Source organism: Serratia bockelmannii, assembly GCF_051803255.1.
In the GTDB taxonomy this organism is placed as follows: domain Bacteria; phylum Pseudomonadota; class Gammaproteobacteria; order Enterobacterales; family Enterobacteriaceae; genus Serratia; species Serratia bockelmannii.
This window is the reverse complement of the sequence record NZ_CP196512.1, coordinates 1877732-1933256: the sequence shown is the minus strand read 5'-3', so window position 1 is coordinate 1933256 and position 55525 is coordinate 1877732. Positions and strand designations below refer to the sequence as shown.

Annotated in this window: 57 protein-coding genes and 4 tRNA genes (2 of these 61 cut by a window edge); 27 read left to right on the top strand and 34 right to left on the bottom strand. The window is 57.6% G+C overall.

Translation table 11 applies throughout. The features are described 5' to 3' along the window. Positions 1 to 757, top strand: partial view of a peptide MFS transporter gene (locus tag ACSJLU_RS09255; protein ID WP_043141745.1) — the 3' end only. It extends 797 nt beyond the left edge of the window; 757 of the gene's 1554 nt are visible here — the last part of the coding sequence; the start codon falls outside the window, past its left edge; the stop codon is at positions 755 to 757. Between the two features lie 49 nt (positions 758 to 806). Here the strand turns inward: ACSJLU_RS09255 and ACSJLU_RS09250 are convergent, their stop codons facing one another. From ACSJLU_RS09250 to ACSJLU_RS09235, 4 genes are read right to left on the bottom strand one after another with little or no spacing between them, the layout of a single operon-like run. After that, entirely contained in the window at positions 807 to 1205 is a 399-nt protein-coding gene (locus tag ACSJLU_RS09250; RefSeq protein ID WP_025302393.1) for a VOC family protein, read from the bottom strand. Beyond that, positions 1196 to 1624 carry a YeeE/YedE family protein gene (locus tag ACSJLU_RS09245; RefSeq protein ID WP_043141748.1) on the bottom strand — a complete coding sequence of 143 codons (429 nt, stop codon included), beginning with the start codon at positions 1622 to 1624 and terminating at the stop codon, positions 1196 to 1198. Before ACSJLU_RS09245 ends, ACSJLU_RS09250 begins: the two co-directional genes overlap by 10 nt. 2 nt (positions 1625 to 1626) lie before the next feature. Then, positions 1627 to 2061 (bottom strand): YeeE/YedE family protein, encoded by a 435-nt coding sequence (locus ACSJLU_RS09240; protein WP_049208439.1) that lies wholly within the window; start codon positions 2059 to 2061, stop codon positions 1627 to 1629. After that, complete coding sequence (locus ACSJLU_RS09235) at positions 2051 to 2368, bottom strand: ArsR/SmtB family transcription factor (RefSeq protein ID WP_033638023.1); 318 nt, start codon at positions 2366 to 2368, stop codon at positions 2051 to 2053. Before ACSJLU_RS09235 ends, ACSJLU_RS09240 begins: the two co-directional genes overlap by 11 nt. A gap of 136 nt (positions 2369 to 2504) precedes the next feature. Between ACSJLU_RS09235 and ACSJLU_RS09230 the strand changes: the two genes are divergently transcribed. Beyond that, positions 2505 to 3299, top strand: coding sequence for an AraC family transcriptional regulator (locus ACSJLU_RS09230; RefSeq protein WP_043141755.1), 795 nt, complete (start codon positions 2505 to 2507; stop codon positions 3297 to 3299). On the opposite strand, the gene leuA is transcribed toward ACSJLU_RS09230, so the two are convergent. After that, the gene (leuA, locus tag ACSJLU_RS09225; protein WP_342096596.1) at positions 3256 to 4938 is read right to left on the bottom strand and encodes a 2-isopropylmalate synthase; all 1683 of its coding nucleotides are present in this window, start codon (positions 4936 to 4938) and stop codon (positions 3256 to 3258) included. The genes ACSJLU_RS09230 and leuA overlap by 44 nt on opposite strands. 209 nt (positions 4939 to 5147) lie before the next feature. Here leuA and ACSJLU_RS09220 point away from each other — a divergent pair, with 209 nt between their 5' ends. Beyond that, positions 5148 to 5525, top strand: a complete 378-nt coding sequence (locus tag ACSJLU_RS09220; protein WP_033638020.1) for a MysB family protein — start codon at positions 5148 to 5150, stop codon at positions 5523 to 5525. 33 nt (positions 5526 to 5558) lie between these two features. After that, complete coding sequence (locus tag ACSJLU_RS09215; RefSeq protein ID WP_342096597.1) at positions 5559 to 6104, top strand: GNAT family N-acetyltransferase; 546 nt, start codon at positions 5559 to 5561, stop codon at positions 6102 to 6104. A gap of 6 nt (positions 6105 to 6110) precedes the next feature. Here ACSJLU_RS09215 and ACSJLU_RS09210 read toward each other — a convergent pair whose 3' ends face one another. From ACSJLU_RS09210 to mdoG, 3 genes are all read right to left on the bottom strand, one after another. Further along, entirely contained in the window at positions 6111 to 6308 is a 198-nt protein-coding gene (locus ACSJLU_RS09210) for a YceK/YidQ family lipoprotein (RefSeq protein ID WP_049205154.1), read from the bottom strand. A gap of 212 nt (positions 6309 to 6520) precedes the next feature. Continuing rightward, positions 6521 to 9079, bottom strand: coding sequence for a glucans biosynthesis glucosyltransferase MdoH (mdoH, locus tag ACSJLU_RS09205; RefSeq protein WP_025302385.1), 2559 nt, complete (start codon positions 9077 to 9079; stop codon positions 6521 to 6523). Continuing rightward, positions 9072 to 10640 carry a glucans biosynthesis protein MdoG gene (mdoG, locus tag ACSJLU_RS09200; protein WP_025302384.1) on the bottom strand — a complete coding sequence of 523 codons (1569 nt, stop codon included), beginning with the start codon at positions 10638 to 10640 and terminating at the stop codon, positions 9072 to 9074. Before mdoG ends, mdoH begins: the two co-directional genes overlap by 8 nt. Before the next feature lie 259 nt (positions 10641 to 10899). Here mdoG and mdoC point away from each other — a divergent pair, with 259 nt between their 5' ends. The 4 genes from mdoC to ACSJLU_RS09180 all read left to right on the top strand — a co-directional run bounded on the left by mdoC (position 10900) and on the right by ACSJLU_RS09180 (position 14938). Next, positions 10900 to 12030, top strand: coding sequence for a glucans biosynthesis protein MdoC (gene mdoC, locus ACSJLU_RS09195; RefSeq protein ID WP_043141764.1), 1131 nt, complete (start codon positions 10900 to 10902; stop codon positions 12028 to 12030). 303 nt (positions 12031 to 12333) lie between these two features. Continuing rightward, positions 12334 to 12558, top strand: a complete 225-nt coding sequence (locus ACSJLU_RS09190; protein ID WP_033633376.1) for a hypothetical protein — start codon at positions 12334 to 12336, stop codon at positions 12556 to 12558. Positions 12559 to 12839: 281 nt separating this feature from the next. After that, positions 12840 to 14561 carry a potassium/proton antiporter gene (locus ACSJLU_RS09185; RefSeq protein WP_015377414.1) on the top strand — a complete coding sequence of 574 codons (1722 nt, stop codon included), beginning with the start codon at positions 12840 to 12842 and terminating at the stop codon, positions 14559 to 14561. A gap of 248 nt (positions 14562 to 14809) precedes the next feature. Continuing rightward, entirely contained in the window at positions 14810 to 14938 is a 129-nt protein-coding gene (locus ACSJLU_RS09180; protein WP_016928228.1) for a hypothetical protein, read from the top strand. Between the two features lie 62 nt (positions 14939 to 15000). Here ACSJLU_RS09180 and ACSJLU_RS09175 read toward each other — a convergent pair whose 3' ends face one another. The 5 genes from ACSJLU_RS09175 to cho form a co-directional block, all read right to left on the bottom strand. After that, entirely contained in the window at positions 15001 to 15132 is a 132-nt protein-coding gene (locus ACSJLU_RS09175; RefSeq protein ID WP_256376330.1) for a hypothetical protein, read from the bottom strand. 69 nt (positions 15133 to 15201) lie between these two features. Continuing rightward, positions 15202 to 15705 carry a YlaC family protein gene (locus tag ACSJLU_RS09170; RefSeq protein WP_043141770.1) on the bottom strand — a complete coding sequence of 168 codons (504 nt, stop codon included), beginning with the start codon at positions 15703 to 15705 and terminating at the stop codon, positions 15202 to 15204. Positions 15706 to 15828: 123 nt separating this feature from the next. Then, on the bottom strand, positions 15829 to 16128 hold the full coding sequence (locus tag ACSJLU_RS09165; RefSeq protein WP_025302380.1) for a sigma-S stabilization anti-adapter protein IraP: 300 nt from the start codon (positions 16126 to 16128) through the stop codon (positions 15829 to 15831). A 184-nt stretch (positions 16129 to 16312) separates the two neighbouring features. After that, positions 16313 to 16409: transfer RNA gene (locus ACSJLU_RS09160), tRNA-OTHER, on the bottom strand. Between the two features lie 112 nt (positions 16410 to 16521). Then, positions 16522 to 17370, bottom strand: a complete 849-nt coding sequence (gene cho, locus ACSJLU_RS09155) for an excinuclease Cho (RefSeq protein ID WP_049208464.1) — start codon at positions 17368 to 17370, stop codon at positions 16522 to 16524. 216 nt (positions 17371 to 17586) lie between these two features. On the opposite strand from cho, the gene ACSJLU_RS09150 reads away from it, so the two are divergent. The 7 genes from ACSJLU_RS09150 (at position 17587) to ACSJLU_RS09120 (ending at position 27449) form a co-directional block, all read left to right on the top strand. Then, the gene (locus ACSJLU_RS09150; RefSeq protein WP_080271250.1) at positions 17587 to 18792 is read left to right on the top strand and encodes an efflux RND transporter periplasmic adaptor subunit; all 1206 of its coding nucleotides are present in this window, start codon (positions 17587 to 17589) and stop codon (positions 18790 to 18792) included. Next, positions 18789 to 20726, top strand: coding sequence for a MacB family efflux pump subunit (locus ACSJLU_RS09145; RefSeq protein ID WP_033642649.1), 1938 nt, complete (start codon positions 18789 to 18791; stop codon positions 20724 to 20726). The genes ACSJLU_RS09150 and ACSJLU_RS09145 overlap by 4 nt, the downstream gene beginning before the upstream one ends. A 3-nt stretch (positions 20727 to 20729) precedes the next feature. Further along, positions 20730 to 22097, top strand: a complete 1368-nt coding sequence (locus tag ACSJLU_RS09140) for a TolC family protein (protein ID WP_038629170.1) — start codon at positions 20730 to 20732, stop codon at positions 22095 to 22097. Positions 22098 to 22511: 414 nt separating this feature from the next. After that, entirely contained in the window at positions 22512 to 24014 is a 1503-nt protein-coding gene (proP, locus tag ACSJLU_RS09135; protein WP_025302375.1) for a glycine betaine/L-proline transporter ProP, read from the top strand. A gap of 99 nt (positions 24015 to 24113) precedes the next feature. Then, positions 24114 to 25040 (top strand): LysR family transcriptional regulator, encoded by a 927-nt coding sequence (locus ACSJLU_RS09130; RefSeq protein ID WP_167325004.1) that lies wholly within the window; start codon positions 24114 to 24116, stop codon positions 25038 to 25040. Between the two features lie 110 nt (positions 25041 to 25150). Continuing rightward, positions 25151 to 26779: a GMC family oxidoreductase gene (locus tag ACSJLU_RS09125; protein ID WP_380825464.1), complete on the top strand. Its 1629-nt coding sequence runs from the start codon at positions 25151 to 25153 to the stop codon at positions 26777 to 26779. Between the two features lie 400 nt (positions 26780 to 27179). Next, on the top strand, positions 27180 to 27449 hold the full coding sequence (locus ACSJLU_RS09120) for a hypothetical protein (RefSeq protein ID WP_380825467.1): 270 nt from the start codon (positions 27180 to 27182) through the stop codon (positions 27447 to 27449). 67 nt (positions 27450 to 27516) lie between these two features. On the opposite strand, the gene ACSJLU_RS09115 is transcribed toward ACSJLU_RS09120, so the two are convergent. From ACSJLU_RS09115 to ACSJLU_RS09105, 3 genes are all read right to left on the bottom strand, one after another. After that, complete coding sequence (locus tag ACSJLU_RS09115; RefSeq protein ID WP_025302370.1) at positions 27517 to 28068, bottom strand: hypothetical protein; 552 nt, start codon at positions 28066 to 28068, stop codon at positions 27517 to 27519. After that, complete coding sequence (locus ACSJLU_RS09110) at positions 28034 to 28315, bottom strand: hypothetical protein (RefSeq protein WP_025302369.1); 282 nt, start codon at positions 28313 to 28315, stop codon at positions 28034 to 28036. Before ACSJLU_RS09110 ends, ACSJLU_RS09115 begins: the two co-directional genes overlap by 35 nt. Positions 28316 to 28455: 140 nt before the next feature. Beyond that, positions 28456 to 28908: a PaaI family thioesterase gene (locus tag ACSJLU_RS09105; RefSeq protein ID WP_025302368.1), complete on the bottom strand. Its 453-nt coding sequence runs from the start codon at positions 28906 to 28908 to the stop codon at positions 28456 to 28458. A 237-nt stretch (positions 28909 to 29145) separates the two neighbouring features. On the opposite strand from ACSJLU_RS09105, the gene ACSJLU_RS09100 reads away from it, so the two are divergent. Next, positions 29146 to 30486, top strand: a complete 1341-nt coding sequence (locus ACSJLU_RS09100; protein ID WP_025302367.1) for an anaerobic C4-dicarboxylate transporter — start codon at positions 29146 to 29148, stop codon at positions 30484 to 30486. Positions 30487 to 30662: 176 nt separating this feature from the next. Here the strand turns inward: ACSJLU_RS09100 and ACSJLU_RS09095 are convergent. From ACSJLU_RS09095 to ACSJLU_RS09085, 3 genes are all read right to left on the bottom strand, one after another. Further along, positions 30663 to 30748 (bottom strand) — tRNA-Leu (locus ACSJLU_RS09095). Between the two features lie 10 nt (positions 30749 to 30758). Continuing rightward, positions 30759 to 30832 (bottom strand) — tRNA-Cys (locus ACSJLU_RS09090). Between the two features lie 896 nt (positions 30833 to 31728). Then, on the bottom strand, positions 31729 to 33135 hold the full coding sequence (locus ACSJLU_RS09085) for a PLP-dependent aminotransferase family protein (protein ID WP_225735594.1): 1407 nt from the start codon (positions 33133 to 33135) through the stop codon (positions 31729 to 31731). A 419-nt stretch (positions 33136 to 33554) separates the two neighbouring features. Here ACSJLU_RS09085 and ACSJLU_RS09080 point away from each other — a divergent pair, with 419 nt between their 5' ends. Genes ACSJLU_RS09080 through ACSJLU_RS09070 form a run of 3 tightly spaced genes read left to right on the top strand, consistent with a single transcriptional unit; the run spans position 33555 to position 36179 of the window. After that, positions 33555 to 34580 carry a TauD/TfdA family dioxygenase gene (locus tag ACSJLU_RS09080; RefSeq protein WP_197812751.1) on the top strand — a complete coding sequence of 342 codons (1026 nt, stop codon included), beginning with the start codon at positions 33555 to 33557 and terminating at the stop codon, positions 34578 to 34580. A gap of 24 nt (positions 34581 to 34604) precedes the next feature. After that, on the top strand, positions 34605 to 35390 hold the full coding sequence (locus ACSJLU_RS09075; protein ID WP_025302363.1) for a sulfite exporter TauE/SafE family protein: 786 nt from the start codon (positions 34605 to 34607) through the stop codon (positions 35388 to 35390). A gap of 36 nt (positions 35391 to 35426) precedes the next feature. Beyond that, positions 35427 to 36179, top strand: coding sequence for an SDR family NAD(P)-dependent oxidoreductase (locus tag ACSJLU_RS09070; protein ID WP_071826108.1), 753 nt, complete (start codon positions 35427 to 35429; stop codon positions 36177 to 36179). A gap of 402 nt (positions 36180 to 36581) precedes the next feature. Here the strand turns inward: ACSJLU_RS09070 and ACSJLU_RS09065 are convergent, their stop codons facing one another. The 6 genes from ACSJLU_RS09065 to uvrY all read right to left on the bottom strand — a co-directional run bounded on the left by ACSJLU_RS09065 (position 36582) and on the right by uvrY (position 40703). After that, the gene (locus ACSJLU_RS09065; protein ID WP_380825636.1) at positions 36582 to 36782 is read right to left on the bottom strand and encodes a phage integrase central domain-containing protein; all 201 of its coding nucleotides are present in this window, start codon (positions 36780 to 36782) and stop codon (positions 36582 to 36584) included. Positions 36783 to 36797: 15 nt separating this feature from the next. Further along, entirely contained in the window at positions 36798 to 37157 is a 360-nt protein-coding gene (locus tag ACSJLU_RS09060; RefSeq protein ID WP_072008268.1) for an Arm DNA-binding domain-containing protein, read from the bottom strand. A gap of 237 nt (positions 37158 to 37394) precedes the next feature. Then, a tRNA-Gly gene (locus ACSJLU_RS09055) sits at positions 37395 to 37470 on the bottom strand. Positions 37471 to 37614: 144 nt separating this feature from the next. Then, positions 37615 to 38163, bottom strand: a complete 549-nt coding sequence (gene pgsA / locus ACSJLU_RS09050; protein ID WP_004927937.1) for a CDP-diacylglycerol--glycerol-3-phosphate 3-phosphatidyltransferase — start codon at positions 38161 to 38163, stop codon at positions 37615 to 37617. A gap of 58 nt (positions 38164 to 38221) precedes the next feature. Next, positions 38222 to 40054 carry an excinuclease ABC subunit UvrC gene (gene uvrC, locus ACSJLU_RS09045; RefSeq protein ID WP_025302361.1) on the bottom strand — a complete coding sequence of 611 codons (1833 nt, stop codon included), beginning with the start codon at positions 40052 to 40054 and terminating at the stop codon, positions 38222 to 38224. Beyond that, positions 40047 to 40703, bottom strand: coding sequence for a UvrY/SirA/GacA family response regulator transcription factor (gene uvrY, locus ACSJLU_RS09040; protein WP_004927947.1), 657 nt, complete (start codon positions 40701 to 40703; stop codon positions 40047 to 40049). The genes uvrC and uvrY overlap by 8 nt, the downstream gene beginning before the upstream one ends. A gap of 702 nt (positions 40704 to 41405) precedes the next feature. Between uvrY and ACSJLU_RS09035 the strand changes: the two genes are divergently transcribed. Further along, on the top strand, positions 41406 to 41630 hold the full coding sequence (locus tag ACSJLU_RS09035) for a DUF2594 family protein (protein WP_004927950.1): 225 nt from the start codon (positions 41406 to 41408) through the stop codon (positions 41628 to 41630). 121 nt (positions 41631 to 41751) lie between these two features. Then, complete coding sequence (locus tag ACSJLU_RS09030) at positions 41752 to 42093, top strand: GlpM family protein (RefSeq protein ID WP_025302360.1); 342 nt, start codon at positions 41752 to 41754, stop codon at positions 42091 to 42093. 17 nt (positions 42094 to 42110) lie between these two features. On the opposite strand, the gene ACSJLU_RS09025 is transcribed toward ACSJLU_RS09030, so the two are convergent. Together ACSJLU_RS09025 and ACSJLU_RS09020 are read right to left on the bottom strand one after the other, a co-directional pair. Further along, entirely contained in the window at positions 42111 to 42542 is a 432-nt protein-coding gene (locus tag ACSJLU_RS09025; protein ID WP_025302359.1) for a hypothetical protein, read from the bottom strand. A 170-nt stretch (positions 42543 to 42712) separates the two neighbouring features. Continuing rightward, the gene (locus ACSJLU_RS09020) at positions 42713 to 43027 is read right to left on the bottom strand and encodes a hypothetical protein (RefSeq protein ID WP_033633390.1); all 315 of its coding nucleotides are present in this window, start codon (positions 43025 to 43027) and stop codon (positions 42713 to 42715) included. Positions 43028 to 43569: 542 nt separating this feature from the next. Between ACSJLU_RS09020 and ACSJLU_RS09015 the strand changes: the two genes are divergently transcribed. After that, positions 43570 to 43929: a hypothetical protein gene (locus tag ACSJLU_RS09015; RefSeq protein WP_025302358.1), complete on the top strand. Its 360-nt coding sequence runs from the start codon at positions 43570 to 43572 to the stop codon at positions 43927 to 43929. A 40-nt stretch (positions 43930 to 43969) separates the two neighbouring features. Here ACSJLU_RS09015 and ACSJLU_RS09010 read toward each other — a convergent pair whose 3' ends face one another. Genes ACSJLU_RS09010 through ACSJLU_RS08995 form a run of 4 tightly spaced genes read right to left on the bottom strand, consistent with a single transcriptional unit; the run spans position 43970 to position 47559 of the window. After that, positions 43970 to 45238, bottom strand: coding sequence for an FAD/NAD(P)-binding oxidoreductase (locus ACSJLU_RS09010; RefSeq protein ID WP_342096598.1), 1269 nt, complete (start codon positions 45236 to 45238; stop codon positions 43970 to 43972). After that, a complete protein-coding gene (locus tag ACSJLU_RS09005) occupies positions 45231 to 45491 on the bottom strand; it encodes a (2Fe-2S)-binding protein (RefSeq protein WP_025302356.1) in 261 nt (86 codons plus the stop codon). The genes ACSJLU_RS09010 and ACSJLU_RS09005 overlap by 8 nt, the downstream gene beginning before the upstream one ends. Further along, positions 45488 to 46612 carry an NAD(P)/FAD-dependent oxidoreductase gene (locus tag ACSJLU_RS09000; RefSeq protein ID WP_342096599.1) on the bottom strand — a complete coding sequence of 375 codons (1125 nt, stop codon included), beginning with the start codon at positions 46610 to 46612 and terminating at the stop codon, positions 45488 to 45490. The genes ACSJLU_RS09005 and ACSJLU_RS09000 overlap by 4 nt, the downstream gene beginning before the upstream one ends. Then, positions 46612 to 47559, bottom strand: a complete 948-nt coding sequence (locus tag ACSJLU_RS08995) for a 4-hydroxyproline epimerase (protein ID WP_025302354.1) — start codon at positions 47557 to 47559, stop codon at positions 46612 to 46614. The genes ACSJLU_RS09000 and ACSJLU_RS08995 overlap by 1 nt, the downstream gene beginning before the upstream one ends. A gap of 389 nt (positions 47560 to 47948) precedes the next feature. Between ACSJLU_RS08995 and ACSJLU_RS08990 the strand changes: the two genes are divergently transcribed. Beyond that, the gene (locus ACSJLU_RS08990) at positions 47949 to 48803 is read left to right on the top strand and encodes an AraC family transcriptional regulator (protein WP_025302353.1); all 855 of its coding nucleotides are present in this window, start codon (positions 47949 to 47951) and stop codon (positions 48801 to 48803) included. A 9-nt stretch (positions 48804 to 48812) separates the two neighbouring features. Here the strand turns inward: ACSJLU_RS08990 and ACSJLU_RS08985 are convergent, their stop codons facing one another. Next, positions 48813 to 48983 (bottom strand): hypothetical protein, encoded by a 171-nt coding sequence (locus ACSJLU_RS08985; RefSeq protein ID WP_153266251.1) that lies wholly within the window; start codon positions 48981 to 48983, stop codon positions 48813 to 48815. A 29-nt stretch (positions 48984 to 49012) separates the two neighbouring features. Between ACSJLU_RS08985 and ACSJLU_RS08980 the strand changes: the two genes are divergently transcribed. Genes ACSJLU_RS08980 through ACSJLU_RS08965 form a run of 4 tightly spaced genes read left to right on the top strand, consistent with a single transcriptional unit; the run spans position 49013 to position 54246 of the window. Next, a complete protein-coding gene (locus ACSJLU_RS08980; protein WP_197833453.1) occupies positions 49013 to 49933 on the top strand; it encodes a dihydrodipicolinate synthase family protein in 921 nt (306 codons plus the stop codon). Positions 49934 to 49987: 54 nt separating this feature from the next. Further along, positions 49988 to 51604, top strand: coding sequence for an aldehyde dehydrogenase (NADP(+)) (locus tag ACSJLU_RS08975; RefSeq protein ID WP_197832220.1), 1617 nt, complete (start codon positions 49988 to 49990; stop codon positions 51602 to 51604). A 44-nt stretch (positions 51605 to 51648) separates the two neighbouring features. Then, positions 51649 to 53214, top strand: a complete 1566-nt coding sequence (locus ACSJLU_RS08970; RefSeq protein WP_025302350.1) for an APC family permease — start codon at positions 51649 to 51651, stop codon at positions 53212 to 53214. A gap of 18 nt (positions 53215 to 53232) precedes the next feature. Further along, positions 53233 to 54246, top strand: a complete 1014-nt coding sequence (locus ACSJLU_RS08965) for an Ldh family oxidoreductase (protein WP_380825488.1) — start codon at positions 53233 to 53235, stop codon at positions 54244 to 54246. Between the two features lie 45 nt (positions 54247 to 54291). Here the strand turns inward: ACSJLU_RS08965 and ACSJLU_RS08960 are convergent, their stop codons facing one another. After that, a complete protein-coding gene (locus ACSJLU_RS08960; protein ID WP_025302348.1) occupies positions 54292 to 54972 on the bottom strand; it encodes a hypothetical protein in 681 nt (226 codons plus the stop codon). Positions 54973 to 55149: 177 nt separating this feature from the next. After that, a protein-coding gene (locus ACSJLU_RS08955; RefSeq protein ID WP_025302347.1) for a universal stress protein crosses the window boundary here: on the bottom strand, positions 55150 to 55525 show its 3' portion. 53 nt of this gene lie beyond the right edge of the window; only the last 376 of its 429 coding nucleotides appear in the window; its start codon lies off the right edge, out of view; it ends in the stop codon at positions 55150 to 55152.

Sequence of the window (55525 nt, the reverse complement as noted above, 5' to 3'; positions counted from 1 at the left end):
GTACGTCATCGCCGCGTCGGTCACCCTGTACTTCATCTATCTGTTCGCCTTTGCCGGCCTGAGCCGCAAAGAGCGCGCACGCCTGCTGGTGTGCTTCATCCTGCTGATCTCCGCCGCGTTCTTCTGGTCAGCGTTTGAACAGAAACCGACCTCATTTAACCTGTTCGCCAACGATTACACCAATCGCATGATCGGCGACTTCGAGATCCCGGCGGTGTGGTTCCAGTCGATCAACGCCCTGTTCATCATCCTGCTGGCACCGGTCTTCAGCTGGGCCTGGCCTGCACTGGCGCGCAATAACGTGCGTCCGAGCAGCATCACCAAGTTCGTGATCGGCATCCTGTGCGCCGCCGGTGGTTTTGGCCTGATGATGTTGGCCGCGCAGAATGTGCTGAGCAACGGCGGCGCCGGCGTATCGCCGATGTGGCTGGTAGGCAGTATCCTGATGCTGACGCTGGGTGAGCTGTGCCTGAGCCCGATCGGGCTGGCCACCATGACGCTGCTGGCGCCGGAGAGAATGCGCGGTCAGATGATGGGGCTGTGGTTCTGCGCCAGCGCGTTGGGCAACCTGGCGGCCGGTCTGATCGGCGGTCACGTCAAGGCCGACCAACTGGATATGCTGCCGAATCTGTTCGCTCGCTGCTCCATCGCGCTGCTGATCTGCGCCGCCGTGCTTATTGTGCTGATCGTGCCGATTCGCCGCATGCTGGAAAATACCCAGTCCAAGAGCGCGCAAAAACCGGCGACCAACGTCTGACGGATACCCCGTTTTATCTCGCAAACCGGCGCTCGATGCGCCGGTTTTTTTATGCCTGCCAAGCCTGATGTTGCAATACCACCCGATAGCCATCAGGATCTTCAAAGGTTTGCCCCGCCCGATCCCAATAGGGATTATAGGCGGCGACCGATAAAAACCCTGCCGCCTGCATCCGCTCACACGCAGCCCGCCATTCGTTCTCATCCGGCAGATAAAATACCAGCAGATGATCCTGCGTCGGCGCCTGCCCGACCCGCACCCCACGATGCTGCGTGAACTCCAGATGGTAGGCATGCTGCGGATGCCCAATCATCATGCCGTCAAACCCCTGATGATCGACAAACTCACCCAGCTTTTCGAAACCCAGCCCGCGGCAATACAGCGTAGCAATCTCTTGCAACCGATCGGTCGGGCGCGCGATGCGCAACACCGCTTTGGCTATCGACACGTACTCCTCCTCCTCATGATAACGTCATACAGCGCCATACCCGCCAGCATCGCCAGCAGGAACGGCCATACCCGGCTTATCTCCGCCCCGGCCAACACCCAGGCTGGACCGGGGCAAATACCCGCGATACCCCACCCGATGCCGAACAGTGCGCTGCCCGCCAGCAAACGACGATCCAGACGCCCGGCGGCCGGGATCTGCAGCGTTTCCCCCAACAGGCTACGCTCGCGTCGCCTCGCCCACAGGAAGGCCGGCGCCGCCACCGCGATCGCACCCGCCATCACCAACGCCAGCGAGGGATCCCACACGCCGGTAACGTCGAGAAACGCCAACACTTTGGCCGGATTGGCCATGCCGGCGACGATCAGCCCCAGACCGAAAATGATGCCGCTCAGCAGCGCCAACAGCGTTTTAAGCATTCTCAACCTCCCGCCAGGTAGCGCATCAACCACACGGTCATAAAGCCCAGCAGCATAAACACCGCCGTGGCGGCCAGCGAACGCGGCGCCAACCGTGCGACGCCGCATACGCCGTGCCCGCTGGTGCAACCGCTGCCCAATCGAGTGCCCAATCCCACCAACAGCCCTGCGGCCGCCAGCCCGCCGTTGCCGATCGCGATCTCACCGGACGGCAAAGTCGCAGCGGCAGCATACAGCCAAGGCGAGAGCAGCAACCCGCCAATAAATGCGGCGCGCCAGCCCCGCTCCCAGCCAGCGGCACTCAAGACACCGCCGGTAATGCCGCTGATGCCAGCGATCCGGCCGTTGAACAGCAGCAGCAGCGCCACCGCGCCGCCGATAATAGCCCCTCCCGCCAGCGCGGAATAAGGCGTGAAGTGTGGCCAGTCAATGGTCATCGCGGTTCTCCGGTTGCGGGCAATAAAGTTGATACAGGGTGTGGAGCAGCGCCAACGCTTTAGCATCGGCCACCGCATAGTAAATCTGCTTGCCGGCGCGCCGGGTGGACACCAACCCTTCCTCCCGCAGTACGCCAAGCTGCTGGGACAGCGTCGGCTGGCGGATATCCAGCGCCTGCGCCAGCTCGCTCACCGCCATCTCGCCCTGACTGAGCCGGCACAGCAGCAGCAGCCGATCTTCGTTACCCAGAGTGCGCAGCATCGCGCCGGCCTGCGCCGCCGCCTTGCGCATCGCGTCAATATCCATTGCTCCTCCATCAATATATAAAATTATATAATATCATTTTATAAACTATTTTGCCGTACCACGCCACAGACTGGTGTGAAACAGCGCCGCATGGCATCCTGTCATTTCCCCTTTTGCCGTGCTGAGACTGCTTACAATGCTGTTGTTTCACGACGTTCTGCCGCCCGATCAGCCCATCCGGCCGTTAGCCAGGGATTATCGCCACGGCGACAGCGAGCCGGAGCACTACCATAACTGCGCGCAGCTGATCCACAGCCTGAGCGGCGTGGTGCAGGTCACCACCCGGCTCGGCAGTTGGGTGGTGCCACCCGGCCGCGGCGTCTGGGTACCGGCGAAAGTGGTGCACAGCCTGCGCATCACCGGCCAGGTGGCGGCCAGGACGCTGTTTGTCGATCCGCTGGCGCGCGCCGATCTGCCGGCTCAGTGCCAGGTGGTGCAGGTGTCGCCGCTGCTGCGCGAGCTGATTATCAGCGCGATGGAGATTGCGCCCGGCTATCCCAGCGGCGGGCGCGATGAGCGCGTGATGGAACTGATCCTGGATGAGTTGCGAATGCTGCCGAGCCTGCCGCTGCACTTGCCCGAACCGCGTGAGGCCTCACTGCTTGCCCTGTGCCGCCATATTCAGACTACGCTGGTACAGCCCTGGACGCTGGAACAGGCGGCCGCTCAGCTCAGCGTCAGTGGACGCACCCTGTCGCGGCGCTTCCAGCGAGAAACCGGGCTGCATTTTAGTGATTGGGTGCGACGCGCCCGTTTGTTGGCGGCGTTGAACGCGCTGGCGACAGGCCGCTCGGTGTTGGAAGTGGCGCTGGATCTCGGCTATGACAGCCCCAGCGCGTTCAGCGCCATGTTCCGCCGGTTATTGGGGGTCGCGCCCAGCGACTATTTCAGCCGAGCCGTGCCGACGACAGATAGCGCCCGGCAACGTTGAACAGCGCCTGCAGCGAGGCGCTGGCGGAGTCAACGTCGATGCCAACGCCGTAGCTCGCCTCACCGTGCGGCAGCGCACAGCGGATATAGGCCACCGCTCGACTGTCGCTCTGATGCCCCAACGTGTGCTCGTGGTAATCCTCGATCGCCAACGGCAAGCCGAAGCGTTGGCGCAGCGCATCCACCGCGCTGGAAAGCAGGCCGTTGCCAGCGCCCTGCAACCGCAGTGTCTCCCCCTGCCAGGCGACTCTCGCGTTGAAACTGTAGGCCTCTACCCCGTGACTTTCCGTCTGGTAGCTCAACAGCTGCAAGCACGGCTGCTCCACCAGCCCGTAAGTGTCGCGGAATAAGCGCCACAGCTGCGCGACGCTCATTTCCTTACCGCTGCCGTCGGTCGCCCGCTGGACCACCTGGCTGAAATCAATCTGCAAACCGCGCGGCAACGCCAGCCCATGGTTCTGCTCCAACAGCCAGGCGGCGCCGCTTTTGCCGGACTGGCTGTTAACCCGGATCACCGCCTCATAGCTGCAGCCGACATCGGCGGGATCGAGCGGCAGGTAAGGCACCTGCCACCAGCCATCTTGTCGCTGGCGTTGCGCGGCGAAACCTTTCTTGATCGCATCCTGATGCGAACCGGAGAAGGCGGTAAACACCAATTCGCCGGCATAAGGATGGCGAGGATGCACCGGCAGCTGATTGCACTGTTCCACCACTTCCACCACCTGTTTCAGGCGGCTGAAGTCCAGGCCCGGCGCCACGCCCTGGGTATAAAGATTCAACGCCAGCGTAACCAGATCGACGTTACCGGTACGCTCTCCGTTGCCGAACAGGCAGCCTTCGACCCGATCGGCGCCGGCCAACAGCGCCAGCTCCGCGCAGGCCACGCCGGTACCGCGATCGTTATGCGGATGCACGCTGATCGCCACATCGGCGCGACGGCTGAAATGGCGGCAGAACCATTCAATCTGATCGGCATACACGTTGGGTGTACTCACTTCCACCGTCGCCGGCAGGTTGATAATCATCGGCCGCTGCGGCCCCGGTTGCCACACCTCCGCCACCGCTTCGCAGATCTCCAGCGCGAACTCTAATTCCGTAAAACAAAAGGTTTCCGGCGAATACTCGAAGCACCAGGCGGTATCGGGCTGAGCCTCACAATGCCGGCGAATGCGCCGCGCGCCGTTCACCGCCAGCGCCACGGTAGCGGCCTTATCCTGGCGGAACACGATGTCGCGAAACATCGGCGCCGTGGCGTTGTACAGATGCACGATAGCCCGTGGCGCACTCTGCAGCGCCTCGAAGGTACGATCGATCAGATCGTCGCGCGACTGCGTCAGCACCTGAATCGTGACGTCGTGCGGGATCAGTTGCTCGTCGATCAGCGTGCGCACAAAATCGAAATCCGTTTGCGACGCCGAAGGGAAAGCCACCTCAATCTCTTTGAAACCGCACTGCAACAACAATTGATAGAATTCGCGCTTGCGCGCGTTATCCATCGGCTCCGCCAGCGCCTGGTTGCCGTCGCGCAGATCGCTGGAGCACCAGCGCGGCGCCTGCCGCAGCGTGCGCGCAGGCCACTGGCGGTCCGGTAACGCCACGGGCGGGAACGGTCGGTATTTGCTTGACGGGTCGATTAACATGGGCTTCTCCTGATGCCTGAGTGAACGATAACGCTATTATTTCCCGCCATCGCTTCCTCTTCTCCCGCTTTGCGGACAACCGTCGTCGCAAAGCGGACAACAAAAAAATTTGCATCCTGCGCCAGTGAGACAACAATTAGTTTTGACGTTTCTCCCACCGCACCGGCAGTACGCCGGGCGCTCTACTCTCATTGTCAACGGAGGCGAACATGAGCCTGTATGCAACCCTGGAAGAAGCCATCGAGGCCGCACGTGAAGAGTTTATCGACACCGCCGAAGGCGGCGGCGATGACGAACCGCCGGTGCCGCAGCAGTTCAATCTGCAAAAGTATGTGATGCAGGATGGCGACACGATGTGGCAAGCGGAGTTCTTCGAAGAAGAGGGCGAAGCGGTGGAATGCCTGCCGCTGCGCAGCGGTGCGGCGGCGCAGGCGATATTCGACGGTGACTACGACGAGGTGGAGATCACCGCCGAGTGGATAGACGAAAATACCCTGTACGAATGGGAGGAAGGCGACTTCCAGCTCGAGCCGCCGCTGGATACCGAAGAAGGCCAAGCCGCGGCCGATGAATGGGATGAACGTTAACCCGCACCACGTTTTTATCGCCAAGGAGGCAGCATGATTATCCGCCGGGCCCGCTCTACCGACTACCCCGCCATTTTGCAGCTGCAGGGGGAAAACGTGCCGGAAGCGCTCGACGAGCGCCAAAAACGACAGGGATTTATCGTATCGCGCATGAATGAGGCGCAGCTGACGGCGATCAACCGCGGCATCGGCATACTAGTGGCCGAACAGGAGGGCCAACTGGCAGGGTTTGTTTGCCTGATGCCCGCCGACATGCAACCTCGGCCGCCGGTGGTGGATGCGATGCTGGCGACGCTCGCCACGCAGTCCTTCGCCGGGCGGGCGCTGAGTGAGCAGCGGGTGTTTCTCTACGGCCCGGTTTGCCTCGACGCCGCCTGGCGCGGCAAAGGCGTGCTGAAACGCCTCTACGCCGCCGTCAAAGCGCACACCAGTCATGACTACGACGTGGGCGCGCTGTTTATCGACGACGACAATCCGCATTCGTTGGCCGCTCACGTGCAAGGGTTGGGCATGACGGCGCTGGCACCTTTCCACTGTGGGCAGAAAGGCTATCAGCTGGTGGTGTTCGCCACCCGCTGAGCAGGTTTATTCATAGGGGCCGTGCTGCGCATCGAACGGCAGCATAAAGGTGTCCACCACCATCGACAACGGCACATCTATCACCGTGACGTAACGCCAGGGCGTATCGCGCAAATCCCACTGCACGCCGGGATAGTACTGGTGGCCATGCCCCGCGCCGGGCATGGTGCGGCTGATGATGCTGCCGCAACCGGTTAAGACCATCACGCCGGCCGCCACGCAGGCCAGCCGAAGGTAGGAAGAGAGCTTCACGACATTGACTCTGAGCAAAGGGTTGTTTCGCGAGTGAACAACGCATCGGCCGCAGTCTATCACAGTTCCCTTTCTCCACCGGCATCGGCGCGCGTAAGCAAAAGGTAAAAAAAAACGGGGAACGCGCCATGCGCATTCCCCGTTTGAGCGTTGCCGTTCAGCGATTAACGCCGGCCCGTTGGGTGCGCCAGCGGGTTGTGCGGCAACTGCTGATAGTGCTCACGCCAGGCGGCGCCTTCCGGCAACAGCCAAACGCGCTGGTGCAAACGAGCCAACGTAACCGGATCGCTCAGCAGCTCCAGACGTTTGCCCTTCACCAGTTTCTCCGGCCCCAGCTGCAGCGCTTCGTTCACCCGCTCCTCGCGGTTGCGATCGAGCGTCGCACGCAGATGGTGACGCGCCGTCGCCAACGCCGTCGCCAGCGCGTTGAAGGATGGGTTGACCACCGCATGCATAAAGCCGTTGGTCAGCGCGCGGTTGCGGTTGAGATGCAGATATTCTTCCGTCGCCAGCAACTCGCGCGGCGGGTTGTACTCTTCCGGGATCAGGAACAGCTTGGCGCGTTTGCTCTTCATGCCCAGCGTTGCGCGGCTCGACAGCACCGACACGAACGGTGACAGGATCAGCGAGAACACGATCGGCGCCAACCACCACAGGAAGCGCAGATCCAGCCACGCCATGCCGCCGGCCCACACCAGGCCCAGCAACATCTGCGAGCCATGGCGGCGGAACGCTTCACCCCAAGGCGTATCGTCATCGTCACGCTGCGGAGAATTCCACACCACTTCCCAACCGAGGAAGGCGCTCACTACGAACACGGTATGGAACAGCATGCGCACCGGCGCCAGCAGCACCGAGAACAGCATTTCCATCAGCATCGAAATGAACAGGCGGAACGCCCCACCGTACTCTTTCGCGCCCTTGGCCCAGATCAGCACAATACTGAGCAACTTCGGCAGGAACAGCAGCACCAGCGTGGTGGAGAACAGTGCAATCGCCAGCTCAGGCCGCCACTGTGGCCAGACCGGGAACAGCTGCCGCGGCTGCAGGAAGTATTGCGGTTCCATCAGCGTATGCACCACCTGCAATGCGGTGGAGAGCGCCAGGAACATGAACCACAGCGGCGCCGACAGGTAAGACATCACGCCGGTCAGGAACACCGCACGGTGCACCGGGTGCATACCCTTCACCAGGAACAGGCGGAAGTTCATCAGGTTGCCGTGGCACCAGCGGCGGTCGCGTTTCAGCTCGTCCAGCAGGTTTGGTGGCAGCTCTTCGTAACTGCCCGGCAGATCGTAAGCGATCCACACGCCCCAGCCGGCGCGGCGCATCAGCGCCGCTTCAACGAAGTCGTGCGACAAGATTGAACCGGCGAAGGAGCCCTCGCCCGGCAACGGCGCCAGCGCACAGTGCTCGATAAACGGCTTCACGCGGATGATGGCATTATGGCCCCAGTAGTGCGACTCGCCCAACTGCCAAAAATGCAGGCCGGCGGTGAACAACGGCCCGTAAACGCGGGTGGCGAACTGCTGCACGCGCGCATACAGGGTATCCATACCGGACGCCTTCGGCGCCGACTGGATAATGCCGGCGTTCGGGTTGGCTTCCATCAAACGCACCAGCCCGGTGAGGCATTCGCCGCTCATTACGCTGTCGGCATCCAGGATCACCATGTAACTATACTCACCGCCCCAACGACGGCAGAAGTCGTCGATGTTGCCGCTCTTGCGTTTTACGCGGCGGCGGCGGCGGCGATAGAAGATGCGGCCGTGGCCGTCGACATCGCGGCACAGCTCCATCCACGCCTTTTGCTCCGCCACGCAGATGTCCGGATCGTAGCTGTCGCTCAGCACGTAGATATCGAAGTGTTCCAGCTGACCGGTCGCGGCGACGGACTCATAGGTCGCACGCAGGCCGGCGAACACGCGTTCGACGTCTTCGTTGCAGATCGGCATGATCAGCGCGGTGCGGTGCGCCGGGTTGATCGGCTCATCGCCCTTGATGGTAGAGGAAATACTGTATTTGTCCTTGCCGATCAGCAACTGCAGGAAGCCCATCAGCGCGGTCCAGAAACCGGCCGAGACCCAGCAGAACAGCACGGCGAACAGGATCAGAATGCCGGTTTGCAGCACATACGGCAGCAGTTGCAAGACCGACTGCATCAGATCCTGATCCAACATGGCGATAGGATCGATCAGCGCCCAGCCCTGATAAGGCAAGATGGTTTTCATGTACCAGGTGGCGATGCCGGTCTGCACCAGCATCAGCACCAGCAGCACATAGCGGCGCATGGAGCCGACGACACGCCAGCGGTTCTCGGCCGCGGCTTCCTCTTTGGTGGCGTGCCGATTGTGCGGCGAACGCCCCAGCAGAGAATCCCAGAAGCGCGCCACCGGGTTGGTGCGCCAGGCTTCCGGGAACATGGTGGTGCGTTTGATCGGCGGCGTCGCCTTCAGAATGGCACGCCCTTCGGCGTCGGTATCGAAGTCGTCATCGCTGACCGCATCCGGCCAGGCGTTTTCGATACGCGGTTTGACCGAGGCCAGCGCCACGTCATCCGCCGACAGGCTATTGACGTTGGCGTCGGCGGCGCCCATCTGCCGATGGAGCGCCTCCAGAGCCTGAGCGTCATCCGCCGTTTGAGGGTTGAGCGCCTCTGACCGCTCAGCGGTCAGAGGCAACGCCGCAAGATAATCCTGGGCGGGTTGAGTAGGCTTATTCATTGGCAGGTAGCTGATAGCTCCAGGTTTCCGACAGAGTCTTATCGCCATTGACCAGCGCCGCACGCATTTCTACCGGCTTCTTGTCGTCTTTCACTTTCAGACGCACCGTCAGGCGCCAGCCTTTGGTCACTGGGTTATAGCGGACGTTGTTTTCTACCATTTCACCATTGTCGCCGATGCTGATCTGAGAGGCAACCGGGGTATTGGCATCCAGTCCTTTCAGCACCGGGCCAACGAAGTCGACCAGGAAAGCCACGCTGCCGTCTGGCTCGCGAATCAGGTTGGACTGCTTCACGTCACCGGTCGAACGCATGGTCCGCGCCACATAGGCGATGTCTTGCGAATGCAGCTTGTCTTCATCGCGGGTGAAGTTCAGGCGGTAGCTCAGCGTCAGCGGCTTTTTGGCTTCCGGCAAGGTATCCGGCGTCCAGAACGCGACGATGTTGTCGTTGGTTTCATCCGCCGTCGGGATCTCCACCAGCTCGACCTTGCCTTTGCCCCAGTCGCCCTTCGGTTCGATCCAGGCGCTCGGACGCAGATCGTAACGATCGTCCAGATCTTCATATTCTTTGAAGTTGCGACCGCGCTGCAGCAGACCGAAGCCTTTCGGATTCTCAACGGTATAGGTGCTGACGGACAGGTGTTTAGGATTGTTCAGCGGACGCCAGATCCACTCGCCGTTGCCGGCATGGATAGACAGACCGTTGGAATCGTGCAACGCCGGGCGGTAGTTCAGCGTCGGTGACGGCTGGTTCGGCCCGAACAGGTACATGCTGGTCAGCGGCGCCAGGCCCAGTTTGCCCACCTTGTCGCGCAGGAACACTTTAGACTCGACGTCCACGGTGGTGTCGCGGCCCGGGATCACCGTGAAGCGGTAAGCGCCGGTGGCACGCGGGGAATCCAGCAGCGCGTAGATCACCAGGTGCTTGTCGCCCTGCTTCGGACGTTCAACCCAGAATTCGCGAAAACGCGGGAACTCTTCGCCGGACGGCAAAGCGGTGTCGATAGCCAGGCCGCGAGCGGAAAGCCCGTAAACCTGCCCTTTACCCACCACGCGGAAATAGCTCGCGCCCAGCAGGCTCATGATCTCATCGTTTTTATCGGCGCTGTTGATCGGATAAAGCACCTTGAAGCCGGCAAAACCGAGATTTTTCACCGATTCAGGGTCGTGTTTGACCGAACCGAAGTTGAAGTAATCTGGGCTGTACTTGATCTGTTTTACGCTGGTGGAGGTGACTTCGTTGATTTTCACCGGCGTATCGAAGTACATCCCCTGATGATAAAACTCAAGCTTGAAAGGGGTTTTCAGCTTGCTCCAATAGGCTTTATCGTGATTGAACTGAATCTGCTGATAGTCTGCGAACTTCATCTCGCGGAACTGAGAAGGAAGGTTGCTCTTCGGGGCTTCGAAACCTTTCGCCGCCAGATCCTGCGCCTGCTTGGCGACATCATCAATAGAAAAGGCCCATGCCGGCGAACTGAACAGCGTGAACAATACGGTAGCACCTAACCAACGAACGCTCGCGGCGCGTGGTTGTCCGGATAATATATTAACTAGCACATCCCCCCCTATTCGTGTGCTCAAATCATTTAAATCCATATTAATGGATTACTCAGCTTTCCGACAACATGATAAATGGATGGTTCATGTTTACGGCTCATTGTTTAAGCAGCTGATGGAACACCAGCGTAGCAAGCCGCGCAACAAGACGCTATGGAAAAATGCGGGGGGCTATAGTAGGGTTCCGGATAACAATTTAACGTTTGACGACTTATTAAGCGTGTTAATGAACTCTCGATTAAATCACCAGCGGTAATCTATGACTAAAGGCAGCAAACAGCGCGAGTTTTTCCTCGATTCGATCCGAGCCTATTTGATGTTGCTCGGCATTCCGTTTCACCTCTCCCTGATTTATTCCAGCCACGCCTGGGCGGTGAACAGCGCGTCGCCCTCCTTCTCGCTCACGGTGCTGAACGACTTCATCCACGCTTTCCGCATGCAGGTGTTCTTCGTGATCTCCGGCTACTTCTCCTACATGCTCTACGAGCGCTACGAGCGCCATCAGTGGTTGAAGGTCAGGCTGGAGCGGGTGGCGATCCCGCTGTTGAGCTCCATCCCGCTAATTACGGTGCCGCAATTTTTCATGCTGAAATATTTCACCGATAAATTAAACGGCTGGGACGAGTTTTCTCTCTATCAGAAAATAAATGTAACAGTTTGGGAATTGGTGTCTCATCTGTGGTTCTTATTGACCCTGTCATTGTTGACCTTCGCCTGCTTTTATCTGTTCCGCAAAATCAAGCGTCAAACCCGCGATCCTATTCCACCGTTAATAAACAGAATGCGTGGATTAGGAAATGTCTCACTGTGTTTCTTTATTTATGCGGTATGCTATTCGGCCGCGCACCGTATTATTTTAATTTTCGCGCCGCAGCTATTATCCAATGGCCTGTTCAATTTCGTGGTGATGGAGACGATGTTCTACCTGCCGTTCTTCATCCTCGGCGCCTATGCGTTTAAGTATGTGTGGCTTAAAGAGATTTTTCTGCGTCGTTCGCCGCTGGCGCTGCTCGGCTCGCTGCTGCTGTTTATCGCATATATGCTGAACCAGAAACTGTTGGCGCACAGCAGCTATATGTTCGAGCTGGAAGTGGTGATCAAAACCCTAATGGGGATCCTGATGACCAATGTGGTGTTCTCTTTCGGGCATAACCTGCTGAATTATCACTCGCCGCGCATCACCTATCTGGTCAACGCCTCGCTGTTTATATATCTGGTGCACCACCCGTTGACCCTGATATATGGCGCTTTCGTGACGCCGTATATCGGCAATAACCTGTTGGGATTTTTGCTGGGCCTGCTGTTTGTGTTCTCGCTGGCCTTCGCGTTATATGAGCTGCACAAGCGCATTCCGGTGCTGCGTTTCCTGTTCTCCGGCAAGCCGCAATAACCTTGTCCCCTGTAAACCTGACCGTTCGCAGGGGTTTTCTGTCATATTAACGCCGCGCAGAAAGCCTATACTGGTCGTTTGCATACAGAGCACACATTGCTCAGCCTGGCGTCGCCCGTTAGGGCACAGTGATACGGTAGCATAGATTACCTAGTCGTTATAACTGCAATGCATAAGTAAAAATCCATATCCCTGCCTTACGGTAGTGATTGGGCTCGACACCCCCGAAGGGCTGCGCGATCGTTTAATTCATTCGATGGCGTTAGCTGCATCTCCCTTCCGTCACGACAGAGAGGATTTTGAATGACCGATAAGAACACCCCGGCTCAGGAAGCCGTAGCGGAAAACGCTACCCTGCTGAAGATCCTCGGCAGGCTGCTGTCCGCGCTGGACGCCTCAATCAGCGGCAAAGAACGCAGCGTTTTGGTCGCTGAGCTCTCCAACTTTAATCTCGACGGCATTTCTGAAGCGGAAAGCAAGCTGGCCACCGAGCTGATCAAACGGGCGCTGGAATCGCTCGACCACTAACCCTACCGCGCCTGCAAACCATTAAGCCTGCCTGCGCGGGCTTAATGGTTTTTCCTCCGAGCCGCTCGATCATTGTTGCCACAGCAAAAATACAGCAGCCTGATAATGTTGGATAAAAGGCAGAATTTCCCCTCTTCTCCTCACTTTCTTAGTTTAATCGTACCAAAGGGCAATAATTGATCGATTGTTTTCACAATCAGCCTTGGCGTTTTACCCACTAAACACGTTATCATCGGCACACGCGCAGTGCCCCCTATCCCCAGCCTCAGGAGAGCGAAATTTTGGATGCCAGCACCATTAACAGCTTGTTCGTCATCGGTGCCGTGCTGGTGGGGGCAAGCATTCTGCTCAGCTCATTTTCTTCCCGACTCGGCATTCCGATCCTGGTGATCTTCCTGGCGATCGGCATGCTGGCCGGCGTCGACGGCCCCGGCGGCATCGTCTTCAGCAATTACCCGGTCGCTTATCTGGTCAGTAACCTCGCGTTGGCGGTGATCCTGCTCGACGGCGGCATGCGCACCCGGGTCAGTTCGTTCCGCGTGGCACTGTGGCCAGCACTGTCTCTCGCCACCGTCGGCGTGGTGATCACCGCCGGCCTAACCGGCATGGCCGCCGCCTGGCTGTTCAACCTCGATCTGCTGCAGGGCTTGCTGATCGGTGCCATCATCGGTTCCACCGACGCCGCCGCAGTCTTCTCGTTGCTGGGCGGCAAAGGGTTGAACGAACGCGTCAGCGCTACGCTGGAGATCGAATCCGGCAGCAACGATCCGATGGCGGTATTTCTCACCATCACGCTGATTGCGATGATCGCCGCCGGGGAAACCGCGCTAAGCTGGACCTTCCCGCTGCATCTGATGCAGCAGTTCGGCATGGGCATCGTCTTCGGTCTCGGCGGCGGCTGGCTGCTGCTGACGCTGATCAACCACATCAAGCTGGCGGACGGTCTCTACCCGCTGCTGGCGGTGAGCGGCGGCATTCTTATTTTCGCGCTGACTACCGCGCTGGACGGCAGCGGCATTCTGGCGGTGTACCTGTGCGGTCTGCTGCTGGGCAACCGTCCAATCCGCAACCGTCACGGCATCGTGCAAACCTTCGATGGCCTGGCCTGGCTCAGCCAGATCGGCATGTTCCTGGTACTCGGCCTGCTGCTCAACCCGCATGAGCTGCTGCCGATCGCCATCCCTGCCCTGCTGCTGTCGCTGTGGATGATCCTGTTCGCACGCCCGCTGTCGGTGTTTATCGGCCTGCTGCCGTTCCGCAGCTTTACCCTGCGCGAACGCGGCTTTATTTCCTGGGTTGGCCTGCGCGGCGCGGTACCGGTGATCCTGGCGGTGTTCCCGATGATGGCCGGGCTGCCCAACGCCCAGCTGTTCTTTAACGTGGCGTTCTTCGTGGTGCTGGTCTCCCTGCTGCTGCAAGGCACCACGCTGTCTTTCGCCGCCAAAAAGGCCAAGGTGATCGTGCCGCCGGCGCTGACGCCGATCTCCCGCGTTGGGCTGGACGTGCACCCGGAAAACCAGTGGGAACAGTTTGTGTATCAGCTTTCGGCGGAAAACTGGTGCGTCGGCGCCGCGCTGCGCGAGCTGAAAATGCCGCCCAATACCCGCATCGCCGCCCTGTTCCGCGGCAAAGAGCTGCTGCACCCTAGCGGCAGTACCCGGCTGCGCGAGAACGATATCCTGTGCGTTATCGGCCATGAGCACGATCTGCCGATCCTCGGCAAACTGTTTAGCCAAGCGCCGGCCGTGACGCTCGACGAACGCTTCTTCGGCGACTTTATCCTGCAATCCGACGCCCGTTTGAGCGACATCTCACAGGTTTATGGCCTCAACCTGCAAGACGACGTGGACGAGCAGCAGACGCTGGGGCAGTTCGTCATTCAGCTGATCGGCGGCGAACCGGTGATCGGCGACCAGGTGGAGTGGGACGGCCTGACCTGGACCATTGCAGAAATGGACGGCAATCAAGTCAGCAAGATAGGCGTCAGGATCGTGACCGACTGACGCTGCCGCACAGCGGCGCTATCAGATGAGGGAACTTCTGGCCTTAAGAACGTTCTTAATCACTATCACGATGTATGCGATTCGGCGCCGCTGAATTATATCCCTTTGATATAAAAACTTAACAGCGGCGCCCACAGGGATTAAGGGTGTGAACGGCAAGACTCGATTTCTTTCGGTGATGATGCTCATGGCGCTGGGTGTAGCGGCAGCCGATCTCAGCATCGCCGGTTTGGTCCATAGACTTTTAATTGGATAATTTTAACGTGACGCAGCAGGAACAAGAAAAAGACATTCTGGGGAAAATACTGGTGACGGTGTCCGCGCTTTGCCTGATTCTGGTGGCGGCGTTCCTGATCTGGGGATTCGTGCTGGATTGATGCCACGCGACGCTCAGACATAAAAAAAACCGCCGCGGCGGTTTTTTTTATGGGTCAGGCGATCAGATCTTGCAACCTTCGCAGTCCGCTTCGTCTTCGAGGATTTCAGGGACCTCTTTTACCTTCTGCGCCGCTTTTTCTTCGGCTTTCGCCAGTTCGGCATCGATATCAAAATCGAAAATATCATCACTCATCGCTTGGTCCTTATTCTGCTTCATGTTCAAACGCTGAGTATAATCGACAAGCCGCCGGCCGGAAACCTTTCAGTTTGCCGCCGCCAGCTGCGGTGGCTCATCCTGCGGCTTTTTTCCGTATGCCATATCGTACACGTCGTAGAAGTCGATTTCGCCCTTGTTGCCGATGATGACTCGCATCTTCTGTTTCAGCGCGGCGCCGATGGAGGGCTCATCCAGCAATTGCTGCACCGCATAAGGCGACAGCGCGCGCGTGAAGTACCATTCGCCATTGTAGCAAACCCGCAGATCCAGTACCCCGATGTCCTCGAAGCGGTAGACCGGCCGGATCTCGATCAGCAGCATGGCGAACATGAACAGCACGAAGGCGGTGAAGCCCAGGAAGGCATACACCCCCATGTACGGCACCTGATACATCACGGCGATCACCGCAAAGTAGCCGGCGAACATGGCAAGGCACAAATAGCGGTGAGTACGGGCGAATTCGCTGTTGAAGCGCGGCTTGCCGTCACGCCCTTCGCGCCGATTGATCTGCTCAATCTCTTTAACCAAGATGCTTTTAATCGCGTCCATCGTTACAACCTTATGCTGGAAACAGCATTGCCATCAAATCTCGCTGCTAAAAGTAACACAAGTACAGTTTTGCCGGGTAGATCAGTTAGCCAACTTAATGATGGCAACTGTTATAGTTTGGCTTCAGCGCGGCTGAGCGGCCTTGCCTTGCGCAAACATGAACATGCGCTGGGCCACATCGTCAGCCTGTTTGATTTTCTGCTTTTGCGGTTCGTTGCTGCGCTGAATGGCGCGGGCGTAGGCGATTTCATGGGCCTGATCGATCATCGCGATGATCCGATCACGTTCGGTCTTCTCCATATTGCCTAACATGGTGGTGATAATCGCCTGATAAGCGTTGGACGCGGCGGTCAGCGCTTTCTCTCTCGCCTCGAGGGCGGCGACGCGTTGCAAGAGTTCCTGCAGTTGATCGGAGTGAGACATATCGACCTCCTGTTGCCGGGCAGCAAGCCTGCCTGATTACAGTTTAGCAAAGGATCGAAAGAGAAAGAGGAAGGAAAGCCAGCGGTTACGGTAAAGCACACCCGAAAATCCCAACGAGGAGCCGATAGTGCAAATCAACCCGGGTGCGCTTTACGGTAAGCGCGATGAGACGAAGAAAGAAAGCTGGCGCGCTATGCAGGACTCGAACCCGCGTCTATCAATTTTCAAGCCAAAACAAGCCATTATAAAACCAATCACTCTGCCAACTGAGTTAATAGCGCGTTCCTTCGCTTCGGGGCGCCATTATCCATAACAACATTATGGATTCAAGCTTTTTTAGCATAATGCCCTGACTTTACGGATAAATCTTAGGTTATCACCAGCATGATGGCCTTACGGCAGCTCAATAATCGGGTAATCGCCAGCGATGAGCGGCTTGCACAAAATCTTGTAGCCATCGCTGTCGAAATGGCTGGCCGCGCTCTGTAGCCGCTCCGCCTGCGCCAGATCGCCGACCGAGCCCAGATAAAACCAATTGTGGATCACATGGTACTGACGCAGCGTCTCGCCCTGCTCCTCCAGCGCCACGCGCCCGGCGAACGGCCAACAGGCGATGCGTAACTGCTCAAGCGCCGCGCCGAGCCGCAGCGCATGCTCCTGCGCCGACTCCACGCCACAGCAGGCGCCCGCGCACTTGCGCAGGCTGTAGCGGAAACAGGCTCGCCCTGCCGGCAGCTTGTCGATCCCCAGCTTGCCGTAACATAAACGATGCTCGTCGGCAATGGCGCGCAGCTTTTCCAGCGCGGCGTGGCGATTGGCAAACAGCCCGTAGAGGTGGGGCGTGACGGCGAAGTCGATCTCTTTGGCGTGAGCAATCGTCACCGCATCTGCCTGCAAGCGCAGCGCGCACAGCTGTTTCGAACGCCGCAGACGTTTGTTGAACAGCGGCTGTTGCTGTTTGATCAATTGCGCCTCCAGCAGCAATGCCCCCAACTCGCCTGCGGTCTCGATAAAGCTGATGCGCCGGGTTTGGCGCAGCATTTTAGCCTCGTCCTGCGCGCGGAAGTGCGCCATCACCCGGCTGCGTATATTGACGCTTTTACCGATGTAAAGCGGCAGGCTCTCGCTTTGACCGTGAAACACATACACGCCCGGCCCTTTGGGCAACGGCGCCAGGCAGGCGCGCAGGTGCTCCGGGTATTGGTAAATGTCGAGTTCTGGCTCGAGGCGGTTTGGCATCATGGCGGTGGTGTTATCCTGCTGATGAATGAATACTGGTTTTTTACCCAGTATAACGCCCAACGCAGCCGGTTGCACACGTGGTGGATAATAACTCGCCGTGATCTTTAGCGGGAAAGCCTTTACTATTCCCTTTCCAGCGGGAAAGCGCCTCACGTTTAGCGCCAGTTCAAGCTGGCGCTGCCATGATGGCAGACTGGAACCGCCGCTTTTATCGTTATGGAAAACCTGGGTATGTCATCACTGAAACTCCCCTCCCGCCGTCTGGCGTTGATCGCCGCCATCGTTTTCATCGCCGTCGCCGTCGCGCTGGCCATTTTTTGGCAACGCCCGCCTCAGCAGGATTACGTTACCGCGCCGGCCCGCCTGGGCGATATCGAAAACGCCGTGCTGGCCACCGGGCGGCTGGATGCCATCGAACGCGTCAACGTCGGCGCCCGCGTCTCCGGCGAAGTCAAATCGCTGAAGGTCAAGCTGGGCGATCGCGTCACCAAAGGGCAACCGATCGCCGACATCGACGATCTGCAACAGCGCAACGATCTGCGCAACGCCGAGGCGGCGCTGAACGTAGTCAAAGCCAATATGTTAGCCAAACAGGCCTTGCTGAAACAGGCGGAGTCGCGTTTTAAACGCCAGCGCCGCATGCTGAACGACGAAGCCAGTTCGCGGGAAGACTTCGAGACCGCCGAAGCCTCGCTCGCCACCACTCGCGCCGATCTGCAGGCGCTCAATGCGCAGTTGGTGCAATCGCAGATCGAAGTCGAAAAGAAAAAAATCGATCTGGGCTATACCCGCGTGGTTGCGCCGATGGACGGCATTGTTATCGCCGTGGTCACGCAGCAGGGACAAACGGTCAACTCCAGCCAAAGTGCACCGACCATCGTCAAGCTGGCGCGGCTGGATATGATGACCATCAAGGCGCAGATCTCCGAAGCCGACATCACCCGCATTTCGCCGGGACAAAAGGCGTACTTCACTATTTTCTCCGATCCGGATAAGCGGTACGACGCCACGCTGCGCACCATCGAGCTGGCACCGGAATCGGTGATGAAAGACGACTCGCTCGCCGGGACCAGCTCTGCTTCCGGCTCCGGCACCTCGAACGCCTCGGTCTATTACAACGCGCTGCTGGACGTGCCCAACCCGGAAAACCGCCTGCGCATCGCCATGACCGCGCAGGTGTCCTTGCTGCTCGGCGACGCGAAGAACACCCTGCTGGTGCCGATCCAGGCGGTGCATAAAATCGATGGCCAAGAGCAGCAGGTGCAGGTGCTGACCCAAGACCAGCGGCTGGAAACGCGCAAAGTGACCACCGGCATCACCAACAATGTCGACATTCAGATCCTCAGCGGCCTGAAAGCCGGTGAAACCGTGGTGCTGTCGCAGCCCGCCGCCAAATCGGCTGAGGATGGCATCTTCCTGTGAACGCGATCATCGAACTAAAAGGCATCAGCCGAACCTACACCAACGGCGGCCAGGCGCTGACGGTATTGAAAGACATCGATCTGACCATCGCCGCCGGCGAGCTGGTGGCGATCATCGGCGCCTCCGGTTCCGGCAAATCGACGCTGATGAACATCATGGGCTGCCTCGACGTGCCGGATCGCGGCGATTACTACATCAGCGGCCAGAACGCCGCCCACCTGTCGCCGGACGAACTGGCCCGCCTGCGCCGCGAGCATATCGGCTTTATTTTCCAGCGTTACCACCTGATGCCCGATCTCAGCGCGCTGGGCAATGTCGAAATCCCGGCTATCTACGCCAACGCCCGGCGCGATCAGCGGCGGCAGCGGGCGGCGCAATTGCTGGCGCGGTTGGGGCTTGAGGGACGCGAAGACCACAAACCCGGCCAGCTTTCCGGCGGCCAGCAGCAGCGCGTCAGCATCGCCCGTTCGCTGATCAACGGCGGTGAGATCATCCTGGCGGACGAACCGACCGGCGCGCTGGACACCCAATCCGGCCAGGAAGTGCTGGCGATCCTGAGCGAACTGAATCAGCGCGGCCACACCGTGGTGATCGTCACCCACGATATGAAAGTGGCGCAACATGCGCAGCGCGTCATCGAACTGCAAGATGGCAAGATCATCGCTGACAGTGGCCGCAAGTCGGCGTCCGGCCCATCGTTGCCGCCGCCGAACCGCAGCCGGCAAAGCGGCTGGCAACGCCTGATCGACCGCACTCGCGAATCGCTGCACATGGCGTTGAAGGCGATGAACGCTCATCGTCTGCGCACCGCGCTGACCATGACCGGCATCATCTTCGGCATCGCCGCCGTGGTCACGGTAGTGGCGCTGGGCGAAGGCGCCAAACAGCGCACGCTGGAAAACCTCAAAGATCTCGGCACGAATGTGGTAAGCATCTATCCGGGCCGCGATTTCTTCGACGACGCCATCGACAGCATCCGCACCCTGGTGCCGGCCGATGCCGACGCGCTGGCACAGCAAAGCTTCGTCGACAGCGTCAGCCCGGAAGTAGACGCCTCCGACAGCATCCGTTTTCGCAGCAAGTCCGCCACTGCCTCGATCACCGGCGTCGGGCGCGACTATTTCCGCGTTAACGGCGTCGAGCTGTTACAAGGCGTGACTTTCCGCGACGATCGTAATGCGCTGCAGGAAGTGATCATCGACGACAATGCGCGCCAGGCGCTGTTCGGCGATTTCGGCGTCGAGCCGCTCGGCCAGATCGTGTTTCTCGGCTCGGTGCCGGCCCGGGTGATCGGTGTGGCTAAAAGCAATCGCAATTACGCGCCCAATCGCATCACTGTATGGATGCCCTACAGCACTGTCATGTATCGCATGGTAGGCAAACCGACGCTCAGCGGCATCACCGTTCGCCTAAAGGACAATGTCGCCAGCGAATCGGCCGTCACCGCTATCACACAGCTGTTGACCCAGCGCCACGGCGTAAAAGATTTCCGTTTGTACAACTTCGATAAAATCCGAAAGTCCATCGAACGCACGTCAATGACTTTTAGCCTGCTGATCCTGATGGTGGCATCAATCGCGCTGGTGATCGGCAGCCTGGGGGTGATGAACATCATGCTGGTCTCGGTGACCGAACGCACCCACGAAATCGGCGTGCGCATGGCGGTCGGCGCGCGGCGCAGCGACATCATGCAACAGTTCATGATAGAGGCGGTGCTGGTCTGTCTGATCGGCGGCGCATTGGGCATCGCGCTGTCGTTCGCCGCCGGGTCGCTGTTCACCTCGCTGGCGGGCGGTATGTTCACCGCCATCTATTCCTGGCAAGCTGCCGCGACGGCGTTTTTCTGTTCAACTTTAATCGGCATGATCTTCGGTTATCTCCCCGCCCGTAAAGCGGCAAGGATGGATCCGGTCGTTTCATTGGCCAGCGAGTAACCCATGAAAATTTTATCTCCCCTGGCGCTAAGCCTCGTCGCCTTGCTCACCGCCGGCTGCGGCAACGCCCTGAAAAGCGACTACCGGGCGCCGCAGGTCAACTATCCGACGAGCTGGCAGCACGACGCCCACAACGCCGCGCCCACGCCGTTCGACTGGCGCGATTTCCACGATCCTGAGCTCGATCGCTGGCTGCAACAGGTGATGGCGAGCAATAACGATCTGGCCGCCGCCGTACTGCGCGTTTACCGCGCGCAGCTCGAGGCGGAACGCGTCGGCATCAGCACCGCGCCCGGCATCAGCGCCTCATTAGGCAGCGGTATCAATCGCCCGCTGTCCGAGTCCTCCGCGTGGAATAAAACCAGCAACGCGTCGCTCACCACCAGCTATGAAGTCGATCTGTGGGGCAAGCTGGCGCGCCAGCGCGACGCCGCCGAGTGGAGCAGCCAGGCTTCCGTGCAGGATCTGCAGGCGGCGCGCCTGAAACTGTTGGCCGACGCCGCCACCAACTACTGGCGCATCGGTTTTCTCAATCAACAAATCAGCGTCAGCCAGGCGAGCATCGCCTATGCCAAAACGACGCTGCGGCTGGCCAACGCCCGTTATCAGGCCGGCAGCATCTCGGCGCTGGACGTAGTGAACGCGGAACAAAACTTGCTGGCGCAGGAACGCAGCCTGCTGGCGTTACAACACGATCGTCAACAGGCGCTGAACGAGCAGGCGGTGCTGCTGGGCGCGCCATCAGGCCAGGCCACCATCGCGCCCGTGCGCCTGCCGACGACGGCGATGCCGCAGATCAACACCGGCATTCCCGCTAGCGTCCTGAGCCGTCGCCCGGATCTCAGCGCTCAAGAGCTGCGGTTGCGCGCCGCCCTGGCCAACGTCGATGAAAAACGTCTGCAATACTATCCTGCGTTCAGCCTGACCGGTTCACTGGGCGCCAGCAGCGGCGCGCTGCTGGAATTCCTGCGCAACCCGACGGGCAGCCTCGGCGCCGGCCTGACGCTGCCGTTCCTGCAGTGGCGGCAAATGGGCGTGGAGATCAAGATCGCCCGCAACGATTATGAACAGCAAGTTCTGGCCTTCAAGCAGGCGCTGTACAAAGCGATGGGCGATGTGAACAACGCGCTGTCACTGCGCACGCAGCTGCTGGCGCAGGAGACGCAGTTGCGCGCCTCATTAGCGTTGGCGCGTAAATCGGAACGGCTGAACGAGGTGCGTTACCGACAGGGCGCCGTCACCATTACCGACTGGCTGAATGCTCAGGAACAACGCCGTCAGGCGGAACTGTCGGTGGATGAAAACCGCTTCGCGCAGTACCAGAATCTGGCGAAAATCTATCTCGAATTCGGCGGTTCATCGGTACCTTAATCCAAACTGCCTGGCCAGTGGGTCAGGCGTTTTTTTGACGGCAAACACATCAATTTTTCCTGTTTTATCTCCCGTACTCTCTATACTTAAAACATGACCAATTAGACGAAAAATCGTCAAATCGCACATTTATTAGACCATTCTCGCACCAAATCGGTGCAAACACTTAAGTTAAACTGCTGGATTTGATCGCCGCAAGATATAACGTTAAGCTATAGATGCAAAATAATTAGTCACCTAAATGACATAACCTCGGCATAAACGACGGTATTTTGTGATCCACATCCCAACTTAAATGTGGATAATGAATCGTCTTGAACCGCGATTCGATTAGCCGATTTGATAACTCGAAAACAACAGTGAACGGAGATTACGCTTTCACGAACAACGAATAATTCATTAAGGGATGATTATATGAAGTTAAGAAAAAAACGACATAAACCGATGCACATTAACGACATCACCATCATCGATGACAGCAAACTCAAGAAGGCGATCACCGCGGCGGCCCTGGGTAACGCGATGGAGTGGTTCGACTTCGGCGTATACGGCTTTGTCGCCTATGCGCTTGGCCAGGTCTTCTTCCCCGGCGCCTCTCCCGGCGTGCAAATGATCGCCGCACTGGCAACCTTCTCCGTGCCCTTCCTGGTGCGTCCACTCGGCGGTCTGTTCTTTGGTGCCATGGGCGATAAGTTCGGTCGCCAGAAGGTTCTCTCGGTCACCATTATCATTATGGCGGTCAGCACCTTCTGTATCGGCCTGATCCCGTCCTATGCATCGATCGGCATCTGGGCCCCGATCCTGCTGCTGCTGGCCAAACTGGCGCAGGGCTTCTCCGTCGGCGGTGAATATTCCGGTGCGGCGATCTTCGTCGCCGAATACTCGCCGGACCGCAAACGCGGCTTTATGGGTAGCTGGCTGGACTTCGGCTCCATCGCCGGCTTTGTGATGGGCGCAGGCGTAGTGGTGCTGATCTCCAGCATCGTCGGCGAAGCCAACTTCCTCGACTGGGGCTGGCGTATCCCGTTCTTCATCGCCGCGCCGCTCGGCCTGATCGGCCTCTACCTGCGCCATGCGCTGGAAGAAACCCCGGCGTTCCAGCAGCACGTGGACAAGATGGAGAAAGAGGATCGCAACGCCATCGAAAATCCGCCAAAGACCTCGTTCAAAGAGATCGCGGCCAAACACTGGAAAAGTTTGCTGGTGTGTGTCGGTATCGTGATTTCCACCAACGTGACTTATTACATGCTGCTGACTTACATGCCGAGCTACCTCTCGCATAACCTGCACTACTCGGAAGATCACGGCGTTCTGATCATCATCGCCATCATGATCGGCATGCTGTTCGTGCAGCCGGTGATCGGCCTGACCAGTGACCGCATCGGCCGTAAGCCGTTCATTATCGGTGGCAGCATCGGCCTGTTGGCGTTGGCGATCCCGTGCTTCATTCTGATCAACAGCAACGTCATCGGCCTGATTTTCGTCGGCCTGCTGGTGCTGGCGGTGCTGCTCAACTCCTTCACCGGGGTGATGGCCTCCATCCTGCCGGCGATGTTCCCGACGCACATCCGTTACAGCGCGCTGGCGATTTCGTTCAACATTTCGGTACTGATCGCCGGTGCGACGCCGACCGTTGCCGCCTGGCTGGTGGAAGCGACCGGCAACCTGTACATGCCGGCCTACTACCTGATGGTCGTTGCGGTGATCGGTCTTATCACCGGTCTGTACATGAAAGAAACCGCCAACAAGCCGCTGCGCGGCGCGACGCCGGCCGCCTCTGACCGCTCCGAGGCAAAAGAGCTGCTGCAGGAAACCTACGACAACATCGAACAGAAAGTCGAGGACATCAACGCGCAGATCGCCGAACTGGAAAAGAAAAAACAGATCCTGATCGACCAGCACCCCAAACTGGACTGATTCGCTCTGACAAGCAAAAAACCACCCATCCGGGTGGTTTTTTTTGCCTGGCGTGCAGAGAGTGGTAACTTGACCCGGCGGATGCCGAAGGAGAGATGAATGAATCAGTTTCAGGAGATGGCGACCTATATCGCCGTGGTCGAGGCCGCCAACATCAGCGCCGCCGCCCGCCGCTTGGGCACCACCAAGTCGGTGGTCAGCAGACGCATCCAGCAGTTGGAGACGCGCCTTGGGACTGTGCTGTTCGAACGCGGGAAAACGCTTGGGCTGACCGACGCCGGCCACCTGTTCTATCAGCGCGCCGTTCTCATATTAAGCGAAGTGAGTGATGCCGAAGAGTCGGTGCGAACACTGCACGGCCAACTGCAGGGCCCGCTGCGGTTAACCGCGCCGATGGCGTTCAGCATCCGCTATCTGGCACCGCTGTTATCCACCTTTATGGCACAGTACCCGAGCCTCAATCTGGACGTGGAGTACAGCGATCGCCTGGCCAATCTAAATCAGGAGAATTTCGATGTCGCCATCCGTATCGGCCCCTTGGCGGATTCCGACCTGATCGCGCAGCGCATCTGCGCCAACCGCCATTTGATTTGCGCCAGCCCAGCCTATCTTGCCCAGAAAGGCACGCCGATACACCCGCAACACCTGCAACAGCACCAGGGGTTGCTGTATATTCAGCGCGAACCGACCGGCATGCTGCAGCTCCCCATCGAGGGTGAAATCCGGTCGTTTCGTATCGGTAAACGGCTGCGCACCGATAACGCTTTTCACCTGTTGGCGGCGGCTAAAGCCGGTTTGGGCCTCGCCATCCTGCCCGCATTTATCGCCGCCGACGCGATACGCGCGGGGGAACTGCGCATTGTGTTGGCCGCCTATTCACCCGACGGCGGCGACATTTCCGCCGTCTATCGCCGTTCAAAACGCGCATCCCCCAAGATCAAGGCGCTGGTGGACTTTCTGAGTGAACACATTGGCCATACGCCCAGTTGGGAAACCGCACTCTCCTCTTTCCTGACGTCAACCTGAAAGGTTCGCAGAACGCGAACCCGAGGTTCGAATTTCGCCTGCTTGTTGCTTGTGCTTCAGGGTTTTAGTCTGCAGAACACACACTTTCTGCCCGCTCTGGAGACTCTGCCATGAAAGACTTATCACGCCGTCAGCTGATATCAAAAACGCTTGTCGCTTCAGCCGCCGCCACGCTCGGCGCTTCCACATCGGTTTCCGCATTATCGGCGCAATCACAACCGGCCCAACGGACCAGAGAGACATCCCCTACTTTCGACGTAGTCATCGTCGGCGGCGGCTCCGCCGGCGCGGTGATGGCGGCTCGCCTCAGCGAAAACCCTGCGCGCCGGGTCCTGCTGTTAGAAGCCGGGCACAGTTACGCGCCCTACGATTATCCGCGCCTCATCGCGGACAGCGACGTCCTCGGCGCCAATGGCAACCCGGAGTTCGAATGGGGATACCGGACAGAACCCGGCTATGTCAGCCACGCGATCGGCGCTATCCGCGGTAAAGTCTTGGGTGGCAGTTCAGGCGTCAACGGTGCCGTGGCGATCCGCGCCCGTCCGGAAGATTTCAACCGCTGGGATCTGCCGGGATGGGGCTATCAGGACCTGCTGCCCGCCTTCAAAAAACTGGAGACTCGTCATGGCCTGCACGACCGCGCAATCCATGGCGATAGCGGCCCTTTTCACGTCGTGCAACTCACATTGGATGACATCACGCCAATGCAACGCGCTTTCGTCGCCGCCACGCGCGCCAACGGCTATGACGCGATTGACGATTTTGATGGCCCTTCAGCCAATGGCGTCGGCCCCTACCCGATGAATATCGTCAACGGCGTACGCGTTAACACCGGCATGGCCTATCTGGATGAGAAAACCCGCGCCAGAGACAATCTTACCCTCCGTGCAGATACGCTGGTCGACCGCGTGATATTTGACGGGCAGCACGCGATCGGCGTCCGCCTGGCCAGCGGCGAAGAAATCCATGCCGTTGAAGTGATCCTGAGCGCGGGAACCTACGGTAGCGCCGCCGTTTTGATGCGATCCGGCATCGCGCCTGCGCAACAGTCGAAGCGTCTGGGGATCCCCGTCGTCGCCGATCTCCCCGTCGGCGAAAACCTGGTCGATCACCCCTTTTATTACAATGCCTACGCCGCCCGCCCCGATGTCATCGGCAGCCAATCGCCGGTTATCGGTGCCAAGCTGTGGACCCACAGCAGCCAGGCGGAACCGGGAGAGCTCGATCTGCACATTACCGCGACGCATCTGTTTCCTCATGACCAAAGCCCTACCGGCGTCGGTTTTGTCTTGGCGGTGGCGCTGACTCGGCCACAATCCACCGGACGAGTCTGGCTGGAAAGCCGCGATCCAGCGGCAGCCCCTCACATTGACCTTAACTTCCTGGCGCAAGAGAGCGACCGCGTTCGCTTGCTGGAGGGGGTTAAACTGGCGCGAAAAATAGGGCAAACCGCTCCGCTGTCTACGCTTATCCACAGCGAGCTTGCGCCCGCTGCAGACAGCGACGAGGCCATTCTTGCCTCGATGGCGGCGACGTTGGATACCTATCATCACCCGACCTCTTCCGCGCCGATGGGAAATGCCGGCGAACCGAAGGCGGTCGTTGACCTTCAGGGCCGCGTACACGGCGTATACGGGCTTCGGGTCGTCGACGCATCCATCTTCCCCGACGTTCCCTCCGTCGCCACTAATGTGTCGACGATCGCCACCGCCGAGCATATCGCCCGACACTACGCCTGACCGTTTGGCGGCAAGATAGGCTGTTGAAACCCGGCCGGTCATCCTGATGGCCGGCCTTCGCCATTCCGCAGCGGCACAATCGAAATAACGGCGGCACATTTTATCCTGCCGGGAAACGATGTTACCCTTGTGGCCACCGTCACCTCTGCAAAACATTCTCATGGGCAAAATGGATCTTCCCGTCATCATCGGCATCCTGGTTATGCTAACCCTATGGCTCGGCGCGCTCTTCAACATCGGCGATCTCAGCCTCACTATTTCGCGCCTGTTTCACTGGTTCGAAAGCCAACGTGGATAACCTGGGTTCGCGATAACGCAGGCAGCGAGCAAACATCGGCTATGATTGAAAGACGTTACGTCATTTTCCGAGACTGTCGCTCGCGATAAAGAGGACCGCATCATGACCGACTATGGGTTCTACAATCAAATCCTGACCCGGCTGGCCGCCAATCACCCCGGCACGCTGGATGAGAAAACCTACGAACTGTGGAAGCAGGACGCCACCAGCCCGCACGCCTTCGCCGATCCCTTCGCCTATCTCAAAACCAAGGGGCTGATACAGGCCTATGTGATGAGCGACATCGACGAGAACAACTATGATATCGACCCGCATCAAACGTGGATCACCGCCGCTGGCCTTGAATTCATTCGCAACGGCGGGTTTAAATAAGGGGGATTCGCGCCAACAAAAAACCGCCAGACGGCGGTTTTTTTACTCTAAAAGCATCCGGACCGGCTCAGGCGGGGAAAGGCCGATAAAAAATGCGCAGCACTTCGTTATCACCCTGGCGTAAAAAACCGCCTTCCGGCTGCCAGCGCAGATCGCGCGCCAGATTGAGATTTTCCCAGCCGACCGCGCCCCCCACGCCGATGCAAAGATTTTTATTGCCTGCGGCAAATCCCGCGCCGGTACCGATCATGGCATGCAGCAAACGGGGCGCAGCCGCGTCGCGCAGGGAGAATATGCCGATAAAACATCCCTGCGGCGCGCGCAGCATATCGGCCATAGTGCGGATCTCGGTATCATCCGGGCTAACGAAATGTTTGTATTGCTTATCGAACACCGTCTGCCACAACTGCTTGTATTTCGCCTTGCTGAGCGCGCCAGAACGGTGAGCACAAAGCACCACCGCATCCCAGCACATCTCCCCGCTGAGCGAAAGATACTCTTCCGTATCGGTTTGCGGCTTATCGGCGTAATGCCGTGCAAATTCGGCCGCATTCAAATGCGGCGGCACGGCCTGTTTGGCAACGTCACTCTTGTAGCGCTTGAAATTCAACCAATGCATGGGGACTGTCCTCTTCACCCTCTAGATTAATGAACCTGAAGCCGTGGATGAGACGAGCCATCAAATCCAGAGCGTCGTCGGCGATGGCGGTTTCGTCGTCATTCAGCCCCTGTTCCACCGAGCGCTCAATCGCGTTCATCACCGCCGGAGCGCTGGTTTCTTCCCCCTGCGCCACCACGTCTAATACGGCTTTGCCGATCGCCAGACAAAGCTCATGATCAAACTCAACCTCTTTATACGGCTGCATAACCACCCCGATAAATTTTTACCCAAGAATACTAGACCACAATGGCGTATCGCGCCTGTCATCGTAGCGCAGCAAGGTATGCAGCCGAAGAGAAATGCATCAGGCCCCGGGTTGATAGCCCGAAGCCCGATAAAGGCAGGTTATTGCGGGGCTTGATCGGTAGGACGAATGATAAAACACGTGGCGGTTGCCGAGGCCAGCAGCTTCCCTTCCGCCGTTTTGAGCGTGCCTTCGGCGAAAGCGACATTTTTCGACGCATAGACCAGACGCCCCTCGGCGATCAGATCACTCTCCTTTGGCACCGGGCGCAACATTTTAACCTGCAGATCGACGGTGCCATAACCAATCCCTGCGCCCAGCGTACTGTGCACCGCGCAACCGGTCACCGAGTCCAATACCGTAGCGGCGAAACCGCCATGTACGCCCCCCAACGGATTCAGATGGCGCCCGTCTGCTCGCGCCACAATACGGATATACCCCTCTTCAACCGCGTCCGGTTTCATGGGCACCGTTTCAGCGATTGAAGCCGGTGGAATTTTGCCGGCCATCGCAGCCTGTAATAACGCCAACCCCGTCATTTTTGTCGGATCCATTGCTCTCTCCTCTGGTGGTGAACCGGTTATATAGAAGAGGTCTGACCTCTTGACTTGCTTTTTCGTGCTGATGTCGTCAGCCGCCTGCTCTTCAGATTCTCTGAACGTGACCGCCATCACTCTTTAGAGTTAATAACCACAGTTTTTTAGCGCCTTTAGATTTAAAACAACTTTCTGCTGTAAACGCCGCCGGAAACTGAACGCAGTTAAGTTCAACATTATTAAGGCGTATCTATCATGGATTTCTTTCTGCAATTAGCGGTTATATTGGCATGCTTGCTGTATGGGGCACGTAAGGGCGGCATTGCGCTGGGGTTACTGGGCGGTATCGGTTTGATGATCCTGGTGTTCGGCTTTCACCTGCAGCCCGGCAAACCGCCGGTAGACGTGATGCTGGTGATCATCGCGGTGGTGGCGGCCTCCGCCACCCTGCAGGCCTCAGGCGGGTTGGACGTCATGCTGCAGATCGCCGAGCGGATGCTGCGGCGCAACCCGCGTTATGTCTCGATCATCGCACCGTTCGTCACCTGCATTCTCACGATCCTGTGTGGCACCGGCCATGTGGTCTACACCATCTTGCCAATCATCTATGACGTGGCGATCAAAAATAACATCCGCCCGGAACGGCCGATGGCGGCCAGCTCGATCGGCGCGCAGATGGGCATTATCGCCAGCCCAGTCTCAGTGGCGGTCGTTTCACTGGTGGCGATGCTCAGTAGCTACACCTTCAATGGCCGCCATCTGGAATTCCTCGATCTGCTGTCTATCACCATACCTTCCACCCTGTGCGGCATTCTGGCGATCGGCATCTTCAGTTGGTTCCGCGGCAAAGACCTGGACAAAGATCCCGAGTTCCAGAAATTCATCTCGGTGCCGGAGAACCATCGCTACGTCTATGGCGACGCCGCCACCCTGCTGGACCGGGTATTACCGCGCAGCAACTGGATCGCCATGTGGATTTTCCTCGCCACTATCGCCCTGGTGGCGGTGCTGGGAGCCTTTTCCGACCTGCGGCCCAGCTTCGGTGGCAAGCCGCTCTCCATGGTCCTGGTGATCCAGATGTGTATGCTGATGGCCGGGGCGCTGATCGTCATCATTACCCGCACCAACCCGGCGTCTATCTCTAAAAACGAGGTGTTCCGTTCCGGCATGATCGCCATCGTGGCGGTGTATGGCGTCGCCTGGATGGCGGAAACCATGTTCGGCGCGCACCTGGCGCAGATAGAAGCCACGCTGGGCGTGCTGGTGAAAGAGTACCCTTGGGCCTATGCGCTGATCCTGCTGCTGGTGTCGAAATTCGTCAATTCGCAGGCCGCCGCACTGGCGGCGTTGGTGCCGGTGGCGTTGGCAATCGGCGTCAACCCGGCCTATATCGTCGCTTCGGCGCCGGCCTGCTATGGCTACTATATTTTGCCAACCTACCCCAGCGATCTGGCGGCGATCCAGTTCGACCGCTCCGGCACCACCCGCATCGGCCGCTTCGTGATCAACCACAGCTTTATTCTGCCCGGCCTGATCGGCGTCAGCGTCTCCTGCGTCTTCGGTTGGATCCTCGCCGCGGCGTTCGGTTTCTTATGAGTTGTACTTCGGAGCCCTGCGGGGCTCCCTGCAGACAGGCTGGCAATCCAAGGGGATGGGTATGATAAGAAAGGAAAAATGCAGGTGTAATACGAATTTCAAGCACAAAAAAACCGCCTCTCGGCGGTCTACGACATTACTACTTATTGCTTTGATTATTCGGTATTTTTATTCCCTGGTACCCGGGGCGGGACTTGAACCCGCACAGCCATAAGCCGAGGGATTTTAAATCCCTTGTGTCTACCGATTTCACCACCCGGGCTCGGGAAAGTTGGAGGCGCGTTCCGGAGTCGAACCGGACTGGACGGATTTGCAATCCGCTACATAACCGCTTTGTTAACGCGCCTTTATTCTGTTTGCCTTTTCAGGCCAAAGCCGGTGATTCACCCACTTCGTTTTGTTCTTTTGGTTGGCGATGTTGAAATCGCTTATCCTAATCATCTGATTCTTAAGTAATTTATTTCGTTACCGCCGAATCGATGGACTGCATTATGGACTAAACCCCCCACCTTGGCAACCCCCCGAAATAGCAAAAAGTTCTCTAACGCTTTCAACTGCTTATTTTGTGGGCGCACTGTTCACAATGCCGACGGAAAGGCAAGCGGAATGTTGATTTTATATGCGTCGGCTCGGGAATTCACGGGCAAATCGGATCTTTTTTTCTCTACAGGAATCGCTTACCTCCCCCTCTCCGGCTTTTCACCTGCTTATGATGATGGGATATCATGCAAAACATCATCATGGGGACATCGCGCAATCTCCAGCGCCGCAGCCCTGAACGGCCAACGCAACTGCAGAGCTGGGGACTTACGCCAGGTTGTCCAACGCACGATGGGTCGGCATCAATCCCCCTGCAGAGCACCGGCACGATGTCCAATCAAATGTGCCTGTTTTCGCCGTTCAACGGGGGCATCCTACGGTATGAAAACGACTGGAGATATAGGGACATATGAAGTTGTTCTATCACTCTACCGTGCCAGCTCAATGCCCTGACAGCAGCGTTACTGATTGGGTGCAGCTTGGCTTATCATTCGATGACAAGCTTGCCCACTTAGAAGGACGGAGGGTCTGCTGAGTTAGTGCAAGTTACTTTTTAAGTATGCCCAGTGGAAAAGCTGTAGAACCAGTCGCAGAGCCCCTTAAATGCCCAAAGATTGATTCAGGCTAAGGATCGAAGCTCCATTGGACACGGCCTCCCCCGGCGAACTGTCGCCTGACGGCTACTTATATGTATGCGCTGCTTTAGTAAAACAAGCGTGGTTCGGGAGAGGCTAGCAAGCTGGCCAGCGTGGTTAACGCAAACTTCAGTTCGGCGCGACTCGGTGACATCAAGGCAATTCGCACGCCATTAGAGGCGATAGTACGCTGTGCTAGGAACTGGCTGCCGCTAACGACCATTACCCCATGAGCACGGGCCAAGTTGGCAAACTCATCGCAAGTCCATGGTTCGGGCAATTCCAACCAAACGTGGAAGCTGTTGGGCTGGCTGCAAATTCGATAACTGCCAAGAACTTCCTTGACCAGTCTCTGCCGTGCAGCGGCCTCATCTTGCTGCGCTTTGACTAATCGCTCACCCATACCGCTGCAGATCACGTTGCTGGCCAACTGTGCCATCATCGGCGAAGGCATCCATACGCTGCTACGGACCATGGATGACAAGCGTGAGAGAGTCTCAGGAGGCGCGTACAGGTAGCCAATACGTAACGCGGGAAGAATGCTCTTTGAAAGGCTCGTCAAATAGATGGATCGCTCAGGTGCATAGGCCGAAATCGGTTTACTCGCTGGCTGGACCTCCAGAAAACCGTAAATATCATCGTCAATAATGAATACATCATGCTCGCGGGCAATCTGCGCGATTGCCTCGCGACGCTCCGGGGGCATGATTGAATTAGTTGGATTTTGGTGGGTGGTTACGCAAATTAGTAACGCTGGGCGGTGCTCAACGCAAGCGGCGCGGAAGGCCTCAGGGAGTAGCCCGAATTCATCTATCTGTACGCCCTGCAGTCGCCGATCGAGGCTATGAGCAAGAGAGATGATTCCAGGATAGCAATGCTCTTCGCACAAAATCACATCATTGGTTTTCGATAGGCTACTGATCGCCACTAGCAAGCCATGCTGCGCTCCGGAAGTGAGGACGATCTGCTGCCACGTTGCATCTGGCAGACTGCGTTGCACCCAACGAGCCCCCGCTTGCTTGTGTACTGCGTGCCCACCATCGCTGGTGTAGTCCATCACACGGCCCAAATCCGCTGAGTGCGCGAGTTCAATAATTGACTGCCGCAACCAACCGTCTATGTCGGCATCACTAGGCTTAATTATTGAAAGATCAATCTGTGCATTGTCTTCGGGGGAGCGCTCGCCTATCGCGCGTGGCGCAGCCTTGGTTTGGGCAGGCAGGACAAAGGTCCCGCGACCGACCTCACCAATCACTAGCCCACGTTTGGCCGCTTCGTCATAGGCACGGCCAATGGTCCCAGGAGTGACTTTCAAAGTTCCAGCGAGATCCTTGAGCGTTGGCAGCCGCTCGTCAGGCTGCAGGCGCCCGGAATTGATGTCCTGCTCCAGGGCATCGGCAATCATCAGGTAAACCGGTTTCTCATGATCGCTGTATTGAGGGACCCACATAGGTAAAGCACCAGATATCTTCATGAATGCCAAATCCTAGCATAAAAGTATATGCAAGCGTTATGGGTGTAATCGAGGAACCCGTTAAAGGTTATCGAGCTATTTTCAGAATATTTCCTTGATTTCATTACTTAGCCCACCCTAATTCTCGCAAAAACCGCAGGTAACCAGAGAATTAAAATAAAAATAAATAGTTTAAAATCAAAAAATTAATACCAAAGCAGGTGTTAGTTAAATCAGTGTGACAGAAATTAATTGAATTTCCGCAATCGATTCAATTACAGTAATTGAATCGATGCAATTAGGTTGAATTGATCGATTCATTAATGGCGCCTGCTTGAGGCAAAGCAAAAAAACGTGATTTAAATCACAAAAAACAACAACAGGGAGTGCTGTCCGCAAATCAAGCGAGTCGAGCACCGAAATATGGAAACTTAGTTGAAATGGAACGCACACAGCACAATCAGGACACCGAGTCTGTGACAACGTTGGAGATCCGCCTGCCATGGGTCACCTCCAGCGCATGGCAAACGGTGTTAAGCCAGACTCCGCTGGATTTTGAATCCACCAAGGATATTTATTTTCAGCTTAAGGAGCAGGCCCAGGACATAATTGGAGCCGAACTAACTCGCCAGATCCGTACATTCGTTGAAGACCCGGCGATTACTGCAATGGTGATAAGGAATTGCCCACGAGATCGTGATACTCCGCCGACACCGTACTCTGGCGTGTTGAGTCCGAAGAGCACCCCCATTGCCTGCCTCGTGAACCTCTCGCTGCAAAGCCTTTTAGGTATTCACCCCGTCGTATACGAAGGTGAAAATGACGGTCGTTTATTTCGGCATGTGATTCCTTCACGAGCATCAGCTAGTCAGAAAAGTTCTCACGGTTCCCGTCTTCGGTTTTCCTACCACGTAGACAACCCAGATTTGCCGTTGTCGTCTGAGGCTGTCGGCGATATTTCGTGCTGCCCGGAATACTTGTCGTTCGTCGGCATACGCTGCGACCCACGAATCAACACCACACTAGTCAATCTTGATGAAGTCCTCAACAGCCTTCCGGATTCTATTGTGCATGAACTGAGTTTGCCGAATTTTGAAGTGCGACGCCCGGATTCTTTCGCCAGTAATCGTCGTTCGACGCCTAACCTGGCTGTGTTGGTCCGAGGGTTGGGCAACGAGTGGTTGTGTCGTTTCGATAGTGAAAACACGTACGGCACAAATACCCCTGCCGCACACGCGCTTGATGTCCTGCGAACGATGCTTGAAACCCGTAAGTTCGATAAGCCGCATCTCTTGCTACCTGGGGACTTCATGATCTTCAAGAACCAGCGGGTACTCCACGCTCGGGATGCTTTCGAGCCGCAGAATGACGATGCAGATCGTTGGCTAATTCGTTTGTTCGCGGTCAATAGCCTGAGCCGAGTGCGCTTGGCGCGTGCAGATCATCTTTACGAAGTCCTTTCCTGAATTTTTTCTTATAGAGGTATTACCATGGAACTACTAGGAGCCTATTGGGCTGAGCATTGGATATTTGCGATTATTTTGCTGGGTACTATTGCGTTTATAGCTGGCTTTGTCGACAGCATCGCAGGTGGTGGAGGCTTGTTCTTGGTGCCGGGCTTTTTGCTCGTTGGCCTGCCCCCGCAAGTCGCACTGGGCCAGGAAAAATTAGTCAGTACCTTGGGAACTCTTGCGGCGATAAGGAATTTTCTGGTCAATAGCAAGATGGTCTGGAAGGTGGCTCTTGTAGGCGTCCCATTTTCGCTATTGGGCGCGTATCTGGGGGCGAACCTGATTGTTTCAATTCCACAGGAAACTGTCGGTAAGATCATTCTTGCTTTGATCCCCTTTGGTATTCTGATTTTTCTTACACCAAAAGATCGGCCAGTACAGGAACATGTCTTGTCTCATGGAATGCTGTTTACTGTGGTGCCACTGACATGCTTGGTTATTGGCTTCTATGATGGTTTCTTCGGGCCAGGCACAGGAAGCATGTTTATTATTGCCTTTCACTACCTGCTCAAAATGGACCTGGTTTCCAGTTCCGCAAACTCCAAGACATTCAACTTTGCCTCAAACATCGGGGCGCTGGTGGCATTTGTTATTGCCGGCAAGGTGATTTATTTGCTTGCTTTGCCGTTGGTGGCCTGCAACATCCTTGGCAACCATCTGGGCAGTGCCTTGGCAATTCGTAAGGGCAATGACGTCGTGCGTAAAGCTCTGGTATTTTCGATGCTCTGCTTGTTCGCCAGTCTTGGCGTGAAGTATCTGGCCTGAGTTTCCAACGATATTTCTAACAAAGGTAGGAATAGTATGCGAACTGCATTAGTCACCGGGGCTTCAGCCGGCTTTGGTAAAGCAATCTGTCATCGGCTGATTGCCGAAGGCTATCGGGTCATAGGCGCTGCACGCCGCATGGAGAAGCTCTTGCTCCTGCGGCAGGAGCTTGGCGAACAGTTCATCCCGCTGCCGCTGGATGTCACTGATCCGCTGTCCCTCGACAAGGCGTTCGAGCAGGTGAGTGAGGCCCCGTTCTCCATTGATATACTGGTGAATAATGCGGGGCTGGCGTTGGGCATTGAGCGTGCACAGCAGAGCAATGTACAAAATTGGGAGCGCATGATCGCCACTAACATCACCGGTCTTGCCCTCGTCACTCATCGAGTTCTGCCAGGGATGGTTGAGGCTAACAGCGGACTGATCATCAACATTGGATCGATCGCCGGGACCTACCCATATCCGGGAGGTAATGTATATGGAGCCAGCAAGGCTTTCGTCAAACAATTCAGTTTGAATCTGCGCGCCGATTTGGCTGGTACCCATGTGAGAGTTACCAATATCGAGCCCGGCCTGTGTTCTGGGACTGAATTCTCGGTGGTACGACTCAATGGCAATATGGAAGCGGTCGAAGCTCTGTACAAAGATGTAAAAGCTATTGCTCCTGAGGACATCGCCAACACTGTATTCTGGATCATCCAGCAGCCGGAGCATCTGAATATCAACACGATAGAAATAATGCCGGTGGCCCAGAGCAGTGCGGCTCTCAATGTCGTACGCAACCTGTAGTGGGGTACTCGGATCAGTTGTGATCGGCATGGGATAGGAGTGGCACTCGAATCCCAGGTCGCGCTCTACTGCCAGGCTGACTACCGCATTGCCCAGCGTGAACAGCGCCATCGCCATCAACAACAGACGCTTATCCGATGATTGTTTGCCGTCCCTGTTCATATCCAGCTGCAGTTGCTTGACGATCTCCGGAGGGATAATCCAGAAACCTTGATCCAAGTGGAACTGATCAGGCGTCGCCAAGCGAAGTTCGCCCGTGCGCACACCAGTCAACATCAACAACCGTAGCACCAGCTGAGTTTGCAACTGTCCCCTGTAGGCACGGAGCTTCTGCAACAATTCAGGCAGTCCGCCCATATGCAGGAAGGGGGTTGTGTCGAACGGGGGATTTGGGCGCGGCCACTACATCAAGGTCAGACGCCGGATTCTGCTCCAAGTCCGGAACCTTAACCAGGGCATAGCGGTACATCGGGTGACAGCCGTTGTGAAAGCCCCACGGCGTTCAATGCTCTCGAGGATATCCAACAAGTCCGTACGCTTGATCTCATAGACAGATTGGGGGCCGAGGGTCGGGAGAATATCTCTGAGGAAGATTCGCTGGATCTGCTCCTGTGTGCTTTAACGGCCCGCCTTCAGACTCTTCTTGCGAAACTCGAACCATTGCTCGAACACCTTCTGGAAGGTGTGATTCTCAGCGAGAAAGGCGTGTCTGCGGTCCTGGTTTCTTTGCTTGCAGGGGTTGATGCCGCGGGCAACCAATTCACAAGCGATGTCGCGACGAGTGCGGGCTTCTTTGAGGGAGATTCCAGGGTAGGTACCCAGAGACAACCATTTCTGCTTGCTGTTCCAGGAATACCGAAAGTGCCAACTTTTTTTGCCTTCGGGTGATACGGCCAACGCGAGGCCATCAGAGTCGCCGAGTGTGCATGCCTTGGCAACGGCTTTTGCCTGCCGAATGGTGGTATCGGAAAGTGCCATGTCCAACTCCTCTGTGCCTGGTTCAGGAACAGATGGTCGGCATATCGCCCAGTGCCATACAGCAACAATGCGCACAAGATCGCGTCCGTATTGATGGACTAAAAAATGGACTAAAAAGTGTTGGCTGGCGCTGGATTCCAGGGAAAACCTCTGGAATAAAAAAAAGGGGCTTTCGCCCCTTTTTTCAATGACTTACAAACCTCAATGGAATTCCAAAGAACTCTGCAGATCAAAATTTGGAGCGGGAAACGAGGCTCGAACTCGCGACCTCAACCTTGGCAAGGTTGCGCTCTACCAACTGAGCTATTCCCGCATTACCAGAACTGACTGATTTCTTTGCTATCTTTCGGCAATTCATCGTTGTCGTCTGATGCGATGCATTCTACTTACCTGACGTGATGAGTCAATAAAATTGTTGGCGCATCACGATCGTTTGCCGATTTTTGCAGCGTATCGATCACGGTTCCAGCAGATCGTTGCGTGCCGCGTTCAAATATTGGAACATCGACCAGAAAGTCAGCACCGCCGCGATATACAGCAAACCAATCGCCACATACTCTACGGAGCGATCCGGCCGCCACAGCAGGCCCACCAGCGACATCATCTGCGCCATGGTTTTCACTTTGCCAATCCAGGACACCGCCACGCTGCTGCGTTTGCCAATTTCCGCCATCCACTCACGCAGCGACGAAATGATGATTTCACGGGCGATCATGGTGGCCGCCGGCAGCGTGATCCACCAGCTGTGGTAGTGCTCCGCCACCAGCACCAGCGCCACCGCCACCATCACTTTGTCAGCGACCGGATCCAAAAACGCCCCGAAGCGCGTTGTTTGTTTCCAGCGGCGTGCCAGAAAGCCGTCAAACCAGTCGGTGACGGCGGCAAACACAAAGATAACGGCGCAAACCATCGGAGCCCAGTTGAACGGCAGATAAAACGCCAGCACAAAGAATGGGATCAGAACTACGCGAAACAGGGTAAGCCAAGTCGGTATATTCAATTGCATAATGCTACGGTAACTATCTGGCTAGAGTGGAAATTAAGAGTATGTTGCTACATTGCCCTCAGTGTTTCAATGCATTGTAGATCTTTTCTGCCAATGCTTGTGAAATACCCGGCACTTTTGCAATTTCCTCCACGCTGGCGTTCAACAAAGGTTGCAGTCCGCCCATATACTTCAACAGCACCTGGCGCCGTTTCGGCCCTACGCCTTCAATCAGCTCCAATGCGCTGGTATTTCTGACTTTCGCCCTTCTCTGCCGGTGACCGGTAATCGCATGATTGTGCGAATCGTCACGGATGTGTTGGATCACATGCAGCGCCGGCGAATCCGGCGGCAGAGAAATTCCCTCGCCTTCCGGGACGAAGAACAACGTTTCTAACCCGGCCTTGCGGTCGGCGCCTTTGGCAATGCCGATCAGCAATGGCTTATTCTTGTCCCAGGTGACGTTCAGCGATTTGAATACCTCGATCGCCATGCCGAGTTGCCCTTTACCGCCGTCGATGAAGATGACATCCGGGATCTTTTTCTCTTCCAGCGCCTTGCCGTAACGGCGCTTCAGCACCTGCGTCATCGCCGCGTAGTCATCGCCAGGCGTGATGCCGCTGATATTATAGCGCCGATACTCCGCTCGCACGGGGCCGTTACCGTCGAACACCACGCACGAAGCCACGGTCTGCTCGCCCATGGTATGGCTGATATCGAAGCACTCCATGCGGTTGATTTCCGTCAGGTTCAGCACCTTGGCCAATTCCGCCAGCCGCTGATGAATAGTCGACTGCTGCGACAGCTTGGTCGTCAACGCCGTTGCCGCGTTGGTGCGCGCCAGCTTCAGATAACGGGCGCGATCGCCGCGCGGTTTGCTTTGAATTTGGATCTTGCGCCCCGCCAACTCGGAGAGCGATTCCGCAAGCAGGTCTTTTTCCGGCAGGCTGAAATCCAGTAAGATCTCGCCGGGCAGCGTGCGCGCCTGGCTGCCTTGCAGATAGAACTGGCCAACAAAGGTCTGCACCACCTCGCTCATCTCCGTACCACCCGGCACTTTAGGGAAATAGCTGCGGCTGCCCAGCACCTTGCCCTGTCGGATGAACAGCACGTGCAGGCACGCCATACCGGCATCGAACGCCACGCCAATCACGTCCAGATCGTCGCTGTCGCCCGACACGAACTGCCGCTCCGTGACGCGGCGTACGGCCTGAATTTGATCGCGAATGCGCGCCGCCTCTTCGAAATTAAGCAGTTTGCTGGCTTCTTCCATGCGCGCAATCAGCTGGTGCAATACCTGTTGATCTTTGCCTGAAAGGAACAGCCGCACGTAGTCCACCTGCTGCCGATATTCTTCTTCACTCACCAGGCCGGCGACGCAAGGCCCCAGACAGCGGCCGATCTGATACTGCAGACACGGACGTGAACGGTTGCGATACACGCTGTTTTCGCACTGGCGGATCGGGAACAGCTTCTGCAGCAGCGCCAGCGTTTCGCGTACGGCGTAAGAGTTGGGAAAAGGCCCGAAATATTCGCCCTTGGCGTGTTTGGCGCCGCGATGCACCGCCAAACGGGGATGGGTATCCGCGCTGAGAAAAATCAGCGGATAAGATTTATCGTCTCGCAAAAGAACATTATATCGCGGTTGGTACAATTTAATGTAGTTATGTTCCAACAACAGCGCTTCCGTTTCGGTATGGGTAACCGTTACGTCTATTTGCGCGATATTTTTAACCAGCGTCTCGGTCTTACGGCTGCTGACCTGCTGCCGAAAGTAGCTGGCGAGACGCTTTTTCAGGTCTTTGGCTTTACCGACGTAGATCACCGTCCCCGTGGCGTCGTACATACGATAGACGCCGGGTTGGCTGGTGACGGTACTCAGGAAGGCTTTGGCATCAAAACGATCATTCACTGCTTAACAACGTCTCCGCATTGAACAATCCATGTCGGATGGCCAGGTGAGTCAATTCGACGTCGCCGCTGATATTCAGTTTGCTGAACATGCGGTAACGGTAGCTGTTCACCGTTTTTGGGCTGAGACTCAGTTGCTCCGAGATCTCATTCACTTTTTTGCCTTTGGTGATCATCAACATGATCTGTAACTCGCGTTCAGACAGGCAGCTGAACGGCGTTTCAGCCTGCGGCTCCAGCTGACTCAAGGCCATCTGCTGAGCGATGTCAGACGCGATATAGCGCTGCCCCGCATGCACGGAACGCAAGGCGTTAATCACTTCTTGCGGCGCGGCGCCCTTGCTCAGGTAACCGGCGGCCCCCGCCTGCATCACCTTCGCGGGCAAAGGATTTTCAGTATGGATGGTCAACATGATGACTTTGACGTCGGGCGCATAACGCACAATCTTGCGCGTGGCTTCCAGCCCGCCAATGCCCGGCATATTCATGTCCATCAGCACGATATCGACAGCGTTGCCACGGCACCATTTTACGGCGTCTTCACCGCACTGGGCCTCACCGACAACTTTTATACCTTTGATATCTTCAAGAATGCGTCGTATCCCTGCGCGCACCAGTTCGTGGTCATCAACAAGAAGAACGCTAATCAAGGAAAAATCTCCAAAAAAAGGGAGTAACGCAATCGGCCTCTGTTTTCGCCAGAGATATTACTTGTTTTTCAGACAAGAATGAACACAGATTAATACATACTTTCGAATAACTTTGCGGAGCAGAGCTGATTTTTCAATTTTAGCCGTCTATGCCGCCGATAAATCGTCACGTCGGAAAACATCAGGCGACGAAAATAATTCCGCGGCGCTGTACCCGACACAGGATAGCGCGACAATCATGCTGCGAGTGAGAAATCTGTGTAAGCAATCACGACATGAATAATATTAACACGGCCATTGGCTATTTGTAATCATTTGATATTTAAAGGCGTAGCAAAATCCGCTGCCAACGCGGGTCTGGCAACCCACGGTCGAAACTATTATTCCCGGCAAACGCCGCTAAAATCGGTGTACTACGCTCCAAATAATTATAATAACCCCATCGTTCAACAATAACGTGCCGGACAAATACTTGTTAACCACCTCGAAATAACTTGCCGATAGAGGATGATTCGGACAAGCAATGAGCGAACGTTGCCCACCCGCGTGACCGGAGCAAGCCCGGTGCAGATGATGGACGCATGCTATGCTATACTCCGCGCCCAGTTAAATTCGCCACCGCGCGCGACAACTGTTTAGCCCACGCGCGGTGCGCCAAAGCAGCTTGTATCAGGCTACGGCCTCAAAAAATCAGGAGAGAAAATGAGCAACGTTGATTTCACTACGTCTGCAAACCCGGAAATCTTGGCGACCGAGGTTGCCTGCCTCAAAGCTACGCTGACGCTGATCCTGAAGTCGATCGGCCAGGCCGACGCCGGGAAAGTCATCATCAACATGGAACGTTTCATTGCCCAGATTGAAGATCCGACTCAGGCGGAAATCTTCAAGAACAGCATTCAGCAAATCAAGCACGCTTACCGCCAGTAAGCGTTGCCTCTCAGACCCGCGTTTCATGCGGGTCTGTTTTTCCCCACGCTACGCAACACGCCATTGATCTTGCACAGACTTTCGGGCAGTGTGTTGACTTTCCCCCACACCCGAGACCGTTATGGGCATCCTTGTCAAAGCGCTGATCGGCGCGCTGGTCGTGGTTCTGATTGGCCTGTTGGCCAAAACGCGCAACTATTATATCGCCGGTTTAGTCCCGCTCTTCCCCACTTTTGCTTTGATTGCGCATTATGTTGTCGGCAGCGAACGTTCAATAGCGGCGCTAAAAACGACGCTGATTTTCGGCATGTGGGCGGTGTTGCCCTACCTGGTGTATTTGATTTCGCTGTATTTCCTGATTAACAGTCTGCGGCTGTCGTTAGCGCTGGGCGCGGCGGTACTGTGCTGGATTGCAGCGGCGTGGCTACTCATTACGCTGTGGGGATGGTGGCAAGGGCGTTAACGCCCTTGCCGGAAATGTTACGGCCGCCCTGCCTGCAAAACGAAGCCTCTCTGCCGATCGCCCGCGATACGCAGATAGCGGCTTTCACCGGCGCGCAGCGTCATCGGTACACTGCCGCCGGTCTCACGCCAAATACACAGATTATTCTCGATCATATCTTGCCCGATACTGACCGTAATATTGCCTGGCGGCACGCGAAATTCTGCTTTCTCTTTCGACCCCAGCGAAGCGGCGAACTCCCCATTCACATAGACGCCGGTGCGACAGCTCCCCGCTAGCATTCCGCTGTCGCGCACCACCACTACCGTAGCGTAAGGCGTATCCGGGATATTCTGATAGAGCATCAGACGGCTTGGGGGCGGCAATTCAGCCTGTTGCGGCGGTACGACTTGAGTCGCACATCCCGTCAACAGTGCAGAGGCAAATAACAACGCGGCGTAATGCTTCATCCTTGGCTCCTGAAGAAAATAATGCTTATCGTAACAAGAGAATAGCTGTCTCCAGTAGCATTCATACTGCAGAGACGAAAAAATCGGATAACTTCCCACTCACCCACAAACCGGCAGGAATAAGAAGATTCTGCATTAAAACTATTGAAATAAAGGCGATTCTTGCAGATTTAAAACTTGATCATGCCACGTTGGATATCTGCCGCAAAAGCACCACTGACGTAACTGAAACCATCCTGCGTGACGTAAACTCGGGTATGACCGGTCTCTGATAACACCGCCACCATATATCCCAGGCTGATCATTTCATGTGATGGAACGTTCATTGGGGTTAGAAATCCGCGTCCGCGGCACCACTGATAAAAGCGAGTTCGCCCATATCCCAACACGGCCCCCACATCGGAGAGGTGCTTGAAAGTATCATAATCCTCTGATGGTGAAGGTAAACCGTCATGACTTTCAGGCGTTTTCTTTATCCCAGACAAAATAAACTCCTTTTTTGACGCTGTCGCGTACGATTACCCTTCCTCTAAAATTAATTTAAAAAATCCAAATTTAAAATGCAAATGAATTCCCTGTAACTAAAAGCCTTCCCCAGAAAAAAACCGGAAATAAAACCCCAATAAAAAAACAGAAATAAAAAAATAGAGTATTAATACCGAGTATTAAATCCTTGGCATGGGTAAATATCCTAAATAAAAATAATAGTCAGGCAAGATAAGAATATACTTAGCATGCGTATTATTTCACTCATCAAAACGATGCAATTGCGCTCGGATCATTACGGCATAAAAAGAATGAATAAAACCAGCACCACATCGACCCACCTTCGTCGTGTGGTCGCAGATCCCTACAGACTTCCCCAATGTGCCACATCCTCTCTCAACGCGGCACTTCCTCAATCATACCTAAACAATAACCATTATCATTTCCAATTATTCCGCCAGTTTATTACACTTTCCTACCTCGCCAGTTAGGAACATTCCTAGTCGGAGAGCCTCAGGACAGAGAAAGAGTTAGGGACACCATGAAGAATTACCGTTGTTTGATTGTTTTGCCGCTTTTGATGATGACCGCCTGCACCCAATGGGAAAGGCCCGGCGCGGTCGAGAGTACCCGGGATGCCGAATATGCCGAATGCCGCAGCCGCGGCTACGATCGTTTTCCGCCGGACGTGGTGCGGGACGTGGAGTTCAGCTACGAAAACAAATACATCCCTTGCGAGAAAAATAAGAAAGATTGCCCATCGGGATACCGCTATGACAAAGAGCCGTCGATTAAGACGGTGCAGACCGACCGCAATCAGTCCGCCCGAAACGCCACCATCGAAGCCTGTATGTACAGCAAAGGTTGGCGAGAGAAAACCTACTATTGGCCGCAATGGTGATGTGGCGGCGTTTGCCTAGGGTGACATGCCGCTAATCCATTCAGCCGTCGTCATCACTTCGGTTCAGCCCCAGCGCAACCAGTGTTTCCGCCCTGACCGGCGTTAAAGGCACACTCGGCGGTGGCAAAGGCCAGCCCAAAAGCTGCCTCGCCGCCGCCGCGCAGACTTTACCCTGGCATGCCCCCATGCCACAGCGGCTACTTAGCTTAGCCGTGTTCCAATCCGGCTGATGGCGGACCTGTTCCAGCGCGACGTCTTCGCAGCGGCACAGCAGCGTCTGCGGTTTGGCCAGAGAATTCATGCGTTCATCGAGCGTAAAAGCGGCCGCTGTCGCCGTGGCGAAACGCCGCCACCGCTGCCGCTGCGCCATCATAAAATCGGCTTTTTCCTTCTGACCGGTGGCGGCATAACCGGCAATGGCGCCTTCGGTGAGCGCCAATTCACTGCCGCCGATGCCGGTACATTCCCCGGCGGCATAAATTTGCGCCTGGCTGGTTTGCTGACAATGATCCACCGCTACGGCACCGTGTTCTATCCGACACCCCAGCAGCATGGCCAACTCAATGTTCGCCACCAATCCAAAACCGCAGGCTAACCTGTCGCAGGCGATCGTTCTTTGCCGCCCACCGTTATTGACGTGCACCGAGGTTAAACGGTCTTGCCCCAACGCCGCCAGCACCCGGCTACCGGCACGATAACGATGCGGCATCAGAGAAAACGCCTGATGCAGCTTGGCTGGCCAGCGCCACAAGCCGCCCGCAAACGCCGCCAACCGCCAAAGCGGTGCCTGCTCAGCCACCAGCACCACCTCGCCGCCGGCCTGTTTTACGCTGTTCGCCACCGCCAACAGCAGTGGACCACTGCCTGCTATCACTACTCGCTCACCGCGGATTGTCAGCCCTTGCTTGATTTGCGCCTGTAGACCACCGGCGCCGGTCACCCCCGGCAGCGTCCAGCCGGGAAACGGCAACAGGAGTTCACGAGCGCCATTGCATAAAATCAACTTTTGATAGCGAATCACGCCGCAGCCTTCGGCATCTTCATATGCCAATCGGTTAGCGCCACACTGCGCCACCAGCTTGCAGCCGGACTGCAGCGCAATATTTTCCTTCGTCACCACCGCCTGCCGATAGCGGTTCGCCATTTCAGGCAATGCCACCTGCGGTCCATCGCGCCAGATTTGTCCGCCTGGATGTGGATTATCATCAATCATTCGTACCTGACCACCACTTTCCGCAGCGGCCAGCGCCGCCGCCATGCCGGCCGGCCCAGCGCCGACGATCAGCACCTCACAGTCGAAGTTACTCATCATCGCTCCTCTCGATGCGCATGCCGGCTTGGCACAGCGTCTGGCACGCCAGGCGACGCAGACCGTTAATGGTCACCCGGCACTCCTGACAAATGCCCATGCCGCAAAAGGGGGCCCGTGGTTGGTGTGAAATCGACAACCGGCAACGATCGTCACCGCACAGGCTGAGTGCCGCAGCAACGCTGAGGCCAACCGGCACCCGCCGGTGCTCTCCATCGATACTCAACGAGAGCGTATTTTGTCTTTCATTCATACAGGCAGCTCCTCGACGGCAAACGCGCGCGCCGCCAAATAGGGGGAATCATCAATCTCCGGCGTTTGCCGGCCGATCTGCGCAGTAATCAGCGCGGCACTACCAAGGGCGGTTGTGACACCCAATCCCTCGTGCCCCAGCGCCAACCACAGCCAGGAATGCCGCGGATGTGCGCCCAACAACGGCAGCCCGTCGGCAGAGGCGGCGCGCAGCCCGGTCCAGCAGCGAATGATGTTCATCTGCGCCAGTGCGGGCAAGAAATGCTGCGCACGCTTGAGCATCGCCGCCAACACTGGCATGTCCAACGCCGAATCGACGGCGTCAAACTGGCGGGAAGAGCCGATCAGCCATTGTCCGGTGGGCCGTGCCTGCACATTGAATGCCACCGACGTACCGTCGCTGGCATGCGCGCTGGCGCCATATCCCAACTCCACCAGTTGATGCCGCACCCGCGGCGGGTAGCGATCGGTGATCGCCAGATGGCCCTTCTTGGCGTGCAGCAAAGCCTGCGGCAATAGGTTATTGGCCCTGAGGCCACAGGCCAGGACTACCAGTGGCGCAGCCAGGCGCCTGCCATCCGCCAGCCTCACTGCCCCTTCCTCCAATGCTGTCGCTTCGCCATGTACCACGTCGATCGCTGCACTACCGTCGTCCAACAGCCAGCGAGCCACGAGCGGCGCATACACAATGCCGTCGGCCGGCACCCGCAGCCCACCGGCCAGGCCGTGCCGCAGCATCGGCTCCACGGCGGCGATCTGCTCCGCCGTCAGCAGTTCCGCAGTCACACCCTGCTCCGCCAGCCGCGCCCGCTTTTGTTCGGCAATGCCCATTTCATCCGTTTTATCCGCCAGCCATAGCGTTCCGCAGCCGCGCCAGGCACACGCTTGCGGCATCCGCCCCGTCACTTCACGCCATAACCGCAGCGAATAAGCGCTCAACGCCAGCTCAGCCGGATTATCGTCCATGCATACCAGATGCCCCATGCCGGCGGCGGTCGCACCGGCGCGACGATCGTCCACTACCGAGACACGATACCCTTCCCGCGCCAACCGCCAGGCACAGGCAGCGCCGATGATGCCGGCGCCGATCACGATGACATCGGCTTTCTGTCCGGTGCCCATCAGCGTATTCCCCAGACAAAGGGATCGCGTTCGTCGAGCAGCAGTTGGCTATCGGCACACACATAGGCCTGCCCGCGAATAAAAGGAGTAATACGTTCGCCATTCCAGCGGTAATAGGCCTGGAATTCGCTACCGATCACGCTGACCTGCCGCCACTGCGTTTCCGGTGGCAGTTTGCCGTCCGCCGCCAGACACGCCAGTTTGGCGCTGGTACCGGTACCGCACGGAGAACGATCATAGGCTTTGCCGGGGCACAACACGAAGCTTCGGCTGTCGGCCTGCGGATCGTCACCGAACAGTTCGATATGATCTATCACTCCGCCGTCTTCACCGCAGATGCCCGCCTGTTCCAATGTCTGCCGCACCGCCCAGGTGAACGCGGTCAATGCCTCCAGATTTTGTCTATCGATAGGTAACGGCGACTCGCCGATCAGGAAGAACCAGTTACCGCCCCAGGCGATATCCCCCGTCACCGGCCCGTATCCCCCAACCTCAAGCCGCACCTGGCGACGGTAACGATAAGCCGCCACGTTCTCCACCGTGACGCTGCCGTCGTCATGCAGCGTGGCGTTTACCGTGCCGACCGGAGTCTCGATGAGATGGCACCCGGCGTGGATGCGCCCCAGGTGCGCCAGCGAAGCGATCAGCCCGATAGTGCCGTGCCCGCACATACCCAGATAGCCGTTGTTGTTAAAGAAGATCACCCCAGCGGTGGCCTGCGGCGAGCAGGGGCGACACAGCAGCGCCCCCACCAGCACGTCATTGCCGCGCGGTTCGAGCATCACCGCGCAGCGCCAATCGTCATAATGTTGCGCGAAACGCGCCCGCCGTTCCGCCATGCTGCCCTCGCCGAGATCGGGAAACCCTTCCACGATCAGACGTGTCGGCTCTCCGCCGGTATGAGAATCGATCGCCCGCAAAGCGGTGATATGCGCAGAAAGTGCCATCGGCGTCTCCTGAGTTAATGAGATGTTACCAATGGCATTAGCCTGAACGAATGTGAGCATGGCGGCTTGATGCGTTTCGGCGCGGCGAATGAAGAAATCAGCACAGTGATAAAAGTCAGGTCTGACGCGGCGCGGGTATACGCTTAACGAATGCCATAATAATGACTTATTTATCATACTGTTATTTCCATGCTAAACCTTTATGTAGCGAGAAACACCGCAGTTTTCAAGCAACTGCCAAACTCCGCCCGGCAAAAGTATGCGGCAATCCGCATATTTAGCAGCCGGCCGGAAATAGCGCTTGCTTCGTTACAGAAAAGTTAATATTGATGCGAAAGTGCCAACCTGGCCCGCCTGTTTTTCCGGCTAACGACCGAAAAGGGACTGTTATGCGATCCACTTCAGACTATCAGCCTCCGGTTTCTCTCTCGCCGCCTTCGCTTGTTGGGTTGCCGGAGCAGGAGGACGTTTTTGCCGTCGAACATCTGTCGCGTCTGTGCGACGGACTGGCGCAACAGCGCCCGAACAACCTGCGCGATCTGCTGAATACGCTGGCGCTGATCGCGCCGTTGCTGAACGCGATCCCGAACGTGGTGTTCTTTATCAAAGACGCCCAGGCTCGCTACCTGCTGGCCAACCTCACGCTGGCCAAGCGCTGCGGTTTCAAAACCGTCACGCCGCTGCTGGGCAAGACCTCCGCCGACGTTTTTCCCGCTCAGCTCGGATCCGGCTACACCGAGCAGGATCTGCGGGTATTGCGCCACGGCGTGCTGATCCAGGATCAACTGGAGATGCACCTGTACAATGGCCGAGAAACCGGCTGGTGCCTGACGCAAAAGCTGGCGCTGTATGACGCGCAGGGAAGAATCATCGGTATGGCGGGTATTTCTCACGACCTGCAGGAGGCCAGGGCCAATCACCCGGCCTACCAACGGCTGGCGGCGATCGATGTGCATATCCGCCGCCACTACGCGCGACCGATCGCGCTTGAAGAGCTGACGGCGCTGACCGGGTTGTCGGTGGCGCAGATTGAACGCTACTGCAAACGTATCTTCCACCTCACCCCGCGCCAGATGATCCATAAAGTGCGGCTGGAAAAGGCCACGGAACTGCTGGCCGGCGATCTGCCAATCACCGACATCGCGCTACAGTGCGGCTATACCGATCACAGCGCCTTCAGCCGTCAGTTCAAAGCGATGACCGGCTCCACGCCGCGCGATTTCCGCCTGACGCTTTCCGCTTAACGCGCTGATTTACCTGGTTACCTCCCTCTCCTCACGGCGCACCGGCGCCTGGTTTTTTTCATGCCCGCTTTCCGCCGCCATTGTGCCAATTTCGTCGCGGCAATCGGCGAAAAGCGTCAAGCCTCCCTGCGCAATACCGGTCAATCTGTCGGTGAGCCTTACTAAAGATTCACTTTTCATTAACACTTTCGGACGACAGGACAAACACTATGAGCCATAAAGCCATAAGCTGGAGCGGCGTATTCCCGGCGGTGACGACCCAGTTCCGCAACGATTTCTCTCTGGACCTCGACGCCACCCATACGGTGATCAAAAACCTGGTGCGCGACGGCGTCTCCGGTCTGGTGGTGTGTGGCACCGTCGGTGAAAACACCTCGATGACGATGCAGGAAAAGCTGGCGGTGATCGAAGTGGCGAGAGACGCCGCCGACGGCAAAGTGCCGGTGATCGCCGGCATCGCCGAGTTCACCACCGCCTTCGCGCAGAACATGGCGCGTGAAGCGCAAAAGGCCGGTGTCGATGGCATTATGGTGATGCCGGCGCTGGTTTATTCCGCCAAGCCGCACGAAACCGCCGCACACTTCCGCAGCGTCGCCGGCGCGACCGATCTGCCGATCATGGTCTACAACAACCCCCCCATTTACAAAAATGACGTCACACCCGACATCCTGACCTCGCTGGTCGACTGCGAGAACATCGTGTGTTTCAAAGACTCCTCGGGCGATACGCGCCGCTTTATCGACCTACGCAACGAAGTCGGCGATCGCTTCGTGCTGTTCGCCGGGTTGGACGATGTGGTGCTGGAAAGCATCGCCGTCGGCGCGCAAGGCTGGATCTCCGGCATGTCCAATGCTTTCCCGCGCGAAGGGGAAACCCTGTTCCGTCTGGCTAAGGAAAAGCGCTATGAGGAAGCATTGGCGCTGTACAGCTGGTTCATGCCGCTGCTGCACCTCGATGCCCGTCCCGATCTGGTGCAATGCATCAAGCTCTGCGAACAGCGGGTTGGCCGCGGCAGCGCCGTCACTCGCCCACCGCGCCTGGCGCTGCAGGGGGAAACGCTCACCGAGATCAATGCCGTGATCGATAAAGCGCTGGCCACTCGTCCTGCGCTGCCGAACGTCGACCTGTAACGCCTTCACCGCCCGGCCAGGCCGGGCGTCGCTCTTTATTTACCGGGGGAACCCATGCCCAACGAACGCCACGTCGCCATCAGCGGCCAACAATTTATCGGCGGCCAGCGCCGCGCCGCAGGGGAAGCTGCGCTGCTCAGCCTGCGCGCCGACGACGGTCAGCCGACCGGCTACCGCTTCCACCAGGCCACGGCAGCAGAAACCGCCGCCGCCGCCGAAGCCGCCGCCGCGGCCTTTGTGCCCTATTCGCAACTCAGCGCCGAGCAACGCGCGAACTTTTTGGACACCATCGCCGAGGAGCTAGAGGCCTTGGACGAAACCTTCTTCGCCCTCGCCACACAGGAAACGGCCCTGCCGGCGGCGCGCTTGAGCGGCGAACGCGCCAGAACCAGCGGTCAGATGCGGCTGTTCGCCACGCTGCTGCGGCGCGGCGATGTCGAAGGCGTGCGCATCGACTGCGCGCTGCCGCAGCGTTCCCCCCTGCCGCGCCCCGATCTGCGTCAATACCGCACGGCGCTCGGCCCGGTGGCGGTATTCGGCGCCAGCAACTTCCCGCTGGCGTTCTCCACCGCGGGCGGTGATACCGCCGCCGCGCTCGCCGCCGGCTGCCCGGTCGTGTTCAAAGCGCACAGTGGCCATATGATTACCGCCGAGCTAACCGCTCAGGCGATCGAGCGCGCACGGGAACGCACGGGGATGCCCGCCGGCGTCTTCAACATGATCTTCGGCAACCGCGTAGGGGCCGATTTGGTAAAACACCCGGCGATTCAGGCGGTGGGATTCACCGGCTCGCTGCAAGGCGGCCGGGCGCTGTTCGATCTGGCGATGCAACGTCCCCAACCTATTCCGGTCTTCGCCGAAATGTCGAGCATCAACCCGGTAATGATCCTGCCCAAGGCGCTGGCGCGGCGCGGGCAGCACATCGCGCAGGAACTGGTCTCTTCCTTCACGCTCGGCTGCGGTCAGTTCTGCACCAAGCCCGGCGTGATCGTCGCGCTGCGCGGCGCCGCCTTCGATCGGTTAACCGAAACGATGAGCGCCCTGGTCAACGCCGCCGAGCCGCAGCCGATGCTGAATGCCGGCACCCTGGAGCACTACCGTCACGGGCTGGCGGCCCTCGATGCCCACCCGGGTATGCGGCGGTTGGCAGGCCGAAGCGAAACGCCTGCTCTTCGGGCGGCGGCGCAGCTTTATCAGGCGGAGGGGGCGCTGTTGCTGCAGGCCGACCCGCTGCTGCAACAGGAGGTCTTCGGCCCGGCCAGCATCCTGGTGGCGATGGATAACGAAGCGCAGCTGCATGCGGCGCTAACGGCATTGCAAGGCCAGTTGACCGCCACGCTGCTGGCGGACGACGACGATCTCGATATGGCCGCCGGGCTAACGGCACTGTTGGCGCGCAAAGCCGGTCGGGTGCTATTCAACGGGTACCCGACCGGGGTGGAAGTGTGCGACGCCATGGTGCACGGCGGCCCTTACCCGGCCACCAGCGACGCACGCGGCACCTCGGTAGGCACGCTGGCGATCGAGCGTTTCCTGCGGCCAGTTTGTTTGCAAAACACCCCTGCAGCGCTGTTGCCGCCGGCGCTGCAGGACGCCAACCCGCTCAACCTGCTGCGACTGGTTAACGGCGCTTACACCCGAGATCCCCTGGTTTCACCTGCCCAACATTAGCCCGGCCGCATCTGCCTGCCACTCAATAACAAAAGGGTAATACCATGACAACCCAAGGCAAATTCAAGAAGCAGCTTACGCTCACCGATCTGACGTTCATCGGTCTGGGCGCCATCTTCGGCTCCGGTTGGCTGTTCGCCGCCAGCCACGTCTCCTCCATCGCCGGCCCGGCCGGCATCTATTCCTGGCTGATCGGTGGCCTGGCGGTGCTGCTGCTCGGCATCGTCTACTGCGAGTTGGGCGCCGCTCTGCCGCGCGCCGGCGGCATCATTCGCTATCCGGTATTCTCGCACGGTGAACTAATGGGTTACCTGCTGGGGTTTATCACGCTGATCGCCTTCTCCAGCCTGATCGCCATCGAAGTCGTCGCCGCCCGGCAGTACGCTGCCGCCTGGTTCCCGTTCCTCAGCCAGCCGGGGTCCGGCGATCCAACAGCGATCGGCTGGCTGGTGCAGCTGGCGCTGCTGTGTTTTTTCTTCGCGCTCAACTACTACAGCGTCAAAACCTTCGCCAAATCCAATAACCTGATCAGCGTGCTGAAGTTTCTGGTGCCCCTGCTGGTGATCGTGGTGTTGTTCAGCTTTTTCAAACCGGAAAACCTGCACAGCCAGGGCTTTGCCCCTTTCGGTTCCGCCGGGGTTGAGGCCGCCATTTCCGCCGGCGGCATCATCTTCGCCTACCTCGGCCTGACGCCGATCATTTCGGTCGCCAGCGAGGTGCAAAGGCCGCAGCGCACCATTCCTATCGCGCTGATCCTGTCGGTGGTGCTGTCCACCATCATCTATGTGCTGCTGCAGATAGCGTTTCTCGGCAGTATCCCTAGCGAGATGCTAAGCGGTGGCTGGGCCGGCATCAGCCAACAGTTCTCCCTGCCGTTCCGCGACATCGCCATCACGCTGGGCATGGGATGGCTGGCGTTTCTGGTAGTCAGCGACGCGATCGTTTCGCCGAGCGGCACCGGCAACATCTATATGAACGCCACGCCTCGCGTGATCTACGGTTGGGCGCGCGCCGGCACCTTCTTCAAACTGTTCACCCGGGTGGATAGCGAGTCCGGTATCCCGCGTCCGGCGCTGTGGTTGACCTTCGCTCTCTCGGTATTCTGGACGCTGCCATTCCCGTCCTGGGAAAAGCTGATCGGCGTGGTGTCCGCCGCACTGGTGTTGAGCTACGCCATCGCCCCGGTCACCGCCGCCGGGCTGCGGCGCAATGCGCCCGATATGCCGCGTCCGTTCCGGGTGCGCGCTTTCTGCGTGCTCGGCCCGCTGTCGTTTATCATTTCGGCGTTGATCGTCTTCTGGTCCGGCTGGGACACCGTCTCCTGGCTGCTCGGCTTGCAGATCCTGATGTTCTTCATCTATATCCTGTTCAAAAATCAGGTGCCGACCCACGCCGTTAGCCTTCGGCAGCAAATTTGGTCCTCGTTGTGGCTGATCGTCTTCTATGCGCTGGTGATCGGGCTTTCCTACCTCAGCAGCTTCGGCGGCATCGGCGCTATTGCCCATCCGTGGGACACCTTCACCATGGCGGTGATTGCGCTGGCGATTTACTACTGGGGCGCCTATACCTGTTTACCCCAGGCCAATTTTATCGGCGATGAAGAAGAATGAACCCAGGGGGACATCGAGATGACATCCATGCACGTTCTGTCGTTGGAACAGGCTTATCAACTGGCGCTGCGTACGCTGCGCAGCAACGGTTTCAATCAGGCACATGCCGAAGCGGTGGCGCAAAATGTCACCCAGGGCGAACGCGACGGCTGCGCTTCTCACGGCTTATACCGGCTGTTGGGCTGCGTGCGATCGCTGCGGGTAGGCAAGGTCTCTGCCGATGCGGTACCCAAGTTGTTCGACCAGGCGCCGGCCATCTTGCGTGCCGACGCCGGCGGCGCGTTTTCCCTGCTGGCCTACCGCACCGCTCTGCCGGCCCTTATCGGTAAGGTGCGCGCCAATGGCATCGCCGCGCTGGCGATCAACCGCTGCGTGCATTTCTCCGCGCTGTGGGCCGACATAGAACCGCTGACCGAACAGGGGTTGGTGGCCTTAGCCTGCACACCCAGCCACGCGTGGGTGACGCCGGCCGGCGGTTCGCGTCCGCTGTTTGGCACCAACCCCATCGCCTTCGGCTGGCCACGCCCGGATCGGCCGCCGTTTTTATTCGATATGGCCACCAGCGCGGCGGCGCGCGGCGAAATCGAACTGCACCACCGCGCTGGCACCCCGCTGCCTGAAGGCTGGGGCATTGATAAGGCAGGCAATCCGTCCACCGATGCCGCCAGCGTGTTGGATGGCGCGATGCTGACCTTCGGTGGGCATAAGGGCTCGGCGCTGGCGGCGATGGTTGAATTGCTGGCAGGGCCGCTGATCGGCGATATGACCAGCAAGGAATCGCTGGCCTATGACAACGGCACCGGTTCGTCGCCTTACGGCGGTGAGTTGATCATCGCGTTGGATCCCGAGCGTTTTCTCGGTGCGGATAAGGCGAAATATTTCGCCGGAGCAGAAGCGATGTTTGCCGATATGCAGGCGCAAGGCGCACGCATCCCCGGCGAGCGGCGTTATCGACAGCGGCGGCAGAGCGAGCAATACGGCGTGGAAATTCCCAGGACATTGTACGACGAAATAATGGCGCTGTGCGATTAGCGCCGGATTGATGCCCCGCGCCGGCAACCCGGCGCGGGGAAAGGCTTATCCAGCCTGAGCCAGATCGCTGTGCAGGCGCTTGCGCCACACCGGTTTGGTGTCCCAACGGGCGAAGTGTTTCGCCTCTTTACCCGGCTGCACCTGATGCCACATGTCTTCTTGCCACCGGATCGGTTCCTTTCCTCGCAACGTTGGACGGGTCTGTTTAATCGTCCGTTGCAAGACGCTCGCTTCTTCCGCAGAAATGTTCGGCGCCTGTCTGGCGGCGTCCAGCGCACGACTTCCCAGCGGCGCCATCACCTGATACAACACGTTGACCTGCTGCAGCGTCGCTTGCTGATTAGTGCTCATCCCCTTACCCGACCAACCGTCGAAGTTTTCACCGGGATCGTCCCCCTGCGCACGATACTCATTACCAGGCCCCTCGACGATGTTCCATCCTTGCCAGGTCACCAGAGTGTGTAATCCATCGCGATCCTGCAGGTTTTTATTCTTGATCTGTGTGATCACCTCGGCACGGTTTGGCACACCGATCAGGTTCATAAACTCGTCCAGCGCGTTCCAATGCTGCCCCGCCACCAGACCATTCCAGACATTACGCAAACAGTTCCAAGGAATGGTGTGATGCCAGGTCAGCGTGATAAGCGGTTTGGTTGACGCATGTTGCCAACGGCTCGGTTCACTGCCCCGATCGCCTCTAATGATCCCATCGACTTCTAATGGCATAGCTGCCCCTCTTCTGGCTGAGATGAAGAATATGCGCAAGGCCGGTGGCCCGGGTGGCATAAAAACGTCAGCTAAAATCGTAGCAGCTCACACTGAGATGGCAATAAAACGCAAGGCACGCTCTGCCGCAGACCGGCAACCGCAGAGCGCGCCCGAAAACGGTGGGCTTAAGAGGGATTATCTGACCACCATCACCGAAATATTGGCATGGCGAACGATGGCGGCGGCGTTAGATCCTAGCAGATAGGTTTTCACGCTCGGGCGCCGTGAACCGATAATGATCAGGTCGGCGTCGATCTCTTCCGCCAGTTCCAACACCTGATCGCGCGCAGAACCGAAGCTGACGGTGTAATTAAGGCGATCCAACGGCAGATCGATTTCCGACATGATTTTCTTCAGTTTGTCCACCGCCTTCACCTCCGCCTGATTCTCAAATTCCTTGAGACCGAACGAATAGGCAGTAACAAAAGCCGAGGCATCCGGCAGCGCATGGAAGAAATGCACTTTAGCGCCGGACATCTTCGCCAAATATTCCACATGCTTCAGCGCATGC

Bases quoted from the DNA above. Each gene is read 5' to 3' on its own strand.
- ACSJLU_RS08995 (WP_025302354.1), bottom strand. From the start codon at position 47,559: ATGGCACTTTCTGCGCATATCACCGCTTTGCGGGCGATCGATTCTCAT.
- ACSJLU_RS08975 (WP_197832220.1), top strand. From the start codon at position 49,988: ATGCCCAACGAACGCCACGTCGCCATCAGCGGCCAACAATTTATCGGC.
- ACSJLU_RS09245 (WP_043141748.1), bottom strand. From the start codon at position 1,624: ATGCTTAAAACGCTGTTGGCGCTGCTGAGCGGCATCATTTTCGGTCTG.
- ACSJLU_RS09230 (WP_043141755.1), top strand. From the start codon at position 2,505: ATGCTGTTGTTTCACGACGTTCTGCCGCCCGATCAGCCCATCCGGCCG.
- ACSJLU_RS09175 (WP_256376330.1), bottom strand. From the start codon at position 15,132: ATGAGTGATGATATTTTCGATTTTGATATCGATGCCGAACTGGCGAAA.
- ACSJLU_RS09100 (WP_025302367.1), top strand. From the start codon at position 29,146: ATGGATTTCTTTCTGCAATTAGCGGTTATATTGGCATGCTTGCTGTAT.
- ACSJLU_RS09110 (WP_025302369.1), bottom strand. From the start codon at position 28,315: ATGCAGCCGTATAAAGAGGTTGAGTTTGATCATGAGCTTTGTCTGGCG.
- ACSJLU_RS09060 (WP_072008268.1), bottom strand. From the start codon at position 37,157: ATGGCACTTTCCGATACCACCATTCGGCAGGCAAAAGCCGTTGCCAAG.
- ACSJLU_RS08970 (WP_025302350.1), top strand. From the start codon at position 51,649: ATGACAACCCAAGGCAAATTCAAGAAGCAGCTTACGCTCACCGATCTG.
- ACSJLU_RS09165 (WP_025302380.1), bottom strand. From the start codon at position 16,128: ATGTCTCACTCCGATCAACTGCAGGAACTCTTGCAACGCGTCGCCGCC.
- leuA (WP_342096596.1), bottom strand. From the start codon at position 4,938: ATGTTAATCGACCCGTCAAGCAAATACCGACCGTTCCCGCCCGTGGCG.
- ACSJLU_RS09070 (WP_071826108.1), top strand. From the start codon at position 35,427: ATGCGAACTGCATTAGTCACCGGGGCTTCAGCCGGCTTTGGTAAAGCA.
- ACSJLU_RS08965 (WP_380825488.1), top strand. From the start codon at position 53,233: ATGACATCCATGCACGTTCTGTCGTTGGAACAGGCTTATCAACTGGCG.
- ACSJLU_RS09075 (WP_025302363.1), top strand. From the start codon at position 34,605: ATGGAACTACTAGGAGCCTATTGGGCTGAGCATTGGATATTTGCGATT.
- ACSJLU_RS09170 (WP_043141770.1), bottom strand. From the start codon at position 15,705: ATGGACGCGATTAAAAGCATCTTGGTTAAAGAGATTGAGCAGATCAAT.
- ACSJLU_RS08960 (WP_025302348.1), bottom strand. From the start codon at position 54,972: ATGCCATTAGAAGTCGATGGGATCATTAGAGGCGATCGGGGCAGTGAA.
- ACSJLU_RS09235 (WP_033638023.1), bottom strand. From the start codon at position 2,368: ATGGATATTGACGCGATGCGCAAGGCGGCGGCGCAGGCCGGCGCGATG.
- ACSJLU_RS09025 (WP_025302359.1), bottom strand. From the start codon at position 42,542: ATGAAGCATTACGCCGCGTTGTTATTTGCCTCTGCACTGTTGACGGGA.
- proP (WP_025302375.1), top strand. From the start codon at position 22,512: ATGAAGTTAAGAAAAAAACGACATAAACCGATGCACATTAACGACATC.
- mdoH (WP_025302385.1), bottom strand. From the start codon at position 9,079: ATGAATAAGCCTACTCAACCCGCCCAGGATTATCTTGCGGCGTTGCCT.
- ACSJLU_RS09115 (WP_025302370.1), bottom strand. From the start codon at position 28,068: ATGCATTGGTTGAATTTCAAGCGCTACAAGAGTGACGTTGCCAAACAG.
- ACSJLU_RS09125 (WP_380825464.1), top strand. From the start codon at position 25,151: ATGAAAGACTTATCACGCCGTCAGCTGATATCAAAAACGCTTGTCGCT.
- ACSJLU_RS09030 (WP_025302360.1), top strand. From the start codon at position 41,752: ATGGGCATCCTTGTCAAAGCGCTGATCGGCGCGCTGGTCGTGGTTCTG.
- ACSJLU_RS09120 (WP_380825467.1), top strand. From the start codon at position 27,180: ATGACCGACTATGGGTTCTACAATCAAATCCTGACCCGGCTGGCCGCC.
- ACSJLU_RS09000 (WP_342096599.1), bottom strand. From the start codon at position 46,612: ATGGGCACCGGACAGAAAGCCGATGTCATCGTGATCGGCGCCGGCATC.
- ACSJLU_RS09085 (WP_225735594.1), bottom strand. From the start codon at position 33,135: ATGAAGATATCTGGTGCTTTACCTATGTGGGTCCCTCAATACAGCGAT.
- ACSJLU_RS09215 (WP_342096597.1), top strand. From the start codon at position 5,559: ATGATTATCCGCCGGGCCCGCTCTACCGACTACCCCGCCATTTTGCAG.
- ACSJLU_RS08985 (WP_153266251.1), bottom strand. From the start codon at position 48,983: ATGAAAAGTGAATCTTTAGTAAGGCTCACCGACAGATTGACCGGTATT.
- ACSJLU_RS09105 (WP_025302368.1), bottom strand. From the start codon at position 28,908: ATGGATCCGACAAAAATGACGGGGTTGGCGTTATTACAGGCTGCGATG.
- ACSJLU_RS09005 (WP_025302356.1), bottom strand. From the start codon at position 45,491: ATGAATGAAAGACAAAATACGCTCTCGTTGAGTATCGATGGAGAGCAC.
- ACSJLU_RS09210 (WP_049205154.1), bottom strand. From the start codon at position 6,308: ATGGTCTTAACCGGTTGCGGCAGCATCATCAGCCGCACCATGCCCGGC.
- ACSJLU_RS09150 (WP_080271250.1), top strand. From the start codon at position 17,587: ATGGAAAACCTGGGTATGTCATCACTGAAACTCCCCTCCCGCCGTCTG.
- cho (WP_049208464.1), bottom strand. From the start codon at position 17,370: ATGATGCCAAACCGCCTCGAGCCAGAACTCGACATTTACCAATACCCG.
- ACSJLU_RS09080 (WP_197812751.1), top strand. From the start codon at position 33,555: ATGGAACGCACACAGCACAATCAGGACACCGAGTCTGTGACAACGTTG.
- mdoC (WP_043141764.1), top strand. From the start codon at position 10,900: ATGACTAAAGGCAGCAAACAGCGCGAGTTTTTCCTCGATTCGATCCGA.
- ACSJLU_RS09190 (WP_033633376.1), top strand. From the start codon at position 12,334: ATGACCGATAAGAACACCCCGGCTCAGGAAGCCGTAGCGGAAAACGCT.
- ACSJLU_RS08990 (WP_025302353.1), top strand. From the start codon at position 47,949: ATGCGATCCACTTCAGACTATCAGCCTCCGGTTTCTCTCTCGCCGCCT.
- ACSJLU_RS09220 (WP_033638020.1), top strand. From the start codon at position 5,148: ATGAGCCTGTATGCAACCCTGGAAGAAGCCATCGAGGCCGCACGTGAA.
- ACSJLU_RS09130 (WP_167325004.1), top strand. From the start codon at position 24,114: ATGAATCAGTTTCAGGAGATGGCGACCTATATCGCCGTGGTCGAGGCC.
- ACSJLU_RS09240 (WP_049208439.1), bottom strand. From the start codon at position 2,061: ATGACCATTGACTGGCCACACTTCACGCCTTATTCCGCGCTGGCGGGA.
- ACSJLU_RS09035 (WP_004927950.1), top strand. From the start codon at position 41,406: ATGAGCAACGTTGATTTCACTACGTCTGCAAACCCGGAAATCTTGGCG.
- ACSJLU_RS08980 (WP_197833453.1), top strand. From the start codon at position 49,013: ATGAGCCATAAAGCCATAAGCTGGAGCGGCGTATTCCCGGCGGTGACG.
- ACSJLU_RS09010 (WP_342096598.1), bottom strand. From the start codon at position 45,238: ATGAGTAACTTCGACTGTGAGGTGCTGATCGTCGGCGCTGGGCCGGCC.
- ACSJLU_RS09140 (WP_038629170.1), top strand. From the start codon at position 20,730: ATGAAAATTTTATCTCCCCTGGCGCTAAGCCTCGTCGCCTTGCTCACC.
- ACSJLU_RS09015 (WP_025302358.1), top strand. From the start codon at position 43,570: ATGAAGAATTACCGTTGTTTGATTGTTTTGCCGCTTTTGATGATGACC.
- pgsA (WP_004927937.1), bottom strand. From the start codon at position 38,163: ATGCAATTGAATATACCGACTTGGCTTACCCTGTTTCGCGTAGTTCTG.